The 55,699-nt window shown below is 71.4% G+C and carries 57 protein-coding genes (1 of these 57 cut by a window edge); 23 read left to right on the top strand and 34 right to left on the bottom strand.

Going from position 1 to position 55,699, the window contains the following annotated elements:
• Both EDF64_RS15810 and EDF64_RS15805 read left to right on the top strand, forming a co-directional pair.
• Positions 1–495, top strand: the final stretch of a protein-coding gene (locus EDF64_RS15810) for a serine hydrolase domain-containing protein (protein ID WP_133520919.1). 588 nt of this gene lie to the left of the window's left edge; 495 of the gene's 1,083 nt are visible here — the last part of the coding sequence; its start codon lies off the left edge, out of view; the stop codon is at positions 493–495.
• A complete protein-coding gene (locus EDF64_RS15805) occupies positions 495–938 on the top strand; it encodes a DUF1648 domain-containing protein (RefSeq protein WP_166645773.1) in 444 nt (147 codons plus the stop codon). Before EDF64_RS15810 ends, EDF64_RS15805 begins: the two co-directional genes overlap by 1 nt.
• Before the next feature lie 183 nt (positions 939–1,121).
• Here the strand turns inward: EDF64_RS15805 and EDF64_RS15800 are convergent, their stop codons facing one another.
• Positions 1,122–2,171, bottom strand: a complete 1,050-nt coding sequence (locus tag EDF64_RS15800) for a methionine synthase (protein ID WP_133520917.1) — start codon at positions 2,169–2,171, stop codon at positions 1,122–1,124.
• A 32-nt stretch (positions 2,172–2,203) separates the two neighbouring features.
• Positions 2,204–3,163: a putative oxygenase MesX gene (locus EDF64_RS15795; RefSeq protein ID WP_133520916.1), complete on the bottom strand. Its 960-nt coding sequence runs from the start codon at positions 3,161–3,163 to the stop codon at positions 2,204–2,206.
• Between the two features lie 119 nt (positions 3,164–3,282).
• Between EDF64_RS15795 and EDF64_RS15790 the strand changes: the two genes are divergently transcribed.
• From EDF64_RS15790 to EDF64_RS15760, 7 genes are all read left to right on the top strand, one after another.
• Positions 3,283–4,224 (top strand): LysR family transcriptional regulator, encoded by a 942-nt coding sequence (locus tag EDF64_RS15790; protein ID WP_133520915.1) that lies wholly within the window; start codon positions 3,283–3,285, stop codon positions 4,222–4,224.
• A gap of 125 nt (positions 4,225–4,349) precedes the next feature.
• The gene (locus EDF64_RS15785) at positions 4,350–4,835 is read left to right on the top strand and encodes a hypothetical protein (protein ID WP_133520914.1); all 486 of its coding nucleotides are present in this window, start codon (positions 4,350–4,352) and stop codon (positions 4,833–4,835) included.
• Between the two features lie 164 nt (positions 4,836–4,999).
• Positions 5,000–6,061, top strand: a complete 1,062-nt coding sequence (locus EDF64_RS15780; RefSeq protein ID WP_208108927.1) for a LacI family DNA-binding transcriptional regulator — start codon at positions 5,000–5,002, stop codon at positions 6,059–6,061.
• A 177-nt stretch (positions 6,062–6,238) separates the two neighbouring features.
• Positions 6,239–7,558, top strand: a complete 1,320-nt coding sequence (locus tag EDF64_RS15775) for an ABC transporter substrate-binding protein (RefSeq protein ID WP_133520913.1) — start codon at positions 6,239–6,241, stop codon at positions 7,556–7,558.
• A gap of 11 nt (positions 7,559–7,569) precedes the next feature.
• Positions 7,570–8,523 (top strand): carbohydrate ABC transporter permease, encoded by a 954-nt coding sequence (locus EDF64_RS15770; protein WP_208108926.1) that lies wholly within the window; start codon positions 7,570–7,572, stop codon positions 8,521–8,523.
• On the top strand, positions 8,520–9,428 hold the full coding sequence (locus EDF64_RS15765) for a carbohydrate ABC transporter permease (protein ID WP_133520912.1): 909 nt from the start codon (positions 8,520–8,522) through the stop codon (positions 9,426–9,428). Before EDF64_RS15770 ends, EDF64_RS15765 begins: the two co-directional genes overlap by 4 nt.
• A gap of 50 nt (positions 9,429–9,478) precedes the next feature.
• Positions 9,479–11,578, top strand: coding sequence for a beta-galactosidase (locus EDF64_RS15760; protein ID WP_133520911.1), 2,100 nt, complete (start codon positions 9,479–9,481; stop codon positions 11,576–11,578).
• Positions 11,579–11,682: 104 nt separating this feature from the next.
• Here EDF64_RS15760 and EDF64_RS15755 read toward each other — a convergent pair whose 3' ends face one another.
• The 8 genes from EDF64_RS15755 to EDF64_RS15720 form a co-directional block, all read right to left on the bottom strand.
• A complete protein-coding gene (locus EDF64_RS15755) occupies positions 11,683–12,756 on the bottom strand; it encodes a threonine aldolase family protein (protein ID WP_133520910.1) in 1,074 nt (357 codons plus the stop codon).
• A gap of 4 nt (positions 12,757–12,760) precedes the next feature.
• The gene (locus EDF64_RS15750) at positions 12,761–13,432 is read right to left on the bottom strand and encodes an SDR family NAD(P)-dependent oxidoreductase (RefSeq protein WP_243736420.1); all 672 of its coding nucleotides are present in this window, start codon (positions 13,430–13,432) and stop codon (positions 12,761–12,763) included.
• Entirely contained in the window at positions 13,429–14,946 is a 1,518-nt protein-coding gene (locus EDF64_RS15745; RefSeq protein ID WP_243736419.1) for a DUF6421 family protein, read from the bottom strand. Before EDF64_RS15745 ends, EDF64_RS15750 begins: the two co-directional genes overlap by 4 nt.
• 180 nt (positions 14,947–15,126) lie before the next feature.
• Entirely contained in the window at positions 15,127–16,593 is a 1,467-nt protein-coding gene (locus EDF64_RS15740) for an SDR family NAD(P)-dependent oxidoreductase (RefSeq protein WP_133520909.1), read from the bottom strand.
• Between the two features lie 52 nt (positions 16,594–16,645).
• Positions 16,646–16,879 carry a PLDc N-terminal domain-containing protein gene (locus EDF64_RS15735; RefSeq protein ID WP_133520908.1) on the bottom strand — a complete coding sequence of 78 codons (234 nt, stop codon included), beginning with the start codon at positions 16,877–16,879 and terminating at the stop codon, positions 16,646–16,648.
• Between the two features lie 127 nt (positions 16,880–17,006).
• Positions 17,007–17,435: a hypothetical protein gene (locus tag EDF64_RS15730; RefSeq protein WP_133520907.1), complete on the bottom strand. Its 429-nt coding sequence runs from the start codon at positions 17,433–17,435 to the stop codon at positions 17,007–17,009.
• Between the two features lie 116 nt (positions 17,436–17,551).
• Positions 17,552–17,944, bottom strand: a complete 393-nt coding sequence (locus tag EDF64_RS15725) for a hypothetical protein (protein WP_133520906.1) — start codon at positions 17,942–17,944, stop codon at positions 17,552–17,554.
• A 121-nt stretch (positions 17,945–18,065) separates the two neighbouring features.
• A complete protein-coding gene (locus EDF64_RS15720; RefSeq protein ID WP_166645772.1) occupies positions 18,066–19,643 on the bottom strand; it encodes a phospholipase D family protein in 1,578 nt (525 codons plus the stop codon).
• A gap of 51 nt (positions 19,644–19,694) precedes the next feature.
• Between EDF64_RS15720 and EDF64_RS15715 the strand changes: the two genes are divergently transcribed.
• From EDF64_RS15715 to EDF64_RS15705, 3 genes are all read left to right on the top strand, one after another.
• Positions 19,695–21,167 (top strand): MFS transporter, encoded by a 1,473-nt coding sequence (locus EDF64_RS15715; RefSeq protein ID WP_133520905.1) that lies wholly within the window; start codon positions 19,695–19,697, stop codon positions 21,165–21,167.
• Positions 21,168–21,275: 108 nt separating this feature from the next.
• Positions 21,276–22,283: a TerC family protein gene (locus EDF64_RS15710; protein ID WP_133520904.1), complete on the top strand. Its 1,008-nt coding sequence runs from the start codon at positions 21,276–21,278 to the stop codon at positions 22,281–22,283.
• A gap of 206 nt (positions 22,284–22,489) precedes the next feature.
• Entirely contained in the window at positions 22,490–23,065 is a 576-nt protein-coding gene (locus tag EDF64_RS15705) for a TetR/AcrR family transcriptional regulator (RefSeq protein ID WP_133520903.1), read from the top strand.
• 15 nt (positions 23,066–23,080) lie between these two features.
• On the opposite strand, the gene EDF64_RS15700 is transcribed toward EDF64_RS15705, so the two are convergent.
• Positions 23,081–23,764, bottom strand: coding sequence for an NUDIX hydrolase (locus EDF64_RS15700; RefSeq protein WP_432207035.1), 684 nt, complete (start codon positions 23,762–23,764; stop codon positions 23,081–23,083).
• Between the two features lie 117 nt (positions 23,765–23,881).
• Between EDF64_RS15700 and EDF64_RS15695 the strand changes: the two genes are divergently transcribed.
• Positions 23,882–24,067, top strand: coding sequence for a hypothetical protein (locus EDF64_RS15695; protein WP_133520902.1), 186 nt, complete (start codon positions 23,882–23,884; stop codon positions 24,065–24,067).
• 59 nt (positions 24,068–24,126) lie between these two features.
• Here EDF64_RS15695 and EDF64_RS15690 read toward each other — a convergent pair whose 3' ends face one another.
• The 8 genes from EDF64_RS15690 to EDF64_RS15655 all read right to left on the bottom strand — a co-directional run bounded on the left by EDF64_RS15690 (position 24,127) and on the right by EDF64_RS15655 (position 31,490).
• Positions 24,127–25,494: a flavin monoamine oxidase family protein gene (locus EDF64_RS15690; protein ID WP_133520901.1), complete on the bottom strand. Its 1,368-nt coding sequence runs from the start codon at positions 25,492–25,494 to the stop codon at positions 24,127–24,129.
• Positions 25,495–25,591: 97 nt separating this feature from the next.
• Positions 25,592–25,933 (bottom strand): hypothetical protein, encoded by a 342-nt coding sequence (locus tag EDF64_RS15685; RefSeq protein ID WP_133520900.1) that lies wholly within the window; start codon positions 25,931–25,933, stop codon positions 25,592–25,594.
• Positions 25,930–26,208 carry a hypothetical protein gene (locus EDF64_RS15680; protein WP_133520899.1) on the bottom strand — a complete coding sequence of 93 codons (279 nt, stop codon included), beginning with the start codon at positions 26,206–26,208 and terminating at the stop codon, positions 25,930–25,932. The genes EDF64_RS15685 and EDF64_RS15680 overlap by 4 nt, the downstream gene beginning before the upstream one ends.
• Positions 26,209–26,525: 317 nt before the next feature.
• Positions 26,526–26,762, bottom strand: coding sequence for a hypothetical protein (locus tag EDF64_RS15675; RefSeq protein ID WP_133520898.1), 237 nt, complete (start codon positions 26,760–26,762; stop codon positions 26,526–26,528).
• Between the two features lie 581 nt (positions 26,763–27,343).
• The gene (locus EDF64_RS15670) at positions 27,344–27,931 is read right to left on the bottom strand and encodes a hypothetical protein (RefSeq protein WP_133520897.1); all 588 of its coding nucleotides are present in this window, start codon (positions 27,929–27,931) and stop codon (positions 27,344–27,346) included.
• A complete protein-coding gene (locus EDF64_RS15665) occupies positions 27,931–29,820 on the bottom strand; it encodes an alpha/beta hydrolase (RefSeq protein WP_133520896.1) in 1,890 nt (629 codons plus the stop codon). Before EDF64_RS15665 ends, EDF64_RS15670 begins: the two co-directional genes overlap by 1 nt.
• Positions 29,817–30,146 (bottom strand): hypothetical protein, encoded by a 330-nt coding sequence (locus tag EDF64_RS15660; RefSeq protein ID WP_133520895.1) that lies wholly within the window; start codon positions 30,144–30,146, stop codon positions 29,817–29,819. The genes EDF64_RS15665 and EDF64_RS15660 overlap by 4 nt, the downstream gene beginning before the upstream one ends.
• Positions 30,147–30,290: 144 nt before the next feature.
• Positions 30,291–31,490: a glycosyltransferase gene (locus tag EDF64_RS15655; protein WP_133520894.1), complete on the bottom strand. Its 1,200-nt coding sequence runs from the start codon at positions 31,488–31,490 to the stop codon at positions 30,291–30,293.
• 40 nt (positions 31,491–31,530) lie between these two features.
• On the opposite strand from EDF64_RS15655, the gene EDF64_RS15650 reads away from it, so the two are divergent.
• From EDF64_RS15650 to EDF64_RS15640, 3 genes are read left to right on the top strand one after another with little or no spacing between them, the layout of a single operon-like run.
• The gene (locus EDF64_RS15650) at positions 31,531–32,493 is read left to right on the top strand and encodes an NAD-dependent epimerase/dehydratase family protein (RefSeq protein ID WP_133520893.1); all 963 of its coding nucleotides are present in this window, start codon (positions 31,531–31,533) and stop codon (positions 32,491–32,493) included.
• Positions 32,486–33,400 carry an MBL fold metallo-hydrolase gene (locus tag EDF64_RS15645; RefSeq protein ID WP_166645771.1) on the top strand — a complete coding sequence of 305 codons (915 nt, stop codon included), beginning with the start codon at positions 32,486–32,488 and terminating at the stop codon, positions 33,398–33,400. The genes EDF64_RS15650 and EDF64_RS15645 overlap by 8 nt, the downstream gene beginning before the upstream one ends.
• The gene (locus EDF64_RS15640; protein ID WP_133520891.1) at positions 33,397–34,338 is read left to right on the top strand and encodes a 3-oxoacyl-[acyl-carrier-protein] synthase III C-terminal domain-containing protein; all 942 of its coding nucleotides are present in this window, start codon (positions 33,397–33,399) and stop codon (positions 34,336–34,338) included. Before EDF64_RS15645 ends, EDF64_RS15640 begins: the two co-directional genes overlap by 4 nt.
• Before the next feature lie 91 nt (positions 34,339–34,429).
• On the opposite strand, the gene EDF64_RS15635 is transcribed toward EDF64_RS15640, so the two are convergent.
• Positions 34,430–34,792 (bottom strand): hypothetical protein, encoded by a 363-nt coding sequence (locus tag EDF64_RS15635; RefSeq protein ID WP_133520890.1) that lies wholly within the window; start codon positions 34,790–34,792, stop codon positions 34,430–34,432.
• A gap of 231 nt (positions 34,793–35,023) precedes the next feature.
• Here EDF64_RS15635 and EDF64_RS15630 point away from each other — a divergent pair, with 231 nt between their 5' ends.
• The 5 genes from EDF64_RS15630 to EDF64_RS15610 all read left to right on the top strand — a co-directional run bounded on the left by EDF64_RS15630 (position 35,024) and on the right by EDF64_RS15610 (position 38,465).
• Positions 35,024–35,731: a GAF and ANTAR domain-containing protein gene (locus EDF64_RS15630; RefSeq protein ID WP_133520889.1), complete on the top strand. Its 708-nt coding sequence runs from the start codon at positions 35,024–35,026 to the stop codon at positions 35,729–35,731.
• A complete protein-coding gene (locus EDF64_RS15625) occupies positions 35,728–36,441 on the top strand; it encodes a GAF and ANTAR domain-containing protein (protein WP_133520888.1) in 714 nt (237 codons plus the stop codon). The genes EDF64_RS15630 and EDF64_RS15625 overlap by 4 nt, the downstream gene beginning before the upstream one ends.
• Before the next feature lie 10 nt (positions 36,442–36,451).
• The gene (locus tag EDF64_RS15620; RefSeq protein WP_208108925.1) at positions 36,452–37,516 is read left to right on the top strand and encodes a YeiH family protein; all 1,065 of its coding nucleotides are present in this window, start codon (positions 36,452–36,454) and stop codon (positions 37,514–37,516) included.
• 95 nt (positions 37,517–37,611) lie between these two features.
• Positions 37,612–38,223 carry a hypothetical protein gene (locus tag EDF64_RS15615; protein WP_133520886.1) on the top strand — a complete coding sequence of 204 codons (612 nt, stop codon included), beginning with the start codon at positions 37,612–37,614 and terminating at the stop codon, positions 38,221–38,223.
• Complete coding sequence (locus EDF64_RS15610; protein WP_133520885.1) at positions 38,223–38,465, top strand: helix-turn-helix domain-containing protein; 243 nt, start codon at positions 38,223–38,225, stop codon at positions 38,463–38,465. Before EDF64_RS15615 ends, EDF64_RS15610 begins: the two co-directional genes overlap by 1 nt.
• Here the strand turns inward: EDF64_RS15610 and EDF64_RS15605 are convergent.
• The 10 genes from EDF64_RS15605 to EDF64_RS15560 form a co-directional block, all read right to left on the bottom strand.
• Positions 38,443–39,240 carry a GntR family transcriptional regulator gene (locus tag EDF64_RS15605; RefSeq protein ID WP_133520884.1) on the bottom strand — a complete coding sequence of 266 codons (798 nt, stop codon included), beginning with the start codon at positions 39,238–39,240 and terminating at the stop codon, positions 38,443–38,445. The genes EDF64_RS15610 and EDF64_RS15605 overlap by 23 nt on opposite strands.
• Positions 39,237–39,857: a TetR/AcrR family transcriptional regulator gene (locus EDF64_RS15600; protein WP_133520883.1), complete on the bottom strand. Its 621-nt coding sequence runs from the start codon at positions 39,855–39,857 to the stop codon at positions 39,237–39,239. Before EDF64_RS15600 ends, EDF64_RS15605 begins: the two co-directional genes overlap by 4 nt.
• Positions 39,854–40,531 (bottom strand): isochorismatase family protein, encoded by a 678-nt coding sequence (locus EDF64_RS15595; protein WP_133520882.1) that lies wholly within the window; start codon positions 40,529–40,531, stop codon positions 39,854–39,856. The genes EDF64_RS15600 and EDF64_RS15595 overlap by 4 nt, the downstream gene beginning before the upstream one ends.
• 73 nt (positions 40,532–40,604) lie before the next feature.
• Complete coding sequence (locus EDF64_RS15590; RefSeq protein ID WP_166645770.1) at positions 40,605–42,062, bottom strand: MFS transporter; 1,458 nt, start codon at positions 42,060–42,062, stop codon at positions 40,605–40,607.
• Between the two features lie 43 nt (positions 42,063–42,105).
• Positions 42,106–43,788, bottom strand: a complete 1,683-nt coding sequence (locus EDF64_RS15585; protein WP_133520880.1) for an amidase — start codon at positions 43,786–43,788, stop codon at positions 42,106–42,108.
• The gene (locus EDF64_RS15580; protein WP_133520879.1) at positions 43,785–44,717 is read right to left on the bottom strand and encodes a carbon-nitrogen hydrolase family protein; all 933 of its coding nucleotides are present in this window, start codon (positions 44,715–44,717) and stop codon (positions 43,785–43,787) included. Before EDF64_RS15580 ends, EDF64_RS15585 begins: the two co-directional genes overlap by 4 nt.
• The gene (gene rutA, locus EDF64_RS15575; protein ID WP_133520878.1) at positions 44,714–45,826 is read right to left on the bottom strand and encodes a pyrimidine utilization protein A; all 1,113 of its coding nucleotides are present in this window, start codon (positions 45,824–45,826) and stop codon (positions 44,714–44,716) included. Before rutA ends, EDF64_RS15580 begins: the two co-directional genes overlap by 4 nt.
• A gap of 35 nt (positions 45,827–45,861) precedes the next feature.
• Complete coding sequence (locus tag EDF64_RS15570; protein ID WP_133520877.1) at positions 45,862–46,899, bottom strand: ABC transporter permease; 1,038 nt, start codon at positions 46,897–46,899, stop codon at positions 45,862–45,864.
• The gene (locus EDF64_RS15565) at positions 46,899–48,515 is read right to left on the bottom strand and encodes a sugar ABC transporter ATP-binding protein (protein WP_133520876.1); all 1,617 of its coding nucleotides are present in this window, start codon (positions 48,513–48,515) and stop codon (positions 46,899–46,901) included. The genes EDF64_RS15570 and EDF64_RS15565 overlap by 1 nt, the downstream gene beginning before the upstream one ends.
• The gene (locus EDF64_RS15560; protein ID WP_133520875.1) at positions 48,512–49,693 is read right to left on the bottom strand and encodes a sugar ABC transporter substrate-binding protein; all 1,182 of its coding nucleotides are present in this window, start codon (positions 49,691–49,693) and stop codon (positions 48,512–48,514) included. Before EDF64_RS15560 ends, EDF64_RS15565 begins: the two co-directional genes overlap by 4 nt.
• A gap of 676 nt (positions 49,694–50,369) precedes the next feature.
• Here EDF64_RS15560 and EDF64_RS15555 point away from each other — a divergent pair.
• Positions 50,370–50,885 carry an NADPH-dependent FMN reductase gene (locus tag EDF64_RS15555; RefSeq protein WP_133520874.1) on the top strand — a complete coding sequence of 172 codons (516 nt, stop codon included), beginning with the start codon at positions 50,370–50,372 and terminating at the stop codon, positions 50,883–50,885.
• Entirely contained in the window at positions 50,882–51,385 is a 504-nt protein-coding gene (locus EDF64_RS15550; RefSeq protein WP_133520873.1) for a flavin reductase family protein, read from the top strand. Before EDF64_RS15555 ends, EDF64_RS15550 begins: the two co-directional genes overlap by 4 nt.
• An 84-nt stretch (positions 51,386–51,469) precedes the next feature.
• Here the strand turns inward: EDF64_RS15550 and EDF64_RS15545 are convergent, their stop codons facing one another.
• From EDF64_RS15545 to EDF64_RS15530, 4 genes are all read right to left on the bottom strand, one after another.
• Positions 51,470–52,546: an ABC transporter permease gene (locus tag EDF64_RS15545; protein ID WP_133520872.1), complete on the bottom strand. Its 1,077-nt coding sequence runs from the start codon at positions 52,544–52,546 to the stop codon at positions 51,470–51,472.
• Entirely contained in the window at positions 52,543–53,424 is an 882-nt protein-coding gene (locus EDF64_RS15540; protein WP_133520871.1) for an ABC transporter ATP-binding protein, read from the bottom strand. Before EDF64_RS15540 ends, EDF64_RS15545 begins: the two co-directional genes overlap by 4 nt.
• A 155-nt stretch (positions 53,425–53,579) precedes the next feature.
• A complete protein-coding gene (locus EDF64_RS15535; RefSeq protein ID WP_133520870.1) occupies positions 53,580–54,287 on the bottom strand; it encodes a response regulator in 708 nt (235 codons plus the stop codon).
• A complete protein-coding gene (locus tag EDF64_RS15530; RefSeq protein ID WP_133520869.1) occupies positions 54,269–55,531 on the bottom strand; it encodes a sensor histidine kinase in 1,263 nt (420 codons plus the stop codon). Before EDF64_RS15530 ends, EDF64_RS15535 begins: the two co-directional genes overlap by 19 nt.
• Positions 55,532–55,699: the final 168 nt, after the last annotated feature.

Raw genomic sequence — 55,699 nt, 5'->3', positions numbered from 1 at the left:
ACGCCCCGGGGGCAGTTCGTGTACTCGAACCTGGGATACGCCCTCCTCGGTGCGGTACTCGACGAGGTGCACGGCGACTGGTTCACCGCTGTGCGCCAGCACGTCCTCGAGCCGGCGGGGATCAGCTCTGCCACGCTCGAGCCTCTTCCAGCAGACCGGGTGGTGGCGAAGCTCTTCGGTCGCACGATTCAGCCGTGGGCGCTCGGGGAGTCGTCGTTCGCGGCGGCGGGCGGCGTCTGGTCCACGTTCGACGATCTCTGTCGCTACGCGGATTGGGCGCTCGAACCGGGCGCGGGACCCTCCCGCACGGTGAGCTGGCAGCGGGAAGGGGCATCGATCTGGATCAACGGAGAGGTGCGAGCGGCAGGTGCGGTCATCGCCAACGCGGTAGGAGTCACTGCCACGGTCCACGCCCTCGCGAAGGCTCCGCATGCGGCAGACGCGATCGCTACAGCGCTCATCGAGCGGGAGGTGCGGGAGACATGCAACGGTTGATGATCGCACCGATGCCCAGCGCCCGCGGTCGGCGCACGCGCGAGGGGCTTTTCGCAGCCATCGCAGCTGCGTTCCCCGTCGTGGTCGAGGTTGCGCTCACCAGCGCCTGGTGGGATCGGCTACCCGAACGGATCGCCACGTCGTTCGGCCCCGACGGCAGCCCGAGCGGGTACGGAGCACCGTTGGGAACCGCGATCCTGCTCGCGGCGATACAGGCGCTGTTCCTCGTGGCGGCTGTCGGGTCCGCCTTCGCTCGAGACCGGCGCAGAGGGCGCATCTCATGCGCGGTCACCGCGGGGTTCGTCGCCGCGCTCGCGATGAGTTGGTTGATCGTCGTTGGATTGGCGTCTTCGACGTTGAGTCCGACGGCTTGGTGGCTTCTCGCGGCGGCGCCCGCGTGGGCCTTTGTTCCGTACTGGCTGCTCTCCCCTGCGAGGGACTGAAAGCGGATCGCTGAGACAGCGACCGCGGTCGAGGGGCGGTGAAAGGTGACGCCGGTACCAACGCGACCCGTCGGCCGGACGGAAGCCGCGCCTCCAGGCCAGATCGAGAGCCGCGCGCGCGGACGCAACACGAACGGCGGCTCTCCTCCTGCCGGAAGAGAGCCGCCGTGGGGTCTCGCAGTGTCAGCGCGCCGACGGGACCGCCGCGCCGACGAGCTCCGCCCGCACGATGTCCGCGCCAGCGGAGAGCGCACCGAGCTTGTCCAGCGCGGCCCCACGCGCAAGGGGAGCCATCCCGCAGTTCGAGCTCGCGATGAGCTTGTCCGCGTCGACGAACTCGAGCGCCCGCCGCAGTACCTCCGCGACCTCTTCCGGGGTCTCGACGGTCTCGGTCGCGACGTCGATCGCCCCGAGCATGACCTTCTTCCCACGGATGAGTTCGACGAGTTCGAGCGGGACGTGCGAGTGGATGCTCTCCAGCGAGATGATGTCGATGGACGACTGCTGCAGCAGCGGGAACGACTGCTCGTACTGCCGCCACTCGGCTCCGAGCGTCTCCTTCCACTTGTTGTTCGCCTCGATGCCGTAGCCGTAACAGATGTGCACGGCGGTCTCGGCGCGGAGGCCCTCGGCGGCACGCTCGAGCGCTGCCACGCCCCAGTCCTGCACCTCGTCGTGGAAGACGGTGAAAGCGGGCTCGTCGAACTGGATGATGTCGACGCCGGCGGCTTCGAGCTCGCGCGCTTCCTGGTTGAGGATCGTGGCGAACTCCCACGCCAGCTTCTCGCGGCTCTTGTAGTGCTGGTCGGAGAGCGTGTCGATCATGGTCATCGGGCCGGGGAGCGCCCACTTGATCGGGCGGTCGGTCTGCGCGCGCAGGAAGCGAGCGTCGTCCACGAACACGGGCGCCCGGCGGCTCACAGCACCGACGACGGTCGGGACCGCCGCGTCGTACCGGTCACGGATCCGCACGGTCTCCTTGCGCTCGAGGTCGACGCCGTCGAGGTGCTCGATGAACGTGGTGACGAAGTGCTGGCGGGTCTGTTCGCCGTCACTGACGATGTCGATGCCGTGGCGCTCCTGCTCGTGGACGGCGGAGCGGAGCGCGTCCTGCTTGCCCTCGGTGAGTGCTGCGCCCTGCAGGTTCCAGGGGGACCAGAGCTTTTCGGGCTCGGCGAGCCAGGACGGCTTCGGCAGGCTGCCGACGATCGAGGTGGGGAGGAGGGACGTCATGCGGGTGTGGGTCCTGTCAGGGGGGAACGAGGTCAGAGGGAAACGGCGGCGCCGGCAGCGAAACGCGAGAGGAGCGCGTGGTGCGGCGTCACGAGGTGCTCCTCGGTCCACCGACCCTGGGTGATCCCGAGGCGGCTGCGCTCCTCACGGTCGTAGGTGACCGGGGTGGGCGTGAAGTCGGTGTGGTCGAGGGTGGGGTGGTAGGTGCTCCCGGCCGGGGTGTTCGCGGCGTAGATCTCCGGGCGGTAGATCTTCTGGAACGTCTCCATGGTGGCGATCGTGCCGATGAGCTGGAGGTCCGTGTAGTCCCCGGTCAGGTCACCGCGCGTGTAGAACGCGAGCGGGGCCGACGCTCCGGCGGGCTGGAAGTACCGGACCCGCATGCCCATCCGGCCGAAGTAGTCGTCGGTGAGCGAGGAGTGCTCGTGCTCGTACTCGGTGCCGAGGACGGGATGGACGTACCCGGTCCGGCGGTAGGTCTGGCTCGTCGAGACGCTGATGCAGACGACGGGCTCGCCACTGAAGTTCGAGTGGAACGCGGACGACTCCAGGAAGCGCTGGAAGAGGGCCCCGTGCAGCGCCCCGAAGTCAGACGGCACGCCCGGCGATGACGGCAGCAGGACCGAGAAGTCGTAGTCGCGCAGGTACGACGAGAAGTTGTTGCCGAGGATGCCGTGGTGGTGCTCGCCGGTGTGCTGGTCGACGATCGTGACGTCGAGCATCTCGAGCAGCGGGAACTCGGCGTCCGAGCCACCGTCGGCGAACGCCAGTGCGGCCGAGACGATGTCGAGCTGCAGGCGGTAGCGGTCACCGGCAGCCAAGAGGTCGTTCGCGCGCCCGTCGATCATCGCCAGCGCAGCACGGAGGTTCTGCTGCCGGTGCTCGCCGCGCGCCAGGTTGGCGAAGTTCGTGGTCAGCCGGGAGCTGTCCGCGGGCGAGTAGTCCTCGTCGAAGCGGGTCCTGGTGATGCTGAAGGTGAGGTCGTTCGCCATGGTCGGCAATCTGTTCGTCGAGCACCCGGAGGTGCTGGGGAAGGGGTTCCTCGATGATGCCGGGATTCGAAGGCCATCGGGTAATCCCCAAACGCTATGCGCTGGTATAGCCTCCGCCTATGGCCCGCGTCTCGAACGACATCACCCTGCAGCAGCTCCGGTACTTCATCGAGGTCGCGACCGAGGGCTCGATCAGCGCAGCGGCCGATCTGCTCTACGTCGCGCAGCCGACCCTGTCCGCGGCGATGAAGGACCTCGAGACGCGGATCGGGCGCGCGCTGTTCGTCCGATCCGCCAGGGGCGTGGTGCTCACCGTCGACGGTGTCGAGTTCCTCGGGTACGCCCGACAGGTCGTCGAGCAGGTCTCCCTGCTCGAGCAGCGGTACGTCGGCGGGCAGCCGTCGCGTCGTCTGCTCGGGGTGTCGGCCCAGCACTACTCGTTCGCGGTGGAGGCCTTCGTCCGCATGGTCGAGGGAGCGGCGGCGGACGAGTACGAGTTCTCACTGCGTGAGACACGCACCTGGGACATCATCGAGGACGTCCGCACGCTGCGGAGCGAGGTGGGCATCCTCTACCGCAACGACTTCAACAAGCAGGTCCTCGGGAAGCTGCTGCGGGACGCGGGAGTCGTGTTCACGCCGCTGTTCGTCGCGCAGCCGCACATCTTCGTGGCCCGGCGGAACCCGATCGCGTCACGGGAGCGCGCCACGCTCGACGACCTCGCCGACCTGCCTCGGCTCACCTTCGACCAGGGCGCGAACAACTCCTTCTACCTGGCCGAGGAGATCCTGTCGACGATGTCGAGCAAGCGGGAGATCCGGGTGTCGGACCGGGCGACGATCTTCAACCTCATGATCGGCCTCGGCGGCTACACGATCTCGACCGGTCTCATCAGCGACGACCTCGACCCCGAGATCGTCGCCATCCCGCTCGACGTCGACGAACGCATCGAGATCGGGTGGATCGCCCACGCCTCGGTGCCCCTCACCGTGCAGGCGCAGACGTACCTGGACGAGCTGCGGGCGGTGGTCAGCAGCTACGGCGTGGAGCCGCTCGGGTAGGCAGGCGGCGGTCGACGGTTCGGCTGGTGACCGACCTGGAGGCGCGACTTGCGTCCGTCGTGTCAGGTCACCGCCACTTCGGGACATCTCCAAGCAGGAACCACCGACCGAAGGGCCCACCGCTCATGCACCGCACCGCTCTCACCGCCGCAGCCGCCTGCGCGCTCCTCGCCGCCCTGACCGGATGCGCCGCCGCAGCGCCGGCCGGTCCTGCGACCTCCACGCCGCGAGCCGTGTCCGCCACGGACGCGACCTCCACCCCTCCGGCCGTCAGCAGCTCGCAACCGTCGCCCACGAAGTCAGCGGTGCCGGACCCCGAGCCCGCCGCACCGGCCAGTGACCCCGCTCCGACGGGTGACCCCGCACCGACCGTGTCCGCGCTCGCCCAGCACGTCTACGACGAGTGCAGCAAGGGCGCCGCGGACGCCCGCATCACGCTGCGGCTCACCGACCACCCCTCCGGGTCTGCCAGCAACGGCGGGTACCTGCTCATCTACCCGTTCACGTTCCAGGACGGCCACGACGACCCGTACGCCATCTACGACTGCCTGCTGACCGACGACACGGTCGACTCCACGTTCGTCAGCGGCGGGCTCGGCGACGCCCACTGACTCGCCAGGGCGGCGCCGCGCTGCGCCGGCGGGGTCGGTCGTCGCCCCATCGACGGCCGATCCCGCATCGCACCAGGCCTTGACTACGTAGACAATGCCGTGGTTGTCTTGCTCCCACGCCCGGTCGACGACCGGACCCGAGGCCGCAGCGAAGGAGCTGGACGATGAGCGACACCGCCCCCGTGCGCCGCCTCCGCCCCGCCTCGATGACCGACGTCGCCACCCTCGCCGGGGTCTCCCAGAAGACCGTCTCCCGCGTGGTCAACGACGAGCCGCACGTCACCGAGGCCGTCCGCGACCGAGTCCTCAAGGCCATCGACGAACTCGGCTTCCGCCCGAACGCCGCCGCACGCTCCCTCAAGTCGCAGCGCTCCCGTCGCATCGGCCTGATCACCATCGGCACGGACCTGTACGGCCCGACCTCGATGCTCACCGGCGTCGAGCAGGCCTGCCGCGCCAACGGCTACAGTCTCGCCATCGTCCGGACCGTGGCCGCGACGGCCGCCGAGCTCCAGCCCGCGGTCGACTCGCTCGTCGGGCAGGACGTCGAGGCGATCGTCTTCTCCGAGCCGGTCGAGAACCAGATGGACCAGCTCCGCCTGCCGACGGGGGTGACCGTCCTGACGCTCGGCCCGCCCGACGTCGCCGACCGGGAGAACACCCTGGCGGTGGGCCTCGACGAGAGCGGCGCCGCCTTCGCGGCCACCGACCACCTGCTCGCCCTCGGCCACGAGACCGTGTGGCACATCGCGGGTCCGGCGAACTGGACCTCGAGCCAGCGTCGCGAGCAGGGCTGGCGCGCCGCCCTGCGGGACGCCGGCGTCGCCGAGCATGCGCCGGTCGAGGGGGACTGGTCGCCGCAGAGCGGCTTCGAGGCCATGCGTTTCCTGCTCGGACGCCCGGACCTGACGGCGGTCTTCGTGGCGAACGACCAGATGGCGATCGGCGCGATGGCCGCCATCCAGCAGCACGGCCTGACCGTCCCGGGTGACGTCAGCATCGTCGGCTTCGACGACATGCCCATCTCCGCCTACCTGTCGACGCCGCTCACGACCATCCGTCAGGACTTCGACGAGGCCACCCGCCTCGCGATGCACCGCCTGTTCCGCACGCTCGACGGCCACCCGCCGGCCGAGCGTCACCGCATGCTGCCCGGCCAGCTGATCACGCGTGCCACCAGCGCGCCGCCGTCGCCCGAGCGGCGTCACCTCCGCCCCGCCGACTGAACCCCCGGACGGGAGGCGCGGTGTGCGTCCGTCCCGTGAGTGAGCGCTCACGAGCGCTCGCCGCCACCTCCGCAATCACCTCGACGACGACGTCAGGAGACCACCGTGACCCCAGTACCAAGGCACCGCCCCGCACCTGCAGGATCCGCGCCTCCAGGCCGTGGACCGGGCCGTGGGATGAGCCGCCGCGACCTGCTCCGATGGGGCGCCGCCGCGGGCGGCAGCATCGCCCTCGGCAGCCTGCTGGCGGGCTGCGCCCCGCAGTCGACCGCAGCCGTCCGCTCCGGACGCGCCGACCTGTCCTTCTGGACGCACGACCCCGGCTACGAGAAGTTCTTCACCGAGGCGCTGCCGGTGGCGGACCGGAAGTCCGACTTCGACTTCGCACTCGACATCACCACGATCGCCGCGGCGGACATCCCGACGAAGCTCATCGCGCAGGCGGTCGCCGGCACCGGGACGCCGGACGTCGCCGGACTCGAGATCGGGGCGTTCTGCCGGATGCTCCGCGGTGACATCGCGGCCGAGCTGCTGAGCGACCTGTCGCCGTCGGTGGCGTCCCGCAAGGACGACCTGATCGGTGCGCGGCTCACGCCGTTCTCGAAGGACGGGCACCTGTACGCGCTCGACTCCGACACCCCGTTGTGCGTCTACTACCACCGCGCCGACCAGTTCGAGGCCCTCGGGATCCCGGACGACCTGACGACGTGGGAGGAGTACATGGACGTCGGTGCGAAGCTCAACAAGAGCAAGGGTGTCTCGCTGCACGCCGTGGCGGTCACCGACCCGGGTGGGACACTGCAGAGCTACCAGATCCTGCTGCTCCAGCGCGGCGGCGACCTGTACGACGAGGACGGCGGCATCGCCATCCAGACGCCCGAGGCCGAGCGCACCCTGCGGTTCCTCGTCGACGGGGTGCAGTCCGGTGCGATCGCGACGGTCGCCGACATGTACGGGCCGAGCCTGCAGTCCGGGCTGAAGGGCGGCACAATCCTGGCCGTCGACATGCCGTCCTGGTACGCCAGCTACGGCATCAAGCCGAACGTGCCCGAGCAGAAGGGCAAGTGGCGGGTGCGGAACCTGCCCCGGTTCGCCGGCGGTGGCAGCACGACGAGCGTCGGTGGCGGGACGGGGTTCTCGGTGCTCCGCGACAAGCCGCTCACGAAGGCCGGGATCGACCTCGTGCTCGCCGCGTACCTCGACCCGGACCAGCAGGTGAAGCGGTACCAGGACCTCGGGTACCTGCCGACCCTGCGCTCGGTCTACGACGACCCGCGGCTCGCGGCGCTGAGCGACCCGTACTTCGGCGGGCAGCAGCTGTTCGGCGTCTACAAGTCCGTCGTCGACGACGTGCCCTCGCAGCACCAGAGCGCCGACGCCTCGATCCTGCAGACCGTCCTGAGCGGCTACCTCATCAAGGCCTACAAGGGCCAGATCTCCCCGAAGCAGGCGCTCGACGCCGCTGCGGCCGACTTCCGCGGCCAGACCCGCGCCTGAGGAGGACGACGTTGTCCACATCAACCGCCACCGGCATCCCGGTGTCCGCCACCACGACCACCACCGATCCACCCGATCGCCGTCGCCGCCGCCTGAACACGAACGGGGGCAGCGCGCCGTACCTCTTCATCGCGCCGTTCTACGTGCTGTACGGCCTGTTCATGATCGTGCCGGTGCTCGCCGCCGTGTACCTGTCGCTCACCGAGTGGGTCGGCCTCGGCACGCCGAACTGGGTGGGCCTGTCGAACTACGCGAACCTGTTCCGGGACACCAGCTTCGGCACGGCCCTGGTCAACTCGCTGATCTACACGCTCATCGCCGTGTTCGTCATCGTGCCGTGCTCGCTGCTCGTCGCGCAGGCGCTCAACGCCAAGGGGCTCCGCGCCCGGGACCTCTTCCGGGTGACGTTCTTCATCCCGATGGTGCTGTCGCCGATCGTCATCGCGCTCATCTACAGCCTCGTGTTCGACACGAACTACGGCCTGCTCAACGCCACACTCAAGGCGCTGTTCGGGCTGCCGAACACCGACTGGCTCGGTGACCCGACGCTCGCGAAGGTCGCCATCGGCTTCGTGCTCCTCTGGCGCACGGTCGGGTACCTGACGATCTTCTTCCTGGCGGCGCTGCAGAACGTGTCGCCCGAGCAGTACGAGGCGGCGTCACTCGACGGCGCCGGGACCTTCCGGAAGTTCACCAACGTGACGCTCCCGGCGATCCGCCCCGTCACAGCGTTCGTCGTCGTCACGAGCTTCATCAGCGCCGCGCAGCTGTTCGACGAGCCCTACCTGCTCACCAAGGGCGGCCCGGGCGAAGCCACGCTGTCCGTCGCCATGTTCATCTACCGCGCCGCCTTCGAACGGCAGCAGTTCGGGTACGCGGCAGCCGCCGGTGTCGTGCTGTTCGTCATCGTGTTCGGGGTCAGTCAGATCCTCAACCGCGCACTCGCCATCGGGAGGGACGCATGACCGCCACCACCGACCGCCTGGACACCCGGGCCGTCACGACCGCTCCCGGCCGGAGACCACGCTCGGGTCCGCCCCGCACCGGCGGGTGGATCGCCCGCCGTGGCCTGCTCTACGCCACGCTCGTGGTCCTGCTGCTCGTCTTCGTGTTCCCGCTGCTGTGGGCACTGTCCGGGTCGTTCAAGCGCCGCGGTGACATCTTCGCGACGCCGCCGTCGCTCATCCCGAACCCGGCGACCGGGGAGAACTACACGAACCTCCTCGCCACGCAGCCGTTCTGGGCCTGGTTCGGCATCAGCGTCGGCACCGCCCTGATCGCGACGGTCGTGTCGGTGTTCGTCTGCGCGATGGCCGGGTACGGGTTCGCGAAGTTCCGGTTCCGGGGCAAGCGGGTCCTGTTCGCGGTGATGTTCTCGTCGCTGTCGGTGCCGTTCGCGGTGATCCTCGTGCCGCTCTTCATCCTGGTGGTGAAGTCGGGACTCACGAACCCGTGGTTCTCGCTCGTCGTGCCGTGGGTGGCACCGGCGTTCGGGATCTTCATGATGCAGCAGTTCATCGTGCAGGCGATCCCCGACGAACTCATCGAGGCGGCCCGCATCGACGGCAACTCGGAGTTCGGCACGTTCCGCCGCGTCGTGCTCCCGCTGCTCCGGCCGTCACTCGGCGCCCTCGCCGTGTGGAGCTTCCTGCAGAGCTACAACTCGTTCCAGTGGCCGTTGGTCCTGCTGTCCGACTCGAGCCAGTACACGCTGCCCCTCGGCCTCAACGCCATCTTCGCCTCGGAGAACCGGTCGTACGACCTCGTGCTCGCCGGCGCGGTGCTGGCCAGCGTGCCGACGATCCTCGTCTTCCTGCTGCTCCGCAAGCAACTGCTCGACGGCCTGACCGCAGGGGCGGTCAAGGGATGACCGGTACCCCTCCTTCCCACCGCACCTTCTCGAACGGAGCACCCCGCACCATGCAGCACGACCGCGTCCTCTTCGGCGCCGCCTACTACCACGAGTACCAGCCGACTCCTCGGCTCGACGAGGACATGCGCCTCATGCAGCAGGCCGGGTTCTCGGTCATCCGCGTCGGCGAATCCGTCTGGAGCACCTGGGAGCCGGAGAACGGCCGCTTCGACCTCGAGTGGCTCGCGCCGGTGCTCGACGCCGCCCACGAGCACGGCATCCGGGTGGTGCTCGGCACCCCGACCTACGCCGTCCCGATGTGGCTCGCGCGCATCGTGCCCGAGATCAACGTCCGACGCCGGACCGACGGTGAGGCGATGGGGTGGGGTGCTCGGCAGGAGATCGACTACGCCCACCCGGCGTTCCTCTTCCACGCCGAGCGGGTCATCCGGAAGATCGTCGCCCGCTACGCCGACCACCCCGCCGTGATCGGCTACCAGGTCGACAACGAGCCGGGCAACGAGCTCATCGCGAATCCCGAGGTGTTCCAGCGGTTCGTCGACCACCTGCGACACACCTACGGCAGCGTCGAACGGCTCAACGAGGAGTGGGGCCTCACCTACTGGTCGCACCGCCTGTCCACGTGGGCGGACCTGTGGACCCCGGACGGCAACGCGCAGCCGCAGTACGACCTGGCGTGGCGGCGGTTCCAGGCCTCGATCACGACGGACTTCATCGCGTGGCAGGCATCGGTCGTGCGGGAGTACTCGCGCGACGACCAGTTCGTCACGACCTGCATCGCCTACGAGCGGCCGACCGTCGAGGACGAGGTGCTCACCCGGGCGCTCGACGTCACCGCCGGCAACCCGTACTACCGGATGCAGGACGCCCTCGAGCTGCCCAGCGCCGAGGAACCCGCCCAGTTCTGGACCTCGTCCGGCGCCTGGTCGATCGTCGCCTCGGGTGACCGCATGTACGGCTCGAAGCAGGCGCCGTTCCTGGTCACCGAGACGAACGCGCAGGCGATCGGGTTCTCGTGGATGAACGAACCCGCCTACGAGGGGCAGTGGCGCCAGGCGGCCTGGGCGCTCGTGTCCCGTGGGGCCTCGATGATCGAGTACTGGCACTGGCACACGCTGCACTACGGCGTCGAGACGTACTGGGGCGGGGTGCTGCCGCACTCGCAGCAGCCCGGCCGCACCTACGAGGAGATCGCCCGCATCGGCGCCGAGTTCGCCCACGCGGGGGACCGGGTCGCCGGACTCCGCCCGCACGCCGACGTCGCCCTGCTGTTCTCGAACGAGTCCAAGTGGGCACTCAACGAGCACCCGGCACTCGGGGACGGCATGGAGCCCGACCGGCGATCGTGGCAGACCGTCTACGACGCCTTCGCCCGCGGCGTGTTCGACGCCGGACTGCAGGCGAACACCGTGCACCCCTCGCAGGTGTTCGACCGCGACCCGGCGTCCGTCGCCGCCGAACGGCCGGTGCTCGTCGCCGCGGCGTTCACCATCGCAACCGACGCCCAGCTGCAGTGGCTCGCCGCCTACGCCGAAGCCGGCGGCCACCTGGTCGTCGGCATCCGCACCGGCTACGAGGACGAGGAAGCGCGCGCCCGACTCGAGCGGAAGCCGGCGTTCCTCGACGTCGCCGCCGGCGTGCACTACGACGAGTTCAGCAACCTCGCCCGCCGCGTCCCCGTGTCGGCCGGACCCGCCGCCGCGGACCACGGGTTCACCGTGCCGGCCGGGGCGACGGCCACCCGGTGGGCCGACGGTCTGCTCGTCGACGACGCCGACGTGCTCGTCGGGTACGACCACCCGCACCACGGTCGCTTCGCCGCGGTCACCACCCACGCGCACGGAGCGGGGCGGGTGACCTACGTCGGCACGGTGCCGGACCCGGCGCTCGCCGCAGCGGTCGTCGACTGGGCGGCTTCGCGGGCGAGCGGAGCGCCGGGCTGGCGTCCGCAGGTCGACACCCAGTCGGTGCAGAGCGCGGTCAACGGACGTGGGGAGACCGTGTACGTCGTGCACAACTGGTCGTGGGCGTCGAGCACCTTCCAGCTGCCGGTCGCGGCGGAGGACGTCCTCGACGGCACGACGCTCGCCGCCGGGTCCGAGCTGTCGCTCGGGGCGTGGGACGTGCGGGTGGTGGCCGTGCGCTGACGTCGTCGGCGACGGGCTATGAGCGCTGAGGCCGTGAGTCGCGGTGGACGAGCACCGCGGCTCGCGTCCTCACTGCTCAGATCGAGGTCCTGCCGACGCCTCGATCAGGCGGCGTCGAGCTCCGCCCGCAACGCCCCCACGAAGTCGTCGATGTCCTGCTCCGTCGTGTCGAAGGAGCACATCCACCGCACCTCGTTCCGGCTCGCATCCCAGTCGTAGAACCGGAAGTGCTTGCGCAGCCGCTCGGCCACACCGGCGGGCAGCGTCGCGAACACCCCGTTCGCCTGGGTCTCCTGGCTGAAGCCGACACCGCGGATGGTGCCGTCGGCGATGCCCGCCTCGAGCGCACCGCGGAGGCGCTGCGCCATGGCGTTGGCGTGCGAAGCGGAGCGGAGGTAGAGGTCGTCGGTGAGCAGGGCGATGAGCTGCGCCGACACGAACCGCATCTTCGACGAGAGCTGCATGTTCATCTTGCGGAGGTAGTGCAGCCCCTCGGACGCCGAGGGGTCGAGCACGACGATCGCTTCGCCGTAGAGCATGCCGTTCTTCGTCCCGCCGAAGCTCAGCACGTCGACGCCGGCGTCGGTCGTGAACGAGCGCAGCGGGACCCCGAGGGTGGCCGCGGCGTTGGAGATGCGTGCACCGTCCATGTGCAGCTTCATGCCGAGCGGGTGGATGTGGTCGGCGATCGCCCGGACCTCGTCCACCGTGTACGCGGTGCCGAGTTCGGTGGTCTGGGTGATCGACACCACGAGCGGCTGCGCGCGGTGCTCGTCGCCCCAGCCCCAGGCCTCGCGATCGATCAGGTCGGGGGTGAGCTTGCCGTCGGGGGCGTCGACGGTGAGGAGCTTGATGCCGCCGACGCGCTCGGGCGCTCCGGCTTCGTCGGTGTGGATGTGCGCGGTCGACGTGCACACGACGGCACCCCACCGCGGGAGCATCGACTGCAGCCCGACGACGTTCGCGCCGGTGCCGTTGAACACCGGGAACGCCTGGGCCTGCGGCCCGAAGTGCGAGGTGACGACCTCCTGCAGCCGAGCCGTGTAGACGTCCTCGCCGTACGCGATCTGGTGACCGGCGTTGGCCGCGGCGATCGCGTCGAGGATCTCGGGGTGGATGCCGGCGTAGTTGTCGGAGGCGAAGCCCCGCAGGTCCAGGTCGTGGAGTCGAAGGGTCACTGATTCATCCTAGGGAGGGGGCAAGCGGGAGACGGGCGCCGTTCACGTCGGCGGTCGGGGCGGACCAGAGGTCGACGACCTCGTGGCCCAGTCGGTCCTCGAGCCCGGACAACGCGTTCACGACGAACAGGGTGGCTGCGGCTGAACCCGGCGCGTCCTTCCGGAAGCCCTGCGCGACGGCACGGACCCAGGCGTCGGACGCGGCCTTGGCGGCGGCGTAGTTCGCGGCGCCGGCGGTGGGGGAGTCGACCGCGGTGGAGGAGACGAACGCGAGACGCCCGGCCGAGGACGCCACGAGGTCGTCGTAGAACACGCGGGTCGTGTTCCGCAGGGTGCGGAACGCCCGGTCGAAGAAGTCCCAGTCCTCGTCCGACTGGCCGGCCAGGCCACCGCCACCGCGCCAGCCCCCGACGAGGTGGACCAGACCGTCGATGCGTCCGGAGGAGTCGTGGACGGCGGAGGCCAGTGCGGTGACCGCACCGAGGTCCGAGAGGTCGCACGTGTGGGTGGTGACACCCGGGACGGAGGCGCGGAGTGCCTCCAGGGCGTCGGGTCTGGTGCCGACCGCGACGACGGCCGCACCGGCGGCGGTGAGTGCCCGCGCGACCGCCGCGCCGCTCGCGCTGGTCGCTCCCGCGATCAGCACCAGGCGGCCGGCCAGCGAACCGCCGCTCACGCGGCCGACCCCGCGACGACAGCAGAAGCCGCGGAAGCAGAAACGGCGGAACCAGGAGCGGCAGAAGCGGACGCGGCAGACGACGCCCCCGTGATCCCGGCCGTCGACGCGATGACCGCCGCCATCTTCTTGTTGAGCGCCTCGTAGAACATCGACAGCGGGAACTCGTCGTCGAGCACCGCGTCCGTGTAGCCCTTCGGCAACCCGGCGAGCGTCTCGTCGGGGAGCCCACGCGCCCAGGCCGAGGCGGGGTGCGGCGTGAGCGTGCGGGTCAGCATCTCGTACGCGGCGAGCCAGTGCGCTGCCTTCGGCCGGTCGATCGACCGCCGGTACAGCTCGTTGATCTCGTCGCTCAGGGCGATGATGACGTCGGGGACCTCGTCCCAGTCGATGGTGAGCTGCGTGTCCGTCCAGTGCAGGACGTGGTGCTGGTGCATCCACGCGAACAGCAGCTGCCCGCCGAGCCCGTCGTAGTTCCGGACCCGGGTGCCGGTGATCGCGAACCGGAAGATGCGGTCGAAGACGACCGCGTACTGCACCAGGCGTGCATGGTCGCGGATCGCGCGCTCCGCGTCGGACAGCTCGTCGTCGGGGCGTCCCCGGAGCGAACGGTCGAGCCGGACCGATTCGCGGAAGGCGGTCAGGTCGCACCGCAGTTCCTCGAGCGAGTAGAGGAAGAACGGCATCCGCTGCTTGATCATGAAAGGGTCGAACGGCAGGTCGCCGCGCATGTGCGAGCGGTCGTGGATGATGTCCCACATCACGAAGACCCGCTCGGTGAGCTGCTGGTCGTCGAGCATCGCGGCCGCGTCGGCCGGCAGTTCCAACTTGGTGATCTCCGCGGCGGCGCGGACGACCCTGCGGTAGCGGGCGGCCTCGCGGTCCTGGAAGATCGCGCCCCACGTGAAGGTCGGGATCTCCCGCATCGCGACCGTCTCGGGGAACAGCACCGCCGAGTTCGTGTCGTAGCCGGGAGTGAAGTCGACGAACCGCAGCGCGACGAAGAGCGCGTTGCCGTAGTCGCCCGCCTCGAGCTCCGCGATGAACTCCGGCCAGATCACCTCGACCAGCAGGGCCTCGACGAGGCGCGAGGAACTGCCGTTCTGCGTGTACATGGGGAACACGACGAGGTGGCCGAGTCCGTCGACCCGATGCTGCTGGGGCTGGAACGCGTTCAGGGAGTCGAGGAAGTCGGGGACGCCGAACCCGTCTGCTCCCCACCGCGCGAAGTCGCGCTGCAGGGCAGCCAGGTACGCCGCATCGTGCGGGAAGAACGGTGCCAGTTCGGCGACGGCCTGGAGGATCGTGGCCAGGTCCTCGGAAGCCGCCCCGTGATCGGACGGGTCGGGTACCGAGCCGTCGGCCGTCTGCAGCGCACGGAACGACACGACGGCGGCCTTCAGTCGCAGCCACGCCGGGTGGGTGGCGACCGTGCGGACGGGCAGGCGGTCCTCGACGACCTCGGGTTCTCCGACGATGGCGTCCTGTGTGAACCCCTGGACGAACTGCGACATGTCGAACCTCCCGTCATCGGGTCGGCCGCGGCGGTGCGGCGGGATCGTGCTTGCGTCGAGCCTAGGGAAAAGCGGCGGCCGGAATGTTGCCCATCTCCGGCGGAATCGTGCGCGTTCCGGGGCGTCGCGCCCGATCTCGGACCCTCCGCGCACGGTTTCGCCGGACGGTGGGTCGCGTGGTCACCAGGTGCCGGGCGCGTAGTCCTTCAGGAAGACGCCGAACAGGTCCTCGCCCGCTTCGCCCCGCACGATCGGGTCGTACACGCGGGCGGCGCCGTCGACGAGGTCGAGCGGGGCGTGGAAGCCCTCCTCGGCGAGTCGCACCTTCGTCGGGTGCGGCCGTTCGTCGGTGATCCAGCCGGTGTCGACGCTCGTCATCATGATCCGGTCGGTGTCGAACATCTCCTGCGCGCTGGTGCGGGTGAGCATGTTCACCGCGGCCTTCGCCATGTTCGTGTGCGGGTGGCCAGGGCCCTTGTAGGCGCGGCCGAACACTCCTTCCATTGCGCTGACGTTCACCACGTAGGTGCGTCGGGCTCCGCTCGCGGCCATCGCGGGGCGGAGCCGGGAGATCAGGACGAACGGCGCGGTCGTGTTGGCCAGCTGGACCTCGAGCATCTCCAGGGGATCGACCTCGTCCACGCGCTGCGTCCACGAGTTCACGTCGTGCAGATCGGGGACGAGCCCGCCGGCATCGATCGCGGTCCCCGTCGCGAGGCGTTCGAGCGAACTCGAGCCCGGGGCCATCGCCTGCTCGGTGAGTTCGTCCGCCCGGGCAGCCGCGGCCGCCAGGATGGGGTGCGCCGTGACGGATCGTGCGAGCGCCAGCGGGTGCCGGTCGTTCGTGTGGCCGAAGGTCACCAGCTCCGGCAGCGGTCCGTCCGGCAGCGGTGCGAGCTCGGCGTCGACGAGGGGCTGGTACGCCCCCGGTGACCGGCGAACGGTCTGCGTGGCGTTGTTGATCAGGATGTCGAGCGGACCGGACGCGACGACGTCGTCCGCCAGGCCGATGACCTGAGCCGGGTCGCGCAGGTCGATGCCCACCACCTTGAGGCGGGACATCCACTCCGCGGAGTCGGGCAGGCTCGCGAACCGCCGCACCGCGTCGCGCGGGAAGCGCGTGGTGATGGTGGTGTGCGCGCCGTCCCGCAGCAGTCGGAGCGCGATGTACATGCCGATCTTCGCGCGCCCGCCTGTGAGCAGGGCCCGCTTGCCCGTCAGGTCGGTGCGGGCATCGCGCTTCGCGTGGCTCAGCGCAGCGCACGAGGGGCACAGCTGGTGGTAGAAGGCATCGACCACCGTGTACTGCTGCTTGCACATGTAGCACGGCCGCGCCTTCAGCAGGGTGCCGGCGGTGGACGTCGCACTCGAACTGCTGATCGGGACACCGCGGGTCTCGTCGTCGATCCGGTCGGCTGCCCCGGTGGCGGTGGCGGCGATGACCTGGCGGTCGGCGGCGGCGATGACCGCTCGCTTCTCGAGTCGGTGGGCCCGCTTCACGGCCTTGAACATCTTCGCCGTGGCCTGCCGGACGCGGACGAAGTCCGGGTGCGACTCGTCGATCGACTGCATCTGCTCGAGGACCCGGAGGGTTGCGTCGAGGTCCTCGGGGAGGATGCCGCTGGGCTCGGGGTGCTCGGAGATCACACGGAATCCTACGAGATCGCCGCTCCGGATGTGCTGCGACCGGGTGTTCGCACTAGGCGGCGGGGCCACCCGAGCGGTTCAGGCGGTCGGCGGCGCGTCCGAGCAGCCAGTTCACCGCCCACCCCAGCAGCCCGATCCCGGGGAGCGCGATGATGACGACCGTCCAGATGACCTTGACGAGGTCGCTGCGGCGTCGGTCGCGCCAGACCTGCACCAGCGCCAGTACCTCGAGCGCCAGGAACACCAAGAGCACCAGCACGTGTGCGCCGCCCAGATTGCCGAGCATGTCGTTCTCCCCTCGTCGCGCCGAAGCGCCGTCCCCACGGTAGGGCCGAGTGCGTCGTGCATCGTCCACCGCGCGGATGACATCGGTTCTGACCCGGCTCCGACGCCGACATCGCCGTCGGGTCCGTTCAGTCCGCGCGGCCGCCGGTCAGCACCTGGATCGCGACCACGGCGACGACGAACACGACGACCACGCCGAGCAGCGTCGCCAGTGCGACCGGCCACCCCGTCCGCCCTCGGGAGCGCCGAGCGACCGTCCCGCCGATCCCGCCCACCAGCACCACGAGGGTGCCGACGAGGTGCCAGTTCCGTACGGCCTCGCCGCCGTCGACGTCACACTGCGCCGACGAGTCCGCGCACGCCGTGAACGCCAGCTGCCCGATCACGACGGCGAACCAGGCGGCGGGACTGGCCAGGACCGCCCCTCCCAGGAGCAGGACCGAGGCGACGAAGTCGGCCAGACCGGGCGATGGACGCGGCCGGTCCGGCGCGGTTCGCCGTCGGCCGAGGTCCAGGTCGTCGCCTGGATCGTCCCACCAGTCCTCGCGTGCCCCCACACGTCCACCGTAGGCGACGGCGGTTGACGCCCGTCGACGACTGCCTGGAGGCGCGGCGCCAGCTTGCACCGCGCCTCCAGGCAGTCAGCGGGCCGAGCCGCGCTTGCGCGACCCGATCAGCGGGAGCCCGCCCGGGAAGGCGGCGCGGCCGCGATGACGCAGCCTCCGGCGACGATCACGGCTGCGGCGACCCATCCGGATGCAGGCGTCTCGACCGACCAGCTGACCACCACGGTGGCGAGGGCGATCACGGCCGAGCCGAGGTACGCGGCGGTGGACACACCGAGTGGCAGGGCAGCACGGAACCATCCCGTGCCGGGACGGACCGCCCGCGCGGCGGACACGGTGGTGAGCACCGCGAGGACATAGCCGAAGCCCATCACCGGTGTCAGAGCGTCCGTGATCCGGGGAAGCGACACCGACGCGGCCGTCGCCGCGAATGCGACGCAGCTGATGAGCGAGCCGCCGCGGGTCCGCGGTGCGTACGGTGTTCGTTCGAGGCGGGACATGTCGCGAGTGCTCCTGTGCGTCGGCGTTCAACGGATCACCGACCACGGTGGCATCGACGGCGCAGGCTCCGCTACGTATCGCACAGGCGATGGGAACAGCCCCGCGGCACCGCGCCTCCAGTCAGAACCGGGCCGAGCCCCGCAACCGGCGGGGCCGCCCGTCGGGATCGACCGCGAGCTTCGCCGCCGGCGCCGCCCACAACCGCTGCAGCGCCGACACGGGCTCCGGGTGGTGCTGCCGGACGCGACCGGGCGGCCGTGGCCCGGGCTCGCCGTCCTCGTGCCAGTGGTCGAGCGCCCGAGCGTGCGACCGCCACAGCGCGAGGAGCTCGGCGCCGGAGCCGTCCAGCCGCGGGTCGTCCGGCGTGGTCGCGAGGTGCTCCGCCCACAGCTCCCGCCGCAGGTCCCGCGCGAGCGATCCGTCGCCCGCACCCGAGTCGACCACGGCGCAGGTGAGCTCGCTGTCCGAGGTCCACGAGCGCCGGTTGAAGTTGTCCGACCCGATCGTGAACCACTCGTCGTCGACGATGCACACCTTGGCGTGGATGTAGATCGGCCGGCCGGACTCGTGCTCGAGGTCGAAGACGCCGACCCGGTCCGGAGCGGTCCGGTGGAGCGTCTGGAGGGCGTCGATCTGGCCCAGCCGGCTCGGGGGACCGCTCAGCACGCCGTCGGAGTTCGGGTACCGCGGGACGAGCACGATGACCCGCAGCTCGGGGTTGCGCTCGAGGGCCTCGGCGATGCCCGAGGCGACCTCGCGTGACCAGAGGTACTGGTCCTCGATCGAGATGAGCGACTTCGCCGTCCGGAAGGCCTTCGCGTAGGCGCGGGCGATGCTCCGTTCTCCCTGCGGTGCGAAGGGGAACGGCGGCCGCTTCACCCCGTACGTCCGGAGGAGCTGGACGGCGTGGTCGCCGGCGGGTGGCGGCGGGGGCGTCCGCTCGGGCAGGGGCTCCGGGTGGCGGGGCATCCGGGTCAGCCACTGCAGGAGCATCCGGTAGGGCAGGCTCCGGTCGAGCGGGTGCGGGTCGTCCCACCGTTCGGCGAAGACGGCGAGGACGTCGGCGACGACCGGGCCGCGCAGCTCCATCGAGGCGTCGTGCCAGGCGGGACGTTCGCCGTACCGGGAGTCGATGGACACGTGCTGCGGGTCGCCCCCGTGCGCGGCGTCGTCACGGCGGCTGTGGCACAGGTCGATCCCGCCGACGTAGGCGACGTCGCGGGCGGGGTCGTCGTGGTGCTGGATGACGAAGAACTTCTGGTGGTGCGACCCGAACACGCGGACGCGCTGGTCGAGCAGGACCTCGCCGCCGGCGTCGTTGATCTCGCGGCCGAGCATCTCGTTGGAGCGTGCGCTGAGCGAGGCCGAGACCCGCTCACCGTGGGAACGCCAGATCAGCCCGCGGACCTCGACGCCCGCGCGTGCACGGTCGGCGAGCAGGTCGCCGATGGTGGGGCCGTCCGGCAGCAGCCGTTCGTCGGCGTCGCCGCGCCAGTCGGTGAACCACACGCGGTCGCCGGGGCCGAGGACGGACAGCTCGGCGTGCAACCGCTCGAAGTACGGTGCGCCGTGCACGAGCGGACGGACGAGGTTGCCCTCCGACCACGCGCGTCGGTCACCGCCGCCGGAGTGCACCTCGGTGGCGGTGTTGCCGCGCTCGTCGCGGGCGAGGAACCAGTGGGCCGGATCGGTGGGCACTCCTGGAGACTACGGGCGGACGCAGGGGAACGCGCCTACCGTGAAGGCGTCATGACAGCTGAACACCGCACGTCCGCCGAGCCCGATGCGGCTCCCTCCGACCAGCCGGACCCGAACCGTTGGAAGGCACTCGTCATCTGCCTGCTCGGCGGCGGGATCGTGCTGCTCGACGTCTCGATCGTCAACGTCGCACTGCAGTCGATCTCGAAGGGGCTGCCCGGTGCCTCACCCGAGGCGGTGCAGTGGATCCTGTCCGGCTACGCGCTGTCCTTCGGCCTGCTGCTCGTCCCCGGTGGACGACTCGGCGACGCCACCGGGCGCCGCCGGATGTTCGTCATCGGGGTCGGCCTGTTCACCGTGGCGAGCGCGCTCTGCGGCTTCGCCCCGAACGGCATCGTGCTGGTGATCGCCCGACTGGTGCAGGGCCTCGCCGGTGGCCTGCTCACCCCGCAGGTGACGGCGCTCATCCAGCAGCTGTTCCGCGGCCGGGAACGCGGCACGGCCTTCGGGCTCTTCGGGGCGACGGTCGGCATCGCCACCGCGATCGGCCCCCTCGTCGGCGGCCTGCTCATCACGGCCTTCGGCACCGAGAACGGGTGGCGGTTCGTCTTCTTCGTGAACCTGCCCGTGGGACTCGTCACGATCCTCCTGGCCTTCCGCTACCTGCCGAAGCCGCAGCGGGCCGAAGTCGGACGGAAGCACGACTTCGACCCGGTCGGCATCGCGCTGCTCGGCGCCGCCGTGGTCGCCCTGCTGCTGCCGTTCGTGCAGTCGGAGCAGTGGACGGGCAACGCGAAGTGGTGGCTGGTGGTCGTCGCCGTCGTGCTCGGCGTGGTGTTCGTGCTCTGGGAACGGCGGTACCAGCGGACGAAGGAGCCCGTGATCGACCTCCGGCTCTTCCGCCGCCGCTCGTTCACGCTCGGTGTCGGGTTGGCCACGGTCTACTTCGCCGGCTTCACCCCGCTGTTCTTCGTCCTGACGCTCGCGCTGCAGTCGGGTCTGCACTACTCGGCACTGCTCGCCGGCCTGTCCTCGGTCGCCTTCGCGATCGGTTCCGGGGTCGCGTCCACGGTCGGCGGGCGGGTCGTGCACCGGTTCGGACGGCAGCTCATCGTCGTCGGGACGGTCCTGGTCCTGCTCGGGCTGGGCGGTGTGATCTGGGTCGTCGCGAACCACTACGAACCCGACCTCGGGTGGTGGCTCGTCGTGCCGCTGCTGGTGGCGGGCGTCGGGTCGGGCCTGACGATCTCGCCGAACCAAACGCTCACGCTGTCCGAGGTGCCCGTCGAGCAGGGCGGCTCCGCGGGCGGTCTGATCCAGGTCGGCGCCCGGGTCGGCTCGGCGATCGGGATCGCCGCCGTCGGGAGCGTCTTCTACTCGTCGCTCGCGGATTCCCGGGGCGACTACTCGCAGGGACTGCCGCTGGCGCTCGGGGTGTCGCTCGGGTTCGTCGCGGCGGCACTGCTCGCGGGCATCGTCGACGTCGTGGTGGGGAAGGTGCGGGGGACCGAGGCCACCGTGTAGGCGCGCGCCGGACGGCCAGCGGGTTCGCGAGTGAGCGAATCATCGGGGACACTGGACTCCGCTGTCCACGTGGCTGCGTGAACTCTCACTCTGCAAGGAAGGCTCCGGATGCCCGAGCTCCCCGTCGTGTTCGAAGTCGGGTCGATCATCGCGCTCGTCGTGATCCTGCTCGCCGACCTGCTCATCGTCGCGCGGCGCCCGCACGTCCCGACGCTCAAGGAGTCCGGGATCTGGGTCGGCGTCTACGTCGGGCTCGCGCTCGTGTTCGCCGTCGCGATGTTCTTCTTCGCCGGTGGCGAGCCGGCCGGGCAGTTCCTGGCCGGCTGGCTGACGGAGTACAGCCTGAGCATCGACAACCTGTTCGTGTTCGTCATCATCATGGCGCGCTTCTCGGTGCCGAAGAAGATCCAGCAAGAGGTGCTCATGCTGGGCATCATCATCGCGCTCGTGCTGCGCGGGATCTTCATCCTCGTCGGCGCGCAGCTGATCGAGAACTTCTCGTGGATCTTCTACATCTTCGGTGCCTGGCTCGTGTGGACCGCGATCCAGCAGCTCCGCGGTGAGGACGACGACGAGGAGCAGAAGGACGGCTTCATCGTCCGGACGCTGCGTCGCCGGGTGCGGTTGACCGACACGTTCGACGGCATGAAGTTCCGCACGCACCACGACGGCGTCCGGCACTTCACGCCCCTGCTCGTCGTGCTCATCGCGATCGGCACGACCGACCTGCTGTTCGCCCTCGACTCGATCCCGGCGATCTTCGGCATCACCGAGAGCCCGTTCATCGTGTTCACCGCGAACGTGTTCGCGCTGATGGGCCTGCGGCAGCTCTACTTCCTGCTCGGTGGGCTCCTCGAGCGGCTCGTGTACCTGAAGTACGGGATCGCATTCATCCTCGCGTTCATCGGCGTCAAGCTCGTCCTGCACGCACTGCACGGCAACGAGCTGCCGTTCATCAACGGCGGGGAGCACATCGCGTGGGCGCCGGAGATCCCGACCTGGGTCTCCCTCGTCGTGATCGTCGTCGCGATGGCGGTGTCGACCGTCGCCAGCCTCGGAACGATGCGGCGGGACCCGGCCCCGGCCGACGAAGCCCCCGCCCGCGCGTCCGACTGACGTTCCGGGGTCTCCACCGACGGACTGGAGGCGCGGTGCCAGCTGGCACCGCGCCTCCAGTCCGTCTGCGGACGCCACCAGTGCGCCCACCGCGACTGCGCGCTCGGCACGGGGGTGCCACCAGTGCGCCCACCGCGACTGCGCGCTCGGCACGGGGGTGCCACCAGTGCGCCCACCGCGACCCGGCGCTCGATACGGTGGACGCCATGGCCCCGTTCACGCCCCCAGCCGCCGACGCGATGCGCGCGAAGCTCCTGCTCGCCGCGCGGGACGAGTTCTCCGCGGTCGGGATCGGCGGCGCCCGCATCGAGCGCATCGCCGCCGCGTCGGCGAGCAACAAGGCGCAGATCTTCCACTACTTCGGCAGCAAGGAGGGGCTGTTCGACGCCCTCTTCGCGCAGACCGTCGCCGACGTGTTCGCCGAGGTGCCCATCGACACGGGCGACCTGGCGGAGTACGCCGGCCGGCTGCACGACCACTTCGTCGAACGTCCGTGGGTGCCCCGACTGGCGACCTGGCACCGACTCGAGCGCGCCCAGGGCGCACCGCTCGAGGCGGTCGTGCGGAGCAACGGCGAGGTCATCGCCGAGGTCGAGCGGGCGCAGCGCGCCGGTGTCGCGCCGCGGTCCTACCGGGCTCCCGTGCTGCTCGGACTCGTCCTGCACACGGCGGCGTTCTGGAGCACCCGCAGCCCCGAGTTCGAGACCACGGTCCCCGCAGTCACGCCGGCTCGTCGTCGGCAGATCGTGGTGGACGCGGTCACGGCGCTCATCGGCGGCTGACCGGCACCCGGCCCGTCAACGGCGGACGGGCAGCGGGATCACGCGTCGTTCGTCCCACGCTTCGGTCCAACCGAGCCGGTCGAAGACGGCGTCGAGCAGCATCGCGGTGAAGCCCCAGACGGTGTGCGTCCCCGTCTCGGCGTCGACCGTGAAGGCCGGGCCGCGCCACTCGTGGCCGTCGCGGCGGATCACGGTCACACCGCGGTGTGCGGGATCGAGCAGGTCGGCGACCGGAGCGCGGAACACGGCGGCGGACTCCGCCTCGTCGACGACCCGCACCGGGGAGGACTCGCGCCACCAGCCGAGCACCGGTGTGACGAGGTGTCTCGAGAACGCGAGCGGCACCGGGTCCAGCGTGCCGAGCACGTCGACGCCGGACGGGTCGAGGCCGGTCTCCTCGTGGGCTTCGCGGAGGGCGGCGGCGACTGGGTCGGCGTCGCCGGGGTCGATGCGGCCGCCGGGGAACGCGACCTCGCCGGGGTGCGCCCGCAGCGTGGCGGCACGGGCGAGCAGGAGGACGTCGAGGTCGCGTCCGACGCGCGGGTCCTGCGCATCGCGGTCGCTCGGCACCTGGTCGAGGACCCCGAAGAGGATGAGGACGGCAGCCTGCCGCGACGACTCCGCCGCCGGCATCCGGGGGACCACGGGAGCGCCGCCGGGACTGACCAGGGCGGACAGCTGCTGACGTGCGGTGGCCACCCGGTCAGCCTAGGCGCAGCGGCAGGGCGATCTCCGAGGAGCACCACGTAGCGTCCGAGGTCCAGCAACTCCGGAGGCCGTACGGCCTCCGGACCGATCACTGCAGTGGAGCAGATCATGACTGACACGGACGACACGGGTACCCCGGACGGGGTTGCGGCGGAGAACGACTCCGAGGGCACGACGAAGCCGGACGGTCTCGGCGAGGACGGCACCATCCCCAACGAGCCCGACGGCATCGCAGTGGGACACCAGGGCGACGACTCGCACTTCAACCCCGAAGAGGACGACGGCACGGCCTGAGTTCGGGTGAGGGGCGGGGGCGGGTCGGGCGCGGTTCGGGCGCGGTTCGGGCCGGGGCGTTACTGCGTCCCGGCCCCCGTTCCGGTCCCGGTCTCGGTCCGGGTGTCGGCCCAGGCGCGGGCGATCGAGACGTCGCGCCCGAGCACTGCGACCGCGGCCCGGTGCCCCGAGTGCAGGGCCGCGGTGACGGTCGCGGGGTCGTCCGTCCAGGTGGCCTCGCCCGCCAGGTGCAGGACCCCGTCGACCGGACGGGCGAGGTCGTCGTGGTCGGCCGTCGTCGAACCCGGCAGCATGTGGGCGTACGACCCTCGGGAGAACGGGTCGTCCTGCCACGCCGTCACGTGCACCGAGGTCGGCGATCCCACGCGGTCGCCGTACAGGCGACGGAGTTGCTCGAGCACGGAGGCGGTGACCCGCTCGTCGCTCCAGCCTCGGATCGCGCGCGCGGCCGGACCCGCGGCGAACGTGAGCAGGGTCGGCACACCGTCGAGCCGCGTGAGGTCGTACCAGGAGTGCCACCAACCTCCCGCCGGTCCGAGCTGGCGGATCGCGTACACGTCCTCGTCCCAGAAGCGGGTGGCGAAGCGCAGCACGACCTTCTCGAAGGCGTTCATCCGGAGGCGCGCGAGGGCTTCGCGGTGCCGCTCGGGCAGCGGTGGCGTGATGGTGAAGTCGTCGGACTGCAGCACCCCGACCGGCACCGTCACCACCGCGGCGTCCGCGCGGAGCTCCCCGCGGCTGCTCGTGACGACGACGCCCGACGACCCGCGCTCGACCGTGTGCACGACGTGCCCGAGCCGGACGTCGAGGCCGTGAGCGAGCTGCTCGGGGAGCGCGTCGTACCCGTCGGGGAACACCACCTCGTCGCCCTCGACCACGTCGTCGTCGAGGCCGTGCGCGGCGAGCTCGGCGCTCGACACCCCGTACTGCTCCTCGCTGCGGTGCTCCAGGTGTTCGCGGACCCGCTCCGTCCGGTCGGCATCCCAGTGCTGTTCCGCGAGGGCCCGCTCGACGACGTCGTGGTAGCTGTCGTCCGCGCCCGACCGTGCGATGACCCCGGCGAGCGACCGGTCGAGCGTGTGCACGTCCGCGGCGAACCGCTGGGCCGCGGCGTCGTCGAGCCGGGAGCCGTCCGGCCCGTGGTACGCGATCGGGCGGCTGTCGACCTGGTAGCCGCCGACGGTGAACTCGGTCGTCCGCAGCCCGAACGCGGCGGCGGCGTCCGCGACGGCGCTGCCGTCCACGCCGTGGATCCACGAGGCGCCGAGGTCCGTCACGAGTCCGTCGCGCCGGTCGGTGTGCACACGACCGCCGATCCGGTCGCGGGCTTCGAGGACGACCACACGACGGCCGGCGTCGGCCAGCAGCCGCGCGGCGGTGAGTCCGGCGACGCCGGCTCCGATCACGGCGACGTCGATGTGCTCCACGGTGGTGCTCCTTCGGGTCGTCACTGCGCTCGGCGCAGTGTGGTCGGACGGTGCAGCTCGGGTGGACGGCGACGCGGGGTCGGACGGCGCAGCCGGGTCAGAGGGCGCCGCTGAGCAGGACCACGGCGAGGAGGAACGCGAGCGACTGGAAGACCCCGAGGCCTGCCGCGACGATGCCCGCGATGCCGACCGTACGCGCGAGGGGGCGCCGTCCGCCGGTCTTCGCCAGACCGATGGACGTCCACACGATGAGGGCGACGAGCACCACGGAGAACACCGCGGACGGCCAGAGCAGACCCACCGACGTGGTCTGCGCGACGAAGGACGCGATTCCGAGCACCAGCGCGGCCAGCCCGGGGCCGGCGATCCGCCAGCCGCGGGGACGGTCGAGGCGGGCCTGTTCGCGGGCGAGGTGGTCCTTGCCCATCGTCGAACTCATGGCGTTGCTCCCGTCGTCGGTTCCGCGGAGGCGGAGGGTGATGCCGTGCCGGGGATGTCCGGCGGGGTGTTCGTGTGCCGCTCACCGTACTTCTCGCGGTTCAGGGCGTCGACGTCGCCCTGGGTGCACGGCGTCTGCAGCTGCAGTGTGGAGCCGTGCTGGGTCGACCTGTACTCGATGAAGAACCCGTCGTCGAGTGAGGAGGCGGCCGGGTACCGCAGCTGGACCCCCGGATTGACGCCACCGAAGTCGGATCGGACTGGCCTCCAGCCCATGGCTTCCCACCGGGCGCTCAGTTCGTCGAACTGTGCGTTCCGTTCACCAGGATGCGTCCCGGGCCCGAACCGCGTGAGCACCCACTGCGCACCGTCCACGCCGCATTCCCGGGCTGCGGTGTCGGACGACAGCCAGCCCGTGCCGACGACCGCTTGGGAAGCCTCGATCTCCGCGTTCACGCTGTCCCAGACCGATTTCGCGTGTGACGGGCCCACCGAGGTCGGCCGGGGCGAACACGCCGTCACGCCGAACCCGATGGCCAACGCCGTGACCACAGCGGTCGCCGAGCGCGGGAGTCGGCGTCCCGACAGCGCGGTCACGAGACCGGCCTTGCTCCCGTGGTCGGTTCCGCTGACGCGGAGGGTGATGCCGTGCCGGGGATGTCCGGCGGGGTGTTCGTGTGCCGCTCACCGTACTTCTCACGGTTCAGGGCGTCGACGTCGCCCTGCGTGCACGGCGTCTGCAACTGCAGTGTCGAGCCGTGGACGCTCGACCGGAACTCGATGAAGAAGCCGTTGTCGAGCGAGGAAGCAGCGGGGTACCGAAGTTCCACGCCCGGGGCGTCGCCTCCGAACTCCGACCGGACCGGCGCCCACCCCTTCGACGCCCAACGCGTCGCCAACGCGTCGAGCAATCCGTCACGATCTCCCGGCTGCGTGCCGGGTCCGAACCGGTTCAGGACCCACTGGGCGCCATCGGCGCCGCACGCTCGTGCTGCGGTGTCCGATGACAACCACCCACTGCCGAGAACGGCTTGCGAGGATTCCATCTCGGCGTTCATCTCGTCCCAGACGGCTTTCGCGTCGGCGGACCGCGTGGTCGACATCGGTCGCTCCTCTGGTGCTGTGGTGATCGCGCACCCCGTCAGCGCAAGGCAAGCCGCCAACGCCGGGACGAGGAGCGAATGGGCGTGGCGTTTCGTCACGGGATCTTCTGCCCCTCCGGGATGTAGCCGAGACTGGTGCGAGCGGCGTTGTAGAGCGGAGTGGTCTCTGCATCGAGGTAGCCCCTGCTCGTGACCGGCTCGTCGTCGATCACGGCTTCTGTGGCAGAGGTCGCCCCGTCGTCGTCCGAGCCCGAGAGTGTGATGCGGTTGCTGATGCCCAGTGGCGGACCGGCAGCCTGGTCGCGGTTTCATGAGGAGGGCAATCCACCCGTGTCGGGTGGTGTCGCCCCCGGAAGGAACGGCGGCGTACTCGTGTGCTTCTCCCCGTACTGCTCGCGGTTCAGCGCGTCGACGTTCCCAGGCGTGCAGGGCGTCTGCAGTTGCAGTGTCGAGCGCCGCACAGTCGACCGGAGCTCGATGAAGAACCCGTCGTCCAGCGTGGAGCCTGCCGGGTACCGAAGCTGGACTCCGGGCGTGTCGCCACCGAACTCGGTCGTGACCGGGGCCCAGCCCTTCGCCGTCCATCGCGCTGCCAACGCTTCGAGCGGGGCTGCTCGCTCCTCGGGCCGCGTACCTGGTCCGAAGCGCGTGATGACCCACTGTGCGCCATCCGCGCCGCACGCCCTCGCGGCGGTGTCGGACGAGAGCCACTCCGTGCCGAGCACGTCTTGAGATGCTTCGATCTCCGCGTTCATGCTGTCCCAGATCGCCTTCGCGTCGGGAGACCCGCTAACTGACATCGTTGACTCCTTCGGTTGGGACGCGTGCGCGCATCCCACGAGTGCGAAGCAGATTGCGAGCACCGGGAAGACGAGCAGGCGCGAGTGGCGGTTCATCACGGGATCCTCTGCCCGTTCGGGGTGTATCCCAGGCTCGTCCGTGCCGTGTTGTAGAGCGACGACGTTCCGGCGTCGAGGTAGCCCCTGCTGGTGATCGGTTCGCCGTTGATGACGGCTTCCGTTGCGGGTGTCGCCCCGTGGCCGTCCGAGCCGGGACGCGTGACCCCTCCGGTCTCTTCCTCGTTGGATGAAAAGGTGCGGGCGCCCCAGTCTCGTTCGCTCGGGTTGAGGGTGTGGGTGCTCCAGAGGCTCATGACGAGGGTCCGGTTCGACGTCAGGGGGTTGCCGGTGTTGATCGGCTGGTCCCCTCCGAACATCGGCCGAGGAATCTCCACTGAGCCGCGGCCGATGTTCGCGATGAGGTCGTCCTTGGCCTGAGAGGCCCACACGTGTCCGTCCGGTACCGCGAGCGCGTGGACGTCGGGCAGTCGATCGTCGATCCCGGCCGAAGCGAGCAACGTCAGGTTGTCGACGGGGGTCTTCGCCGCGGCCAGCGTCGCGGTGGTCGTTCCGTAGGAATGTGCGACGACGGAGAGGTGGCTCCCGCCCTGCCACCCACGCGTGCCCGATATGCCTCTGAGGAACGTGCTCAGATTCTCCGCGCCCTTGAGCGCCTTGGTGGAGCGGAGTACGTCGGGGCTCGGTGGCATTTCGGGAGTGTCGTAGCCCATCCACGCGATCGTAGCGACGCTGGGATCGTCGGCGATCCTGCGTTGTTCGGTGTACAGGTTCTCCGCGCCACCGGTCCACCCCTGCATGCTCTCTGCGACGGTGTTGCCCATCCCGGGCACCGTCACCGTGACGTTGGTCGCGATGTCGAGGTCACCGATCGCCACCGCCGCGAGTGGAGGGTCGCCGAGTGTCAACGAGACGATGGTGCGCGGTGCCGCCGGTACGCTCGCGCCCAGTGTCCGGGCGAGGGTCTGGAGCGCCTCGATCCGCTCGATCAGCGCCTGGTACCGCGCTCGTTCGGCAGCGCTCAGCGGACCCCCTCTCGTGACCCGTCCCTGCATCTCGATCCGGTCCGCGAGCGCCTTCCGCAACGCCGTCTCGAGCGTGTGCTGGTTGGCCCGTCCACGATCCGCGTAGAGCACCCCGTTGAGGTTGCCGATGACCGTCGAGAGTCCGGTCACGAGCGCGTCGCGTTCGTCTGCGCCGAGTCCCGACCACCATTGCTTGACGTCAGCGGTGGCCGGTGGGTGATCGAGCATCCGCTGGGCTCGGGCAGGGTGCGCCACGGCCCACTTCCGGAGCGCGTCGGGTCCCTCCGCAGCGAGGGCGGTCAGCAGCGGGAGGGTCGCGGCGTCGCCGAAGGCACGGGCGGCCTCGGCGAAGTCGACCATCGCGAAGGGGGCGGCGAGCGTGTTGCCGCTGAGCGACGGGAAGAGCCGCGGCGTCCCGCCGACCTGGCCCCGGATCTCGTGGCTGAGCTCGTCCTGCGCGGTGGTCCAGCGCGTCCGGAGCCGTGCAGCGCGGGCGTGCAGGTCGTCGTTCGCCGCCTGGTACTCGGCGGGCACGGCGTCGTCGCTGTCCGATGCACCGACCCGGTTGCGGAGTTCCTCGACGTCGGCCACGAGCGACCGACGGGTCTTCCGGATCGCGGCGACGTCGATCGCGAAGGTGTCGAGCGCGGTGGCGACGGCGGAGGCGGCCTTCGCCAGACCGGCAGCCGTGTGCACCGCGCCGTGCACGGCATCCGGCAGCGCATCGGTCGCGCCCGGCGAGGACAGAGCCGCTCCGATGCCCGACCACGAGTCCTGTGCAGCGGTCGCGTCGTGCTCCACCTGCGCGGTGGACGACCGGAGCGCGGTGGCGCCGTCGCTGACCGCACCGATCGTCGGGGTGACGGTCGGGAGGGCGCTCTCGTCGATCAGCCCCGGGGTCATCGCTGCCGTGCCCCGTCGGTCCGGCTGCTCGCGACGGCCGTGTCACTCGCCATGTCCGCGTCAGCGTGCGCGAACGCGGTCATCGCTCCGGTCGCGGCGGTGATCGCCCGTGCGGCGGACCGGACGGCTGCGGTCGCGTCGCCCTGACGCGCGTCGAGGAACACCTGCGCCGCACCGACCGCCTCGGTGTCGGCGAGAGCGGTGACCACGTCGCGCAGTGCGGCGTCGACGTCGATCGCCGCGGTCTGCATCGACGACCCCGCGTTCGCCGTGCCGTCGATGACCGCCTGCGCCGCGGCGATGTCGACCTGCCAACCGTCTCCCATGAGACCCCCCTTCTCAGAGGGACTCTAGTACCTGATACATCACATCCAGTACATCGGTGCGGACCTGTGGAGGATCAGCGGGCGGCGAGCTTCCGGAGCGCGACGACGACCTCGTCGAGGAACTCGTTCGGCGCGGTCCGCCGGTCAGCCCGTGCGCACCGACCGGTAGACGTCGAGGAGCGCGTCCGTCGGTTGCTCGACTCGGGAACGGGCGGCGAGGGCGGCCTCGGACGCGCGGGTGATCGCACCGGGGTCGGCTCGGAGCCGCCGGACCTCGGCTGCGAGGCCAGCCGCGTCGGGCGTCGACGCGAGGAAGCCGGCGCCGGCGGGGACGACCTCGGCGAGGTCGGGGTCGCAGTGGAGCACCGGCAGGCCGGACGCGATCGCCTCGAGCATCACCATCGGCTGGTTGTCGAAGTCGAACGAGCTCGACACGAGCAGGTGCGCCGACCGCATGGCGGCCAGGACCTGGTCGTGCGGGGTCGAGCCGTGCAGCGTGACGTCGGCACCGCGGGCGGCGCGGGCCACGGCGGACCGGGCGACGCCGTCGCCGTACACGTCGACGTGCACGCCGGAGGGGAAGTCGTGCGCCGCGCGGACGAGGACGTCCGGGCGCTTCTCGGGGGAGAGCCGGCCGACCCAGACGACCCGGAGGGGTTCGTCCGCGTGCAGGGTCCGGGCGGGAACGGTGCCGATGGTGTCGAGGACGGACGGCTCGATGCCGTTCGTCAGCACCGTGACCGGCGTCCGGACCCCGCGGTCGACGAGCTTCGCGGCGAAGTGCTCGGACGGCACCACGACGTGGGCGCTCGCCCGGGACTGCGCGAGCATCACGCGCCACATCCGGCGGGCGGTCCGGGTCCTCGTGTACGGCGCGTCGGCGGCCACCCGGATGCCGGCCGCACTGACCTGCCGCCCGTGCAGGAACGCGAGCAGGACGGTCGTCACGGACGGGAGCGGCAGGACGTTCCGCGTGTAGACGTCGATGCGTCCGTGCATGGTGTGCACGACCGGGATCCCGAGGTCATCGGCAGCCCGCACGGCGCCGAGCGCGGCGAACATCTCGGAGTGCGTGTGGACGACGTCGATCCGTCGCTCGGCGAACTCGCGGCGCAGCACCGTGCGGAGACGAGCGGGCGACCAGGCGAAGGGGTAGCCGTCGGGTCGGAACACCCCGGACACCGGCAGCCCGACGACGCCCGGGTCGGGGGACGCCGCGGCGAGCGGGCAGAACACGATCGCCTCGTGCCCGGCGGCGCGGAGGCTCTCGGCGAGGGCACGGACCGCGGTCTGCACGCCGCCGAGCGTCGGCAGGTAGTAGTCGGTGACGAGGGCGATCCGCACAGGGCCGAGCCTAGGGGGACGGGCACCTAGGATCGGGGGAATGGGGGAGAGCGCGCTCGTCACGGGGGCCAGTGGGTTCCTCGGCGGCCACGTCGTCCGGGACCTTCGGGCGCACGGCTACGCGGTGACGGCGGCGGGTCGTCGAGCGGAGGCGCTCCCCGAGGGTCCGACGTTCGTTGGTGACCTCGATGACCTGGCGCACGCGGACGTCCCCGCCGACGTCGTCGTGCACTGCGCCGCGCTGTCGTCGCCGTGGGGGCGCTGGTCCGAGTTCGAGCACGCCAACGTCACCGGCACCGCCCGGGTCCTGCAGTACGCCCGCCGCGTCGGCGCCCGGCGGCTCGTCCACGTCTCGTCGCCGGGGATCTACGCCGCGCCGCGCGACCGTCTGGCCATCAGGGAGCCCGAGGTCGACCCGAGCCACCCCATGAACCACTACATCCGGTCGAAGCTGCACGCGGAGGCGCTGCTGCGCGCGGCGGGTCCGGACGGCCCGGAGGTCGTCGTCCTCCGCCCGCGCGGCATCATCGGTTCCGGGGACCCCGGCCTGGTGCCCCGACTGCTCCGCGTGCACGAACGCGTCGGCGTCCCGCTCATGCACGGCGGCCGTGGGCTCGTCGACCTCACGGCCGTCGAGAACGTCGCACTGGCCGTCCGGCTGGCCGCCGAGGTCCCCGCAGCGGCCGGCACCGCGTTCAACGTCACGAACGGCGACCCGCGCCCGTTCGTCGAACTGCTCGACCAGCTGCTGACCGGCCTGGGGCTGCCGCTGCGACACCGTCGGCTGCCGGCCGGTCTCGTGTACGGGCTCGCCGGCGTCCTCGAGGCGGTGTGCGGTGCGCTGCCCGGACGCCCCGAGCCGCCCGTCACGCGCTACACCGTGTCGACGATCACGCACTCGCAGACGCTCGACATCAGCCGTGCGCGCGCAGTGCTCGGGTACGAACCCGTCGTCACCCTCGACGAGGCCCTGGCGAGCTACGCCGGAGGTGCCCGTGGGTAGCCTGCGGGCGGTCGCGTGCGGGTGGACGGCGCACGGTGTGCACCAGCTCCTCCGCGGGGCGCCGCGCGAGCGACGCGTCTTCCCCGCCAACGCGTTCCTGTACGAGCACGACGTCGAGCACGGGACGGCACCCACCCGCCGCGTCCTCTTCGACACCGGCTACGCCCCCTTCCCCTGGCGTACCGGCGTCACCGGCTGGGCCTACCGACGGCTGCTCCCACCCCGCGTCCCACCGGGCGCGAGCATCGGCGAGCAGCTCGACCCCACCACCGTCACGCACGTCGTGCTGTCCCACCTGCACCCGGACCACATCGGCGGCCTCGCGGCGTTCCCGCACGCCACCGTCGTCGTGACGGAACCCGTGCGGCGGACGATGACGTCGTCGACGCTGCGTGACGGCGTGCTCGACGGGCTGCTGCCCACCGGGCTGGAGCCGCGCCTCCAGGTCGTGCCCGACTCGGCGTTCCACGAGGACGCGACCGGGCTGCGCACCGTGGACCTGTTCGGCGACGGCACCTACCTGCTGGTGGACCTGCCCGGCCACGCCGCCGGCCACGTCGGTGCGCTCGTCGAGGGCCGCGCCCTGCTGGCCGGCGATGCCTCGTGGGGGCGCGACCTGCTCGGCGAGGAACACCGGATCCGGGCCGTCCCACGAGCCGTCGCACACGACCACGTCGCGCAGGCGGACACCGCACGTCGGCTGCTCGCCGTCGAGCGGACCGGGGTGCGGCTGCTGTTCAGCCACGACACGCACCCGACCGACGTCGACCTGCTGACCGCAGACGACGACGCGGCAGACGACGACGCGGCAGACGACGACGCGGCGGACGACGACGCGGCGGACCACGACGCCGCGAGCGACGCCGCCGCAGTCGACCACACCACGGACCGAGGGGGACCGTCATGAGGAACTGCCGGATCAGCGGCTGGGGGACCTACCTGCCCGAGACACCCGTGACGTTCGCGTCCCGTTCGGGCACCGTCACGCGCTACCGCGTCGCCGACGACGTCTCGCAGCTCGACATGCTCGCCGCGGCCGCCGAGGCCGCCGTCCGGAGCGCCGGCATCCGCCCCGACGACGTCGATTGCGTCATCGCCGCGTGCGCCGCGGGCGTCCAACCGATCCCGTGCACGGCTGCCCTCGTGATGGAGCGGGTCGCGCCCGGAGCCCGTGCCGCGGCGCTCGACGTGAACTCCACGTGCACGAGCTTCATCACCGCGGTCGACATCGCCTCCCGGTACCTCGCCGACGGCGAGTACGAACGCGTGCTCATCGTCTCCGGCGACGTCGGGTCGCGGTTCCTGGACCCGGAGCAGCGGGAGTCGTACGAGCTGTTCTCGGACGCGGCGGCCGCGGTCGTCCTGACCCGTGGTGACGCGGGCCAGGGGGTGCTCGCGAGCCTGCAGCAGACGTGGCCCGAGCACGCGCACGACACCGAGCTCCGCGGTGGGCTGTCGCGCTTCCCCGCGCACGACTACGCGGACGGCGACCCGGCGGACTACCGGTTCGACATGCACGGTCGGCGGGCGCTGATGGGGATGCTGCGGGTCCTCCCCGGGTTCTTCGACCGGTTCTTCGAGAAGTCGGGGCTCGGCCTGGAGGACCTCGACCTCGTCGTCCCGCACCAGGCCAGTGGTGCGCTCGGCATCGCCATGCGGCGCATCGGCATCCCGTCCGAGGTCTACGTCGACGCGGTCGCCGAGTACGGGAACATGGTGTCGTCCTCGGTGCCGTACACGTTGGCGCGGTGCCTGGAGGACGGCCGGCTCACCCCGGGCGACACCGTGCTGCTCTGCGGCACGGCCGCGGGGCTGACCGCGAACGCGCTGGCGCTGCGGCTCTAGCCCGCGCCCAGTGACGGACTGGAGGCGCGGTGCGGGCCCGCCACGCGCCTCCAGGCCGTCACCGGTCGGGTCGAGAGCGCGGTCAGCGCGGTCAGCGCGGGGTGGCGCGGTGCCGGTGCGCGGCGCGTCGGCCGAAGAGCGCGGAGAGCAGGCGCCCGAAGCGCGGTTCCGGCGTGGGCTTCGTCTCGACGGACCGGGTCGGCGCGTGGAACGCCAAGTCGTGCAGCATGTTCCGCTTCGACCCGTCCCAGTTCGCGAAGAGGTAGGCGCCCCCGAGGAAGGACAGGCTCCGGACCGGGGTGCGCTTCCAGGAGTCGGCAGCGACGTAGTACCCGGCGTGCCCGGCGTGGATGTGCTGGATCACGGTGTCGACGTCGATGACGCTGGTGGTCGTCACGACGGTGGTGATGCCCGTTCGGTCACGGGCGACGTACTCGATGAGGTGTTCGGTCACGAGGGGCTCTTGTTCGCAGTTCGCGCCCGTCGTGCCGAGAGGGGAACGCACGACGAGGCATGGCCGGAATCGTCGTTGCTTCCGAACCGAAGAATACGCCGTGAAAACCCCCGAGGGCGAGGGGGAACCTGAGTCGATGCGCATCTCGAACACCACCTCGGCCGCGGTCTCGTGGCTCCGAGGCGGCGGGTGGTCCCGGAGTAGGATCGGAGGCCAGCAAGGAAGGCGCGCATGAATGACGCATTCGAGCGTGCCTACCGGGCGCTCTCCTCGGCCGACGTCCCGGATGGGGAGCTCAGTCGCCCCTTCGCCGACGCGCTCCCGGTCGGTGGCGTGTCGGTCTCCGCCTTCGGTGGCCTGGTCGCGAGCGAGACCATCTCGGCGTCCGACGACGTCGCGTTCCGCATCGACGAGATCCAGTTCGACCTCGCCGAGGGGCCGTGCTGGACGGCGCTCCGCATCGAGGCCCCGGTGCTCGAGGGGGACATCGTGGGCAACCCGAACACCTCGTGGCCCGCGTTCAACGACGCAGTGCGCCATGAACCGGTCCGGGCCGTCTTCGCGTTCCCGATCGTCTTCGGACCGTTCCCGCTCGGCGCGGTCGACGTCTACGCCCCGCACCCGACGTCGCTCGCGCCGGACCAGGTGCAGCACGGCGCTTCGCTCGCCACCGCGGTCGGCCGCCGTGTGCTCCGCCGGGCGCTCCGTGCCGTCGACGACGAGGTACCGGAGGACCGCGGCCCGTTCTCCCGCCGGGTCGTGCACCAGGCGACCGGTGTCGTGCTCGCGCAGCTCGACATCAGCCCGGACGACGCCTACCTGCTCATCCAGGGCCACGCCTTCGCACGGCGGACCTCGATGCGGCAGGTGGCCGAGGAGATCCTCGCCGGCACGGTCCGGTTCGAGCAGCACGGTGGTCTGATCGAGGAGGCACGATGACGACGGACGAACGCGAGATGAAGATCGTGGAGGCGTTCGCGACACTCGCCGACACCCTGGTCGACGGCTACGACGTGGTGGAACTCCTGCAGACCCTCGTCGAGACCTGCACCGAAGTGCTGTCGGTCGACGCCGCCGGCATCATGCTCGCCAACGACGACCACGAACTCGAGGTCGTGGCGTCGACCTCCGAGGCGAGCCGCCTGATCGAGGTCCTGCAGCTCGACGCCGAGGCAGGCCCGTGCATGACCTCGTTCGCCACGGGGCGCGCGGTCGCCTGCCCGGACATCACCGACGCCCCGCCGGAGTGGGACGCCTTCCGCACGGGCGCCCTCGCGCTCGGGATCCGCTCGGTGCACGCGGTGCCGCTCCGCCTGCGCACCACGGTGATCGGCACGCTCAACCTGTTCGGGGCCGTCGCTGGCACCCTCGCCGACACGCACCTCCGGATCGCCCGGGCGCTCGCCGACGTCGCGACGATCGGGATCCTGCACGAGCGCACCCTGCGCGAGCAGGAGATCGTCCGCACGCAGTTGCAGCGGACGATCGGGTCGCGCGAGGTCATCGAGCAGGCGAAGGGGGTCGTGTCGCACCTGCGCGGCATCTCGATCGAGGACGCCTTCGGGGTGATCCGTGCCCACGCCGTGGACCACCACGAACCACTGTCCGAGGTCGCACGCGCGATCGTGGAACGCCGACTGGCGCTCTGAGCCGGTGTCCGTGTCACGAGCGGCGCTCGCCGCTGCCCTGCCCGGCGTCGCGCTGGCCGTCGCCGTCGGCCTCGTCGCCACGCTCGTCGGCCGCGCCGTCCCGGTCGTCGGCGGCCCGGTGCCCGCGGTGGTCATCGGGGCCGTGGTCGGCTGGTTGGTACGGCGACGACGGTCGGACGACGCCCGGACGGCCGGAGCGCCGGGTGACCTCGGCGCCCTGCAGCCCGGCGTGAAGTTCGCGTCGAGCCGTGTCCTGCAGTTCGCCGTCGTCCTGCTCGGCGCCCAGCTGTCGATCGGCGAGGTCCTCCGCATCGGCGGCGAGACCCTGCCCGTCATGCTCTCCACGCTGGTCGTCTGCCTCGTCGCGGCGTGGGGGATCGGTCGACTGCTCCGGGTGTCCGGCGCACTCCGCACGCTCATCGGGGTCGGGACCGGCATCTGCGGCGCCTCGGCGATCGCGGCCGTCACCCCCGTGATCGGTGCGGTGAGTGCGGACGTCGCCTACGCGATGTCGACGATCTTCCTCTGCAACATCGCCGCGGTCTTCGTCTTCCCGATCGTCGGGCACGCGCTCGGCCTGAGCCAGCACGCGTTCGGCGTGTTCGCCGGGACCGCCGTGAACGACACGTCGTCCGTGGTCGCGACGGCGACCGTCTACGGTCGCCAGGCGACCGACACCGCGGTCGTCGTGAAGCTGGTCCGGACGCTCATGATCATCCCGATCGTGGTCGGGCTGGCCGGCCTGGAGGCGCGACGCACCGCCCGCGCCGAGCTCGCCCCCGGCAGCGGGTCGGCTCCGGGGCTCCGCGTGTTCCGGCTGGTGCCGTGGTTCCTCATCGGGTTCCTCGTGGTGGTGCTGCTCCGCACCGTCGGGGTCCTGCCGGCCGCCGCGGCCCCGGGGTTCTCGACGGCGGCGACGTTCCTCATCACCGTGGCGCTCGCCGCGATCGGGGTCTCGACGGACTTCGGCGCGCTGCGGCGGGCGGGGTTCCGTCCGATGCTGCTCGGCATCGCGCTGTGGGTCCTGGTGGCGGGCACGAGCCTCGGCGCCCAGGCGGTGTTCGGGCTGCTCTGAGTCCGAGCCGGGGCGGGGTCTTGTGGCACGTAGGCATATCGTTTATCGTTGCCATCGACATTCGATGGTATCGATGAACGACAGGGGATGAACCGATGAGCACGCCCGTCTACGACCCGCCCCGCGGGAAGAACTCCTACCTCGCGTACGTCACGGCGTGCGGCATCGGCATCGTGTTCGTGGTCTGGCGGTACGTCGCCGACCTCGTGTCCTCGGTCAGCCGGGGAGTGGTGACGGTCCCGCTCCGGACGTCCACCACCACCGACGTGCTCCAGCCGCCCGGTGGTGCCACCGTGCGGTCCGACCAGGTCGCCCTGCAGGTCCGGACGGCGGACTTCCCCGGCGCGGCCCTCGGCTACATCCGCGTCGGCGACGCGGTCGAGGTCGTCGCCGTCGCCGCCCTCATCGCCCTCGTCGCGGCGGTCGCGTGGCGGATCAGCCGCGGTGGCCTCTTCGACCGCGCGACGCCGCGGATCCTCGACTGGGTCATCGCCCTGACACTCACCGCCGGGATCCTGCCCGACTTCATCCGGCGGATGGGGTGGAACTGGGTCGTGTCGGCGCTCGGCTGGGACGGCAACCTGCCGGTGCCGCTGATCGAGCCGCAGTACGTGCCCGTCTACCTCGGCGTGCTCGTCGTCACCTGCTTCCGGTTCGCGCTCACGGCCTCGCAGCGGATGGTCCGCGACCAGGCCGGGCTGGTCTGATGCCGCCGGAGGACGACGGCCACGCGGTCGTGTGCCACCTCGACGACCTGCTCGCCGCACGGGGGATGACCCTGACCGAGCTCGCGGACCGGGTCGGGGTGACGGTCGTGAACCTCTCCGTGCTGAAGAACAACCGCGCGCGGGCGATCCGCTTCTCCACCCTCACGCGGTTGTGCGAGGTGCTGGACTGCCAGCCCGGCGACGTCTTCTCCGTGGTGCTCACACGATCCGCGAGTCGATGACCGCTCGGTCGCCGCGGTACCGCGAGAACCCGTACTCGACCGGCGTCCCGTCGGCGAGGCACATCAGCCGTTCGATGTGGAAGATGGCCTGACCCGGGTCGATGTCGAGCAGGTCGGCCGTCCACTGGTCGGCGTTCACGGTGCTGAGCAGGAGCCGTCGGGCGACCGGGCGCTGCCCGACCCGGCGGACGAGCACGTCCGGCACGTACTCGGTGAGCGGCTCCGACACCAGGTCCGGGAACCGCTCCTGCGGCACCCAGCTCGTCCGCACCCGGCTCGGCTCGCCGTCGAACGAGATGAGGCTCTCGACGAAGTACGCCGCGCTGCCGGCCATGTCGAGGTTCCGCCGCACCGTCTCCGGCGCGGGGACGAGCTGGACGCAGAGGTGCACGATGCTGAGACGCGGGGAGTCGAAGACGCTGCCGCCGGTGTTCTCGCCGTAGATCGTGACCTCCTCGGTGGTCCGGGCGAGGCTGACCGACGCGACCGGGCGCACGCCGAACGTGCCCGACCGCGGTGCCCGGGTGAGGAGCCGCTGCTCCTTGAGGAGCGTCAGCGCCGCACGCAGCACGTTCCGCGTGGTGCCGTACAGGTCGAGGAGCTCCCACTCGTAGGGGAGCGGTCCGGTGAACCGGCCGGCGACGATGTCCGCACGGATGAGGTCGGACACCTGCCGGGCGGCGTCGGATCGCCGGTTGAAGCCGATCCAGTGACCAGGGGAGACGTCCCCGGTGCCCATGTCGGTCCACGGTTGTGTCGGTCGGAGGTCGGTCACGATGCTGCTCCCACGGTCGCGGTGTCGCCGGCCCAGCCGGCCCACCGGAGGAACTCCCGGGCGAGCCGCACGGGGTAGTCGGGTGCCTGGATGTCGAGCGACACGAACACCCGGCGGTAGAAGGTCGGACCGCCGAGCAGGTCGACGGCGATCCCGAGGTCGACGTCCGGTCGGAGGTCCCCGGCGTCCATCGCGCGCTGCAGCATCGCGTTCACCCGGACCCGTCGGTCGAGGTGCCAGGCGGCCACGGCCTCGGCGACGCGGGGCTCGTGCGACGCGAGTTCCACGATGAGGGGGAGCGCGCGCCCCACGGGGGTGGCGACGAGGGCGTGCACCCAGCCGCGGGTCAGGCCGAGCACGCCCTCGTGGATGGGGGCGTCGAGCTCCGTCGGGATAGTCGCCTCCATCAGCCGGATCACCGTGTCGGTGAGCAGGTCGTCCTTCGTCGGCCAGCGTCGGTAGATCGTCGCGGCGCCGACCCCGGCGGCGTCCGCGACCGCGCGGATCGTGAACGCACGGGGGTCGCCCTCCGCCAGGATCGCCACGCAGGCGGTGTACACGGCCTCGTCGACGGCGGCGTTCCGCGGGCGTCCCCGGACGGGCGTCTCGGTGCTCACGCGGCGCTCCGCTGCTCGGGGCTCCGCTGTTCGGGGTCGCTCCGCCGCTCGGCGGCCGCCCGCCAGTGCTCGAGGACCCGGTCGATGCCCCAGACCTCGCCGATCTTCGCGGCGATGTCGAACAGGTTCGCCTCGTGCACGCTCGGCAGCCGGTCGCCGACGGCCTCGCGCACGACGATCGGCACGAACCCGTGCTGCATCGCGTCGGTCGCGGTCGCCCGGATGCAGCCGCTCGTCGAGAGCCCGGCGATGAAGAGCGTGTCGACCCCGCGGGCGACGAGGTCGGCGGCGAGTGACGTCCCGAAGAACGCGCTCGGGTACTGCTTCGGCACGAGCGTGTCCCCGTCGACGGGCGCGAGCCCCTCGATGAACGCACCCGTCGTGGTGCCCGGCAGGTACGCCGCGAGCGCGGGTACCTTGCGGAAGAACACCCCGGCGTTCGAGCCGTCGGCCGAGAGCGCCATCGTCGTGACGGCGACGTGCACGCCGGCGTCACGTGCGGCGGCCGTCAGCTTCCGCATCCGCTCGACGGGCTCCTCGACCCCGGCGTACAGCCCGCACGTCGGGTCGACGTAGGCGTTGACCGGGTCGACGACGACGAGCGCCGCCCGCCGTCCGGGCTGCAGTGCGCCGGTGTACCCGGCCGAGACGTAGTCGTCGTGGTCGTCGGTCATGCGGTCCTGCTTCCGTCGTGGGGTGGGGTGACTGCTTGGAGGCGCGGCGTGCGTCCGTCGGACCGGCCGCCGGTCATGCGGAGGTCCCCGTCCCGGGGACGGGACCCGACGTGTCGGGCCGGAGCGGTGCCTCCCGGTCCGGTGGTCCGAAGGGTCCGAACGCGACGATGAGCGCTCCGAGGGCCGCGCACCCGGCGAAGGTGAGCGCGGCGGCGCGGACGCCGTCGACGAACGCCTGGACGTCGGCTGCCGGCAGGCCGAGCAGGCTGCCGTCGTAGGCGGCCGCCTGCTGCGCCGACGACAGGCCGCTCGTCGCGATGGCCAGGCCGAGCGCCGTCGAGAACAGGAAGCCGGCGTTCTGCAGCGCGGACCGGATGGCGTTCGCGATGCCCCGGCGGTGCTCGGGCACCCGCGTCATCAACGCTGACGTGCTCGGCGTCATGAACACCCCGGTGCCGACCCCGACAGCGCCGAGGCCGATCGCGGTCACGACGTAGGACGCGTCGTCGGCGAGCGACACCGCGAGGACCGCCGCGCCGACCGCGATGAGGAGCATGCCGATGGTGGAGAGGGTGCGCGCCGGCACCTTCCGGGCGAGGACCCCGGCGCTCGCCGCGGCCACGGTCGTGCCGATCGGGGTCGGCAGGACCCAGAGGGCGGCCTCGACGGCGTCCTTGCCGCCCACCGCCTGGAACGAGAGCGACGCGAGCAGCACCAGGGCGTAGCTCGACAGGGCGCAGAGTCCGGCCGCGGAGAAGAGCGTGATCGTCGCCCGGTCGCGGAAGATCGCGGGGTCGACGAGCGGGTGTGCGACGCGACGCTGGCTCCACACGAAGACCGTTCCGAGCAGGACGGCGGCCGAGGCCATCGCGACGACGGGGGCGGCCGTCCACCCGGCGGAACCGCCCACGGACACCGCGCCGACCAGCAGCCCCACGGTGGCGACGGACAGGATCGAGCCCGGCACGTCGAGGCGCTCCCCGGAGCGGGGCCGGGTGCTCCGCGGGATGAGCCGGAGCGACCAGACCAGCCCGGCGAGCGAGATCGGCACGCCGGCGAGGAAGATCCAGCGCCAGCCGAACGACTCCGCGACCAGGCCCCCGACGACCGGGCCGATGACCTGACCGACGGCGGCGACGGTGGCGTTCAACCCGAGGCCGAGCGACAGGATCGACTCGGGGAACACGTCGGTCAGCAACGCCGTGGTGTTCGTGACGATGGCGGCGGCGCCGACGCCCTGCACGAGCCGGGCGCCGAGCAGGACGGCGGCGTCCGGGGCGAACCCGCACGCGAGCGAGGCGACGAGGAAGACGAGGATGCCCGCGATGTAGAGGCGGCGGCGGCCGACGAGGTCCGCGATGCGCCCGAACACCAGGATGAGCGTGGTCGTGGTGAGCATGTAGCTGAGCAGGACCCAGCTGGACTGCAGGGCGGAGGCGTCGAGGTCACGGCTGACGTCGGGGAGCGCGACGAGCAGCGCGCTCGAGGAGATGAAGACGAGGACGACGCTGAGGCTCGACGCGCAGAGCACCTGCCAGGCACGTCGGCGTGCGCCGTCCTCGTCCGTGGTGCGGTTACTGATCGGTCGACCCTCTCGTGGCGGATGCCGGCGGCACCCTGCGGTGGTGGTCGGTGACCGCCTGGAACGCGGCAGCGGCGGACAGCACGAGCCGGTCGTCCCAGGGGCGGGCGACGAGCTGGAGACCGACGGGCAGGCCGTCCGGCGCCGTGCCCGCGGGCATCATGAGCGCCGGGAACCCCACGTAGTCGAAGAGGCGGGTGTTGCGCGGGACGACGTCGTGCAGGTTGAACCGCTGGCCGTCGACCGACATCGTCAGGTCGTCGAGCCGGGGTGCGGTCGCACCGATGCCGGGGGTCAGGACGACGTCGACGCCCGCCTCGTCCATCCGTGCGACCATCGCGGCCTGCACGAGCGGACGACGCCGGAGTGCCCGGAGGTAGTCGGCGGCGGTCGGCGTGAACGCCACGTCGAACCGGGCGCGGGTGCCGGCGTCGAACAGGTCGGCGGTGGCGGCGTTGGCCTCCTGGTTCGCGGCGAGCTCGCCGTAGAAGACGGTCCAGCACTCCGCGTCGATCGCCTCGAGGTCGTCGAACTCGATCGGCACGACGGTCGCACCGAGGGTGCGGAACCGGTCCACGGCGTCCGCGTGGGCGTCGAGCACGGCGGCGTCCACCCGGTCGGTGAACCACGTGCGCGGCACCCCGATGCGCAGCCCCTCGACCCGTTCCGGCGCCGCTTCGATGAGCGGGACGGCGGTGGACGAGGTGGGGTCGGCGCCGTCGCCGCCGGCGATGACGGCGAGCACGAGCGCGAGGTCCTCGGCGGAGCGCGCCATCGGGCCGACGTGGTCGAGCGTCCACGACAGGCTCGCGACGCCGGTGCGGGGCACGAGGCCGTACGTCGGTTTGATGCCGGTCGTCCCGCACAGGGCCGACGGCACCCGGATCGAGCCGCCGGTGTCCGAGCCGAGCGCGAGCGGGACGATGCGGGCGGCCAGGGCGGACCCCGAACCCGTCGACGACCCACCGGTCCAGCGTTCCGGGTCCCAGGGGTTCCGGACGGCGCCGTAGCGGGCGTTGTGCGGGCCCCCGCAGGCGAACTCGGTGGTGGCGGCCGTGAACACCGGGATCGCACCGGCCGCACGGAGGCGCGCCACCACGGTCGCGTCGGCCGGTGCCACGCGGTCCCCGGTCTGCAGGGAGCCGCTCGTGACGACGGTGCCCGCGACGTCGATGATGTCCTTCACCGCGAACGGGATCCCCTCGAGCGGCCGGGCCTCACCAGCGGCCCAGCGACGAGTGGACTCGGCCGCTGCGGCTGCGGCGCCGTCGACCAGACGCAGGACGGCGTCGGACCAGATCGCGTCGTCGGCCGTCCAGTGCGGGGCGAGGGCGGCGAGGACGGCGTCGGGGGTGGTGGTGCCGGCGCGGTACGCGGCGAGGAGCTCGGTGACGGTTGCGGCGGCGGGGTCCTCGGCGGTCGTGGTCGTCGTGCTGCGGCCGTCGGTGTCGGTGTCGGTGTCGGTGTCGGTGTCGGCGTGGGCGTGGGACGGTGCGGGCGCGGGCGCGGCGTCGATCGCCGCTCCGAGGAGCCGGGCGAACAGCTGTGCGCTGTGGCCCGGCTCGGCGGGGAGCGACGACGGCGACGCCGGCAGCGGGTTGGCCCGGCTGTCGGCGAGGGCCTGCTCCAGCTGGGGCGCGATGGTGCCGCTCACCACGGCGAACACGTCCGTCACGCCGGGACCGCCGTGGCCTCGGCAGGGGCGTGTGCTTCCGCCAGGTACCGGAACACCCCGGGCTGCCGGTCGCGCCCGAGAGGGAAGTCCTCGCGGGCCCGCGCCACCTCGGCCACGTCGAGCGTCGCCCGGATGATCGGACCGGCCTCGTGGGCTGGTGCCGAGACGACGAGCTCGCCGCGGGGCGAGACGACCGACGAGCGACCGAAGTAGCTCACGGTCTTGCCGTCGACCGTCTCCTCGCCACCGCGGTTCGGCGCCACGATCCAGGTCTGCGTCTCGAGCGCGCGGACCTGCAGCTCCTGCGTGAACAGCGTCTCGCGGAAGCCCATCGACGACACGAGCACCAGCATCACCTCGGCACCGGCGGCACGCGACGCCAGCCAGTACTCCGGGAAGCTCCGGTCGTAGCAGATGAGCATGCCGAACCGGGTGCCGAGCGCGTCGAACACGACCGGCCCGGATCCCGCCGCGAAGTAGTGCTTCTCGTCGACGTCGGACAGCTCGTTCGTGGGGATCGACGTCTTCCGGTACGTCGCCACGGAGTCCCCGTGCACGTCGGTGCCGTGCACGAGCGTGCCGTCGGCGTCGATGAGCACCGCGCTGTTGTACTGCGCGTCGCCGGCGTCCTCGTAGAGCCCGAAGACCACTGCGGTCCCCAGGCGCTTCGCGGCTTCGGCGAAGCGTGCGGTCGCCGGTCCGGGGACGGGCTGCGCCCAGGCCTTCCGACTGTCGTTCCGGACACCGCAGAAGTACGGCGTCGTGGCGAGTTCGGGGAAGACGACGAGGTCGGCGCCCTCGGCCGCCTGCTCGAACAGGCCGAGGAGCTCGTCGAGCGCGGCGTCGCCGTCGGCCGGGGTCCGCCCAGCCTGGACGACCGCGACCTCGAGGACCGGACGGGCGTCGGCGGGGGCGCTGCCGGCCGTCATGCCGTGGCCACGCTCGGGGCGACGGCGGGTGCCGATGAGACGACGCCCTCACGGGTGCGCATGAGCGGCTGGATGCGGGTGCCGAAGTCGTCCATGCCCTGCAGGAAGTCGTCGAACACGAGCATGATGCCCTTCGTGCCCGCGACGTCGGCAGCCTCGTCGAGCATCGCCGCGACGTGCTCGTAGGAACCGACGAGCGTGCCCATGTTCATGTTCACGGCGCCCTCGGGCAGCGAGATCCGCTTCGCGGTGTTGCCGTCCTCACCGTTCGTGTCGGTGAGGGCCTGGCCGGTCATCCACGAGATCGCCTCGACGTCGATGCCGTCGTTGTACAGCTGCCACTTCGCCTGCGCGGCGTCGTCGGTCTCGTCGGCGATCACCATGAACAGGACGTACGAGCCGACGTCGCGCCCGGTCTTCTCGCGGGCCTCGATGAGGGCCTTGTTCTGGTCGGCGTAGGCGGTCGGGGTGTTCACGCCGACGCCCATCGAGAAGTTGTAGTCCGAGTACTGCGCGGCGAACGCCATGCCCTGCGATGACTGACCGGCCGACACGATCGGGATGTGCCCGGTCGGCTTCGGCAGCATCTGGCAGTCGTTCATCGTGAAGTACTCGCCCTTGAAGTCGCTCTCGCCGTTCTCCCACAGCTCCTTCATGACCTGCATGTACTCGGTCTGGTAGGCGTAGCGGCGCTTGAAGTGCACGTCGTCGCCCGGCCAGAGGCCCATCTGGTCGTACTCCGCCTTCTGCCACCCGGCGACGAGGTTGAGGCCGAAGCGCCCGTGCGAGATGGAGTCGACGGTCGCGGCCATGCGGGCGGCGATGGCCGGCGGGATGGTGAGGACGGCGGTGGTCGCGAAGAGGCGGATCCGCTCGGTGCGCGCTGCGAGCCCGGCCATCAGGGTGAAGGACTCGAGGTTCTCGTCCCAGAAGCCGCTCGGGCCGCCGTAGCCGTGCAGCTTGATCATCGACAGGGCGAAGTCGAAGCCGTAGGCCTCGGCCTTCTGCACGATCTCGAGGTTGAGGTCGAAGGACGGCTTGTACTGCGGCGACGTGGTGGAGATGAGCCAGCCGTTGCTGCCGATCGGGATGAAGACTCCGATGTCCATGGGGACTCGCTTTCTGTGGTGGGTTGGAGAGAGGGTCAGGAACGCTTCGCGGCGGCCTTCGCGGCGCTCGCCACGGAGTGCCGGCGGATGGTCTGCGAGACGGCGACGGCCACGATGAGCGCACCGCCGTAGAACAGCTGCTGGACGAAGTTGTCGGCGCCGAGCATCTGCAGGCCGACGACCCCGGAGAACAGGAAGTAGACGGCGATGAACGTGCCGATCGCGTTGAACCGGCCGGGGATGATCGCGGTCGCCCCGAGGTAGCAGGCGGCGAACGCGGGGAGCAGGAAGGACTGCCCGCTGGACGGGTCCGCACCACCGAGGGTGCCGGCGTAGACGACCCCGGCCACCGCGGCGGTGAGCCCGGCGCCGACGAACGCCCCGACCCGCAGCCGGCGCACGTTGAGACCGGACAGCTCGGCGACGGTGCGGCCGGTGCCGACGAACAGCAGCCGACGCCCGACCGGCGTCGCGCTGAGGACCACGAGCACGACCACGGTCGCGATGAGCCCGTAGACGAACGCGAGCGGGAGCCCGGCCAGTCCGCGCCAGCCGACGGTCGCCTGCACGAGGGCGGGGTCGATGCCCGTGACCGAGGACGACGCGCTCATCCACTGGATCAGCCCGATCATGAAGGTCGACGTACCGAGCGTCACGATGAACGAGTCGATGCGGAACCCCACCGTGAGGAGCCCGTTCACCAGACCGACGACCACGCCGATCACCAGGCCGACCAGGATCGCAGGCAGGAGCGGGAAGTCCATCTTGGCGTTGAGGACCGCGATCGTCATCGCGGAGAGCGACATCGTCGAGGCGCCGGACAGGTCGAACTCGCCCGCGGTCAGGGGGAACAGGAAGCCGAGCGCCAGGATGAGCAGCACCGACTGGGACCCGAGGATGTTCTGCAGGTTCCCGAGCGTCGGGTAGGTGTCGGGCAGCGCGACGCTGAACGCGATGACGATGACGAGCCAGGCACCGAGCAGCGCGTACCGCTCGGTGTGGCCCCAGGAGAACCGGGGCCGCGCGGGACGGACGATCGAGGTCTCGAGGACCGGGTCGGCGGTGGTGGACATCAGGCGTTCTCCTTGACGGGGGCAGCAGCAGCGGGGGAGGGGTCGACGCCGGCCGCGGGGTCGACGAGGCTGGCGACGACGGCGGCCGCGATGACGTCGCGGTCGATGCGGTCGTCGGTGAGCACGTCGTGGACGCGGCCGTGGGCGAGGACGACGACGCGGTCGCACATCCGGGCGAGCTGGTCGTAGTCGGTTGAGGCGCAGACGATCGAGACGCCCTGTTCGGCGCTCCGGCGGAGCATCGAGAAGATCGCGGCCCGGGCACCCACGTCGATGCCCTGCGTCGGTTCCTGCAGGAGCACCAGGCGTGGGTCGTCCTGCATCCACTTGGCGAGGACGGCCTTCTGCTGGTTGCCGCCGGACAGGGTGCCGAACAGCGCCGAGGGGTCGGCGGGTCGGACGTCGTAGTCGCGGACGAGCCCGGCCACGTGTGCGCGCTCGCGGGCCGGCGAGAGCCCGAGCAGCCCGCGGAGCCGGCCGAGGACGGGGAGTGTGACGTTCTGCTCGACCGACAGGGTCAGCGCACCACCCTCACGCTTCCGGTCGGCGGGGACGTAGACGACGCCGCGGGCGATCGAGCCGCCGGGGGTGGTGCGGGCGAGGTCGACGGCGGCGTCCTGCACGGTGAGCGACCCGGTCGCCGGGCGGGCGCCGTACAGGCCGGGCAGGACGTCCTCGACGCCGGAGCCGGCCAGGCCGGTGATGCCGACGACCTCACCGTCGGCGACGTCGAAGGACAGCCCCTCGACGATCCCGACGTGCAGATCGCGGACCGTCACGACGGCGTCCCCGGTGGTGGCGGGGCGCGGGGTCCGGTCCGCCGCGCCGTCGAGACCGCGACCGACGATGAGCGAGACGAGCTCGTCCGCCGTGGTGGTCGCGGTGTCCCGGTGCGCCTGGACGCGGCCGGCGCGGAGGACGGTGACCCGGTCGGCGTGCTCGAGCACCTCGGACATGTCGTGGGACACCAGCAGGGCCGAGGTCCGACCGTCGGAGACGAGCTCCTTGACGACGCGGAACAGCAGGTCCGCGTCCTCCTTCGGCAGGAACACGGTCGGCTCGTCGAGCACCATGAGCGACCGCTCTCCGCCGAGTTCGGCGACCGCGCGGAGGATGGCGACGAGGGCCTTCTGGGTGTCGGTCAGCTCCTCGATCCGGGCCCGCGGATCGATGTCCACGCCGTACCGGGCGAACAGTTCGGCAGCGGCGCGGTGCTCGGCGCCCCAGCGGACGAACGGCCCGCGGCCGGCCACGACGGTGGCGAGCCGGAGGTTCTCGGTGACGCTGAGCGACGGCACGAGCGCGAGGTCCTGGTGGACGAAGCTGATGCCGACTCGGCGGAAGTACCCGGGGGGCACCGGCACGGGGAGCCGGGTGCCGCGGACCTCGATCGTCGCTCCCGGTTCCGGCGCGTACGTGCCGGAGAGGATCTTGATGAGGGTCGACTTGCCCGACCCGTTCTCGCCGAGCAGCGCGTGCACCTGACCCGGGCGGACCTCGAGCTCGACGTCGTCGAGCGCGGTGAGACCGCCGAAGCGCTTGGTGAGCCCGCTGATGCGCAGGACCGGTGCGGTGTCGTGCGTCGGCGCGACCGGTGCCTCCCGGGTGGCGCTCACTTCGCCGCGCCCCAGATGGCCTCGTACCCGGTCTTGTAGGCGTCGCCGTAGCCCTTGCTCGGCTCCGGCGGCGTGCCGGTCTCGTCGACGTTGTCCTTGGTGAAGACCTTGAGCGGGGTCCGCTCGTCGCCGTCCTCGATGATCGGGGTGTCGGTGAGGACACGTCCGGCCTGGTCGATCGTGGCGTACGCGAGCCACTCCATGTTCTCGCCGATGTCCATCGTGAGGACGTTGCCCTCCTGCAGGATCTTCAGCACGGCGGGGGTGCCGTTGTACGACGAGGTGAACACCTGACCGGTCTTGCCGGCGGCGGTGACCCCGGCCTCGACGTAGAGGGTCATCGAGTCGTAGACGGGCAGGACGTAGTCGAGGTTCGGGTTGGCCTGGATCGCCGACTGCACGGTGGACGAGATCTTCGTGGCCCAGTCGGAGACGGGCACGTTGGTCACCTTGACCGAGCAGCCGTCGCAGTGCTCCTCGAACTCCTCCTGCATCGCCTTGACGATGCCGTCGGACGGCGGGACCTCGGACGACGTGATGATGAGGACGTCACCCTGGCCCTTGGTCTCCTTGATGGCCCAGTCGGCGTTGAGCTTCGCGGACTCGTGGAACGGCGCGGTGACCTGGGCGGCGACGAGGTCCTGCAGCTGCTCGGGGAGCGCCTCGCCCGTCTGGTACGTGTGGCTGATCAGCACCGGGATGCCGGCGGCCTTGGCGCGCTTGAGGGCCGGCACGATGAGCTCGCCGTTGACACCCTGCGCCAGGATGATGATGTCGGCGCCGCGGCTGATCGCCTGGTCGATGCCGGCGGAGTGCTCCGTCGGCGTGCCCTGGTTCGTGTACTCGATCCACTTCGCGCCGTACTGCTTCACGAGCTTCTCGCCGGCCTCGTCGACCGAGGTGATGAACGGCACCGCCGACGAGTTCGGGATGTTGAAGATCGTCTTGCCGGCGATGCCGGACAGGTCGAACGGGGCCCCCTTGAAGGTGAACTCCGGGTCGACGCTCGCGGCCGTGATCTGGGCGGTCGCGTGCTCGACCCCGGCGGAGTCGTCGGCGGACCCGGTCGAGGCGGTGGACGTGGCGGAGCAGGCGGACAGGAACAGCACGCCGGCGAGGGCGGCGGCGAGGAGCGCGGGGCGGGCGAGCCGCGTTCGGGACGGTGCGGGGGACGACATCGGTCGGAGACCTCCAGGACGGTGGAGCGGGACGGTGCGGGGAAGCGGTGCAGGTGCGGGGAAGCGGTGCGGTGCGTGGGGACGCCGAACGCCCCGCAGCGCGGGGTCGGCGACGGAAGCACACAGGACGGTGGACCAAGTCACGGCTCGGGGTGCGGGAGAGAAGCGCTCCGCCGGCGGCGAGGCGTCCCGGTGACGGGGCCGCTGCGGTGGGGCTGATGCGAATGTAACGGCCAGCGGCACGGAGCAGGGCGCCCCGCGGTAACGGTCCTGTTAGGCGTTTGTTTCGCTGGTGTTAGGCCACCACGGCGGATCGGTCGGAACCGCTCCCTCCCGCGCGGATCCGGCCCGCACTGTTCCGCCGCCCCGCCGCGGCAGCACGCCGATCCGCGGGATCAGCGGGCGGCGACGGGCGGGCGAAACACGCCGGACGCAATCACGTCGACTTCCGGTAACGGCTCTCTCGGAATGTCGTCGGACCGGGGGCGTGCCGCGCTGGCGGAATGGCGGACCCGGTGCCGCGCAGGGCTGCTCTGACCGGGGCATTCCGTCCCGCGCCGCGTCGGACCGATGGCGTAACCCGACCGATACGACGCCGCCACGGAGGCGAAACGAACGGCGGATGGACTGCACTCACGACCACCCCCCCCGATCGCCACACGGCAGGAGCAGACCGATGATCACCACCGTCGTCGCCGGCAACCCCAAGCCGGCATCGCGGACGCTCGACGCCGCGACGGTCGTCCTCGAGCGGCTCACCGGCCGCGCGCCCGACCACGTCGTGGACGTCATCGAGCTCGGGCCGGGCCTCCTCGGCTGGGGCGACGAGGCGGTGGCCGAGGCCGTCCGCGCCGTGTCCGGCTCGGACCTCGTCGTCGTCGCGTCGCCGACGTACAAGGCGACCTACACGGGCGTCCTCAAGCTCTTCCTCGACCAGTTCGCGACGGGCGACGGCCTCGCCGACGTCGTCGCCGTCCCGCTCATGCTCGGCGCCGGTCCGGCACACGCCCTCGCCCCCGAGGTGTTCCTCAAGCCGGTCCTCGTCGAGCTCGGCGCGACCGTGCCCGCACCGGCCCTGTACCTCAACGACAAGCACTACTCGGAGCCCGCGTCGACGGAGGCCTGGGTCGCGCGCTGGCGCGGCGTCCTCCTCGGCACGGCCACGAGCCTCCAGGAAGGAACCCGCTCATGATCAGCCCGTACTCCACCGAGGCGCCCGACCTCACCGCCCTCCGACAGGCCTTCTCCGGCTTCCCGTGCGGCGTCGCCGCGCTGTCCGCGATCGTGGACGACGAACCGACCGTGCTCGTCGCGTCGTCGTTCACCGTCGGGGTGTCGCAGGACCCGCCGCTGGTCATGTTCGCCGTGCAGCACACGTCGACGACGTGGCCGGTGCTCGCGGGTGCCGGGACCATCGGCGTCTCGATCCTCGGTGAGGGGCACGCGCAGGTCACGCGGCAGCTCGCGTCGCGGGACAAGTCGGTCCGGTTCGTCGGCGTGGAGACCGCGGTGTCCGAGACCGGCTCCGTCTTCCTCGAGGGCGCGCCGATCTGGCTCGAGTGCTCCGTCGAGCACACCTACCCGGCCGGCGACCACGACATCGTGGTGCTCCGGGTGCTCGGGCTCATGTCCGACTTCGCGCACAGCCCGCTGGTCTGGCACCGGTCCGCCTTCGCGACGCTGAGCGCCTGACCGGCACCGGGCAACGGACTGGAGGCCCGGATCACGTGAGCAGACCTGCTCACGTGATCCGGGCCTCCCGTCCAGATCGCGGTGTCAGCCGCGCAGCGCCTCCGTCAGCTTCACCCGGCTGCCGGTGCGCAGGAGCGCGTTCTCGTAGATCCGCGCGCCGACGAGCACCACCAGCACCACCGAGACGGCGACGATGACGAGGGACAGGATCGGCTCCCACCACTCCGCGGTCCCGAGGAAGATCCGCATCGGCATGCCGATCGGTGCACTGAACGGCACGTACGACATCACGCCGAGGATCGTCGGGTTGTTGTACGCGACGATGATGAGGATGTACGGGATCATCACGAGCATCATCACCGGGGTGGTGACGCTGCCGACGTCCTCCTGACGCGACACCAGCACGGCCGCCGCGGCGAACAGCGACGCGATGAGCACGAACCCGATCGCGAAGAAGCCGACGAACCAGAGCATGCTCGGGCCGAGCACCGTGAACATGTTGTCCTGCCCGGTCACCGCCAACGTCACCGCTGCCGCGATCGCCACCGCGACGATCTGGGCGAACGCCATCACGCTGTTGCCGAGGACCTTGCCGGCGAGGAGCGCCCGTGCCGGGATCGCCGCCATCAGGATCTCCACGACGCGGGTGGACTTCTCCTCCACGACGCTCTGCGCGATGGACTGGCCGAACGTCACCGCGGACGCGAAGTAGACCACGCCGAACGCCAACGCGACGATGTAGATGAGTCCGCCGGGGATCGCGTTCGGGTCGAGCAGTTCGATCCGCGGGGTGACGCTGAGTGCCTGGACCACGTCGGCCGGGGCGTCGTCGAGGCCGACCACCTTGTAGCCGAGGGGGTCGTCGGAGGGCAGGACCGCCGCGTCGACGTCGCCGCGCTCGACCAGGCGTTCCGCGGCGGCGGCGGTCGGTGCCTCCGTCACGTCGAGGCCCTTGCTCGTCGGCAGGTCGACGCCCGCGACGACCGCGACCGGGGTGGTGTCGCCCGCGGTCGCCTTGCTGACGATGCCGCCCACGACGATCGAGGCGACGACCATCAGGACCAGGATGAGGGCGGACACGATGAAGGCCTTGCTGCGGACCCGGGCCTGGATCTCGCGGGCGGACACGAGCCGCACCGCCTGCACGAACGACGCGTTCATCGGACGACCTCCCGGAAGACCTCGCTGAGCCGCGGGACCCGCGGTGTGAACGACCCGACCGTGCCGTGCTGGACGGCACGCTGCAGGACACGCTGGGCCGTGGTGTCGTCGGCCTCGAACAGGGCGTAGCCGCCGTCGAACTCGCGGACGGTGACGCCCGGTTCGTCGCGGAGCCAGGCGACGTCGCCGTCGACGAGGAGCTCCCACGCCGCGGCGCCAGCCGAGCGACGGAGTTCCTCCTGCGGCCCCGCCGCGCGGATCGTGCCGCCGGCGATCACCACGACGTCGTCGCAGAGCCGCTCGACGACGTCCAGCTGGTGGCTCGAGAAGAGCACGGGGGCGCCGCCGGCCGCGGCCTCGCGGAGGACGCTCAGCACGACGTCGACGGCCATCGGGTCGAGGCCCGAGAACGGCTCGTCGAGCACGAGGACCTCGGGGTCGTGGGCGAGCGCGGCGGCGACCTGCACGCGCTGCTGGTTGCCGAGGGAGAGCTTCTCGACCGCGTCGTCGGCGTGCGGCGTGAGGCCGAGCCGGTCGAGCAGGTCGGTGGTGCGGCTCGCGGCGGTGCGCTTGTCGACGCCGTGCAGCCGGGCGAAGTACGTGATCTGCTCCGCCACGGGCATCTTCGGGTACAGCCCGCGCTCCTCCGGCATGTAGCCGAAGCGGCGCCGGTCGGCCGGACCGATCCGGGTGCCGTCGATCGACACCGTGCCGGAGTCGGCCTGCAGCACCCCGAGCAGGATCCGCATCGTCGTGGTCTTGCCGGCGCCGTTGCCGCCGACGAAGCCCGTCAGCCGGCCGCTGCCGACCGTGAACGTGACGTCGTCGAGCACGCGGCGGTCCCCGTACTGCTTCGTCACCCCTTCGATGGTGAGCATGTCGTTCCCTTCCCCGGCGGGTGGTCCGCCTGCGTCCGACGCTGGTGGCGCCTGCCCTCGACGCTATTGGGAGGGGTGGCGCGGGCGCCTCCGGCTGGGGGTGGGGATCGTCCCTCCGCCGCGCGGCGGAGGGACGGCGCGGAGGACGGCTCGACTCAGCCGGCGACGCCGTGCTCGAACGCCCAGACGACTGCCTGGATGCGGTCGCGCAGCGCGAGCTTCTGCAGCACGTTCGACACGTGCGTCTTCACCGTGGCGTCCCCGACGTACAGCTCCCGCGCGATCTCGGCGTTGCTGAGGCCCCGGGCGAGCAGGCGGAGCACCTCCGACTCCCGCTCGGTGAGCCCGGCCGCGACGAGCGCGGCGGTCCCGTCCGTGCTGGTCCCGCCCGGGCCGGTCCCGCCCGCGGTGTCGCGCGCCGCCGCAGGAGCCGTCGCGGTGGCGCGGCTGATCACCCGCCGGGTGACGTCCGGCGCGAGGAGGGCGTCCCCCGCCGCGACGGTCCGGACGGCGTCGATCAAGCGTTCGGGGGAGGCGTTCTTCAGCAGGAACCCGCTCGCCCCGGCCTCGAGCGCCTGGAACAGGGCGTCGTCGTGATCGAACGTCGTGAGGATGAGCACCGCCGGCGGATCCGGCAGCGCGGCGATCCGCCGCGCCGCCTCGAGACCGTCCACGTTCGGCATCTGCACGTCGAGGCACACCACGTCCGGTCGCTGCGCCAGGACGGTCTCGACCGCCTCGGCACCGTCACGGGCCTCGCCGACCACCCGGAAGCCGGGCTCCGACTCGAGGATCACGCGGAACCCGGCCCGGACGAGGTCCTGGTCGTCCGCCAGCACGATGGTCAGGTCGTCGGCAGCCATGCCCGCACCAGGTACCCTCCCCGGGCGCGCGGCCCGATCTCGATCCGTCCGCCCACCGCGGCGACGCGTTCGCGCATGCCGACGTGTCCGAGCCCGCTGCCCGTCGTGTTCCGCGCCGCCCGCTCGCCGTGCCCGTCGTCGGTGACCTCGACCTCGACGCCGTCGTCGAGGTACCGGACACGGACGTCGGCGCGCGCGTCCGGGCCGGCGTGCTTGAGCACGTTCGTCACCGCTTCCTGCGCGATCCGGAACGCGACCGCCGACACCGTCGGAGGGACGTCGCGGGTGTCCCCGACGACGACGTACTCGGTCGGGTGGCCCGCGGTCCGCGCGGAGTCGGCGAGCTCGCCGATCCGGCCGATCCCCTCGGTGCTCGGTGCGCCGTGGTCGCCGAGCGCGTCGTCGGCCGACCGCAGCGTGCCGAGCATCCGCCGGAGCTCCTCGACGGCGGTGCGGGCGCTCTCCTCGACGACGCCGAGCGAGGCGGTCGCCTGCGCCGGGTCGCGGTCGATCACGCGGCGCGCGGCTCCGGCCTGCACGCCCATCAGGGACACGTGGTGGGCGACCACGTCGTGTAGCTCACGGGCGATGCGGACGCGTTCGATCGTCACCGCCTGGGCCGCGCTCCGCTCGCGCTCGGCGGCGAGCTCCGCGGTGCGCTCGTCGAGCTCGTGCTTCGCGACCGCCGACGCCCACGCCCGGTTGCCCGCGTACCAGGCGGCGCCGAAATAGACGACGTTGATCACGATGTTGATCAGCGAGTACGCGATGGCGGGCGGGATGAGCGAGTCGCCGTCGTTCGGCAGCGCGTTCGGGATCGCCCAGCCGAACGAGATCGCGATGAACAGCCACGCGAACATGCCGCCGATGACGACCCAGCGGACGACCTCGGCGCGGACGCGGTCGGCGCACCACGCCCCGACCGAGTACAGCGCGATGAAGAGGGTGAAGTTGACGACGAAGAGCTCGGGCACCCGCAGGACCTGCGTCGACGCGAAGGCCAGCGCGGACACGATCGCGGCGCTCATCGGGAACCGCCGACGGAACGCGACCGGGACGGCGTTCGCCACGATCACGAGTGCGGAGACCCACCACGGCGCCTGGTCCTCGCCGTAGACGCCGGCGGAGCCGTACAGGACGGTGGTGACCGTGAGCGCGGCACCGAGGACCAGCGCGAGGACGGCGTCCTGCCGGAGCGCACCGCGCCCCACCGGCAGCCGTGACCACTCCGCTGTCGTCGCCATGTCGACAACGGTAGCGGGTGGGCGCCCTGGCCTGGAGGCGCGGGGGGGGGGGGGGGCGGGCGGGGGGGGGGGGGGGGCGCGCCCCCCCCCCCCCCCCCCGGGGGGCCCCCCCCCCCCCCCCGACAGAAGAGGGAAAGAAGACAACAACCCACCACCACACCCCCCCCC

It is taken from the genome of Curtobacterium flaccumfaciens (genome assembly GCF_004361695.1).
Taxonomy (GTDB): Bacteria; Actinomycetota; Actinomycetes; order Actinomycetales; family Microbacteriaceae; genus Curtobacterium; species Curtobacterium flaccumfaciens_B.
This window is presented reverse-complemented; position numbering and strand designations above follow the sequence as displayed.

Excerpts from the sequence above, each read along its gene's own strand:
- EDF64_RS15805 (WP_166645773.1), top strand. The coding sequence starts at position 495 with ATGATCGCACCGATGCCCAGCGCCCGCGGTCGGCGCACGCGCGAGGGG.
- EDF64_RS15800 (WP_133520917.1), bottom strand. The coding sequence starts at position 2,171 with ATGACGTCCCTCCTCCCCACCTCGATCGTCGGCAGCCTGCCGAAGCCG.
- EDF64_RS15795 (WP_133520916.1), bottom strand. The coding sequence starts at position 3,163 with ATGGCGAACGACCTCACCTTCAGCATCACCAGGACCCGCTTCGACGAG.
- EDF64_RS15790 (WP_133520915.1), top strand. The coding sequence starts at position 3,283 with ATGGCCCGCGTCTCGAACGACATCACCCTGCAGCAGCTCCGGTACTTC.
- EDF64_RS15785 (WP_133520914.1), top strand. The coding sequence starts at position 4,350 with ATGCACCGCACCGCTCTCACCGCCGCAGCCGCCTGCGCGCTCCTCGCC.
- EDF64_RS15780 (WP_208108927.1), top strand. The coding sequence starts at position 5,000 with ATGAGCGACACCGCCCCCGTGCGCCGCCTCCGCCCCGCCTCGATGACC.
- EDF64_RS15775 (WP_133520913.1), top strand. The coding sequence starts at position 6,239 with ATGAGCCGCCGCGACCTGCTCCGATGGGGCGCCGCCGCGGGCGGCAGC.
- EDF64_RS15765 (WP_133520912.1), top strand. The coding sequence starts at position 8,520 with ATGACCGCCACCACCGACCGCCTGGACACCCGGGCCGTCACGACCGCT.
- EDF64_RS15760 (WP_133520911.1), top strand. The coding sequence starts at position 9,479 with ATGCAGCACGACCGCGTCCTCTTCGGCGCCGCCTACTACCACGAGTAC.
- EDF64_RS15745 (WP_243736419.1), bottom strand. The coding sequence starts at position 14,946 with ATGTCGCAGTTCGTCCAGGGGTTCACACAGGACGCCATCGTCGGAGAA.
- EDF64_RS15735 (WP_133520908.1), bottom strand. The coding sequence starts at position 16,879 with ATGCTCGGCAATCTGGGCGGCGCACACGTGCTGGTGCTCTTGGTGTTC.
- EDF64_RS15725 (WP_133520906.1), bottom strand. The coding sequence starts at position 17,944 with ATGTCCCGCCTCGAACGAACACCGTACGCACCGCGGACCCGCGGCGGC.
- EDF64_RS15715 (WP_133520905.1), top strand. The coding sequence starts at position 19,695 with ATGACAGCTGAACACCGCACGTCCGCCGAGCCCGATGCGGCTCCCTCC.
- EDF64_RS15710 (WP_133520904.1), top strand. The coding sequence starts at position 21,276 with ATGCCCGAGCTCCCCGTCGTGTTCGAAGTCGGGTCGATCATCGCGCTC.
- EDF64_RS15705 (WP_133520903.1), top strand. The coding sequence starts at position 22,490 with ATGGCCCCGTTCACGCCCCCAGCCGCCGACGCGATGCGCGCGAAGCTC.
- EDF64_RS15695 (WP_133520902.1), top strand. The coding sequence starts at position 23,882 with ATGACTGACACGGACGACACGGGTACCCCGGACGGGGTTGCGGCGGAG.
- EDF64_RS15685 (WP_133520900.1), bottom strand. The coding sequence starts at position 25,933 with ATGAGTTCGACGATGGGCAAGGACCACCTCGCCCGCGAACAGGCCCGC.
- EDF64_RS15680 (WP_133520899.1), bottom strand. The coding sequence starts at position 26,208 with ATGGGCTGGAGGCCAGTCCGATCCGACTTCGGTGGCGTCAATCCGGGG.
- EDF64_RS15670 (WP_133520897.1), bottom strand. The coding sequence starts at position 27,931 with ATGAACCGCCACTCGCGCCTGCTCGTCTTCCCGGTGCTCGCAATCTGC.
- EDF64_RS15665 (WP_133520896.1), bottom strand. The coding sequence starts at position 29,820 with ATGACCCCGGGGCTGATCGACGAGAGCGCCCTCCCGACCGTCACCCCG.
- EDF64_RS15660 (WP_133520895.1), bottom strand. The coding sequence starts at position 30,146 with ATGGGAGACGGTTGGCAGGTCGACATCGCCGCGGCGCAGGCGGTCATC.
- EDF64_RS15650 (WP_133520893.1), top strand. The coding sequence starts at position 31,531 with ATGGGGGAGAGCGCGCTCGTCACGGGGGCCAGTGGGTTCCTCGGCGGC.
- EDF64_RS15640 (WP_133520891.1), top strand. The coding sequence starts at position 33,397 with ATGAGGAACTGCCGGATCAGCGGCTGGGGGACCTACCTGCCCGAGACA.
- EDF64_RS15630 (WP_133520889.1), top strand. The coding sequence starts at position 35,024 with ATGAATGACGCATTCGAGCGTGCCTACCGGGCGCTCTCCTCGGCCGAC.
- EDF64_RS15625 (WP_133520888.1), top strand. The coding sequence starts at position 35,728 with ATGACGACGGACGAACGCGAGATGAAGATCGTGGAGGCGTTCGCGACA.
- EDF64_RS15615 (WP_133520886.1), top strand. The coding sequence starts at position 37,612 with ATGAGCACGCCCGTCTACGACCCGCCCCGCGGGAAGAACTCCTACCTC.
- EDF64_RS15610 (WP_133520885.1), top strand. The coding sequence starts at position 38,223 with ATGCCGCCGGAGGACGACGGCCACGCGGTCGTGTGCCACCTCGACGAC.
- EDF64_RS15595 (WP_133520882.1), bottom strand. The coding sequence starts at position 40,531 with ATGACCGACGACCACGACGACTACGTCTCGGCCGGGTACACCGGCGCA.
- EDF64_RS15580 (WP_133520879.1), bottom strand. The coding sequence starts at position 44,717 with ATGACGGCCGGCAGCGCCCCCGCCGACGCCCGTCCGGTCCTCGAGGTC.
- rutA (WP_133520878.1), bottom strand. The coding sequence starts at position 45,826 with ATGGACATCGGAGTCTTCATCCCGATCGGCAGCAACGGCTGGCTCATC.
- EDF64_RS15570 (WP_133520877.1), bottom strand. The coding sequence starts at position 46,899 with ATGTCCACCACCGCCGACCCGGTCCTCGAGACCTCGATCGTCCGTCCC.
- EDF64_RS15560 (WP_133520875.1), bottom strand. The coding sequence starts at position 49,693 with ATGTCGTCCCCCGCACCGTCCCGAACGCGGCTCGCCCGCCCCGCGCTC.
- EDF64_RS15555 (WP_133520874.1), top strand. The coding sequence starts at position 50,370 with ATGATCACCACCGTCGTCGCCGGCAACCCCAAGCCGGCATCGCGGACG.
- EDF64_RS15550 (WP_133520873.1), top strand. The coding sequence starts at position 50,882 with ATGATCAGCCCGTACTCCACCGAGGCGCCCGACCTCACCGCCCTCCGA.
- EDF64_RS15545 (WP_133520872.1), bottom strand. The coding sequence starts at position 52,546 with ATGAACGCGTCGTTCGTGCAGGCGGTGCGGCTCGTGTCCGCCCGCGAG.
- EDF64_RS15540 (WP_133520871.1), bottom strand. The coding sequence starts at position 53,424 with ATGCTCACCATCGAAGGGGTGACGAAGCAGTACGGGGACCGCCGCGTG.
- EDF64_RS15535 (WP_133520870.1), bottom strand. The coding sequence starts at position 54,287 with ATGGCTGCCGACGACCTGACCATCGTGCTGGCGGACGACCAGGACCTC.
- EDF64_RS15530 (WP_133520869.1), bottom strand. The coding sequence starts at position 55,531 with ATGGCGACGACAGCGGAGTGGTCACGGCTGCCGGTGGGGCGCGGTGCG.